Below are 57,671 nucleotides of genomic sequence, written 5' to 3' on the forward strand. Positions count from 1 at the left end.
AATATGATTATCGCGCCGCAGGTAAAAGTGCCATATATCATTTTTACGAAAAGCTGCTCAAGCTCAAGGATTTAATGAATACCCCTTATGCCCGAGAACTGGCGGAGGTTCGGCATCAATGGATGGAAATGTATTTGGAGCAGTTTTATAAAGAATGGAATGTGAATGATATCCAACAAAACAGGGAAGGCTGATGCTTCCTAATTGCAATGATTCCAGGGGAAGCTAGCCCTCTTTTTAATAAATATTAGAAAAAATATTGCAATACGCCGATTTCTCTCCTACTATTGATAATAGTTATCAATGATAATGATAATTATTATCTGTAAATTCAAGTAGATAGAGGGGAGTCTTTCAGATTATGAAGAAGTTTGCAATATGGATGTGTACCTTATTATCGGCAAGTTTGCTGTTGACGGCATGTGGTGGAAAGGTGCAGGAGGTAGATAACTCAGCTCAAAAGAATACCAATGCATCGACACAAACGTCTGTTTCTGACGTAGAAAGTGCCAAGACGATTACATATCTAGATAAGACTTATAAGCTGGCCAAGACGGATCATATTATTATAGCTAGTCTGGAAGCGATGGAAGATGCAGCTGTCCTGGGAGTGAAACCAACTGGGGCGGTTACTTCGGGCGGAAAATTTCCTGAGTTCATGGAAAAAGCGATGGAAGGAGCCGCAGACGTTGGTGACCGAATGCAGCCTAGCGCTGAAACGATCCTGAAACTGAAGGCAGATGTGATTCTTGGAAGTTCTAAATTTCGGCCTGCGGTGGCAGAACAGCTAGGGAAGGTCGCTCCATTGGTTCCAGTATCCCATATTTCAACAAACTGGGAAGCGAATCTATTAATGTTGGGACAGCTTACAGGCAAAGAGGCAAAGGCGAAGGAGATCCTGGACAAGTACAAGCAAGATGCGGAGGCGGCCCAACAGAAGCTCAAACCAATATGGGGAAATAAAAAGGTAATCATGGTACGGATTCGTACAGGCAATCTGTATGTATACCCTGCGGATGTATATTTCAATCCTTCGCTGTATGCTGATCTAGGAGCTAAGGTACCGGAAGAGTTAAATACAGTTAAAGCACAAGAGGCGGTTTCTCTGGAGAAATTGGCTGATATGAACCCCGATTATCTGTTCGTGCAATTCTCCGAAGGAGAGAACAAGGACCAGCCGCAGGCATTGGCAGATTTGGAGAAGAATCCGATTTGGAGCAGCATCAATGCCGTCAAGAATGGGAAAACCTTCGTCAACATTGTAGATCCCAATGCTCAAGGTGGTACTTCATGGAGCAAACTTGCCTTTTTGGAAGCGGTTATGAACCGACTTTCGCAGTAAAGGTAGGAACATGGGAAAAAAGTTGATCTCTCCTTACCTTGTAATCTTCGTCTCTCCCTTGTTTATCGTACTAACATTACTGCTGTCTGTGATGTACGGAGCCAAGACGATAGAATGGGAGACGGTAACTGCTACCTTTTTCCATTTTGATGCTGGAAACGTGGACCATCAGGTCGTTTTAAACTCGCGTCTGCCTAGAGCGGTCGGCTCTATATTAATCGGTGCTTTTCTCGCGATTTCAGGAGCCATTATGCAAGGAATGACGCGGAATTTCTTGGCTTCACCCTCAATTATGGGGGTGTCGGATGGGGCGGCGTTTGTGATCACCTTAATGATGATCCTTGCACCGAATTCCACTTCGATGGGCCTGATTGGAAGTTCTTTTGTGGGATCTGCTCTGGGGGTGGCTATTGTGTTCGGTTTAGCCTGGATGATTCCCGGCGGTCTTGCCCCGGTTCGTATGGCCATTTTGGGAACGATCATTGGCACGTTTTTAAGCAGCCTGTCGGCCGTTCTCTCCATTTATTTTAATGTATCGCAAAATGTAAGCTTCTGGTTTAACGCTCGTCTGCACCAAATGGACCCCGGGATGATTCAATTGGCAATTCCCTTTGCTCTTGTGGCAATTGTAGGAGCAATGCTGCTGGCCAAGCCAATAACACTACTGTCTTTGGGCGACGACGTGGCCACAGGTCTGGGACAGCGGGCATTACCAGTCAAGTTGGGGGCGATGCTCTGTGTAGCATTGCTGACAGGTGTTTCTGTTGCGCTGGCAGGGAAAATTGCTTTTGTTGGCTTGTTGATTCCGCACATTACCCGATATTTAATCGGGGTAGATTACCGTTGGGTCATTCCATGCTCTGGTTTGATCGGTGGTGTTTTTTTGGGCATGTCTGATGTGTTGAGCCGTTTTCTTAATTATCCGTTTGAAACGCCTATTGGAGTGGTTACCTCGGTCATTGGCATCCCTTTCTTTCTGTACTTAATACGTAGAAAAGGAGGGGGAGAGCATGCGTAAAATCAGTGTGAAACGGCTGTGGTTCGTACTTTCAGGTGGGGCTGCACTTATTTTAGCAGCCTCCTATGTTAGTCTGACCCATGGAGAGTTCGGCATGACCCTTCAGGAAGTAATTCAGACATTGTTCCGTATCCACCCTACTCCGCAGCTGGATTTGGTGATTTTTGATTTTCGGCTACCGCGTATTGTGATTGCGGCCTTGGTCGGCTTAGGTCTAGGGATAGCTGGGGCGGCGGTACAGGGAGTTACACGGAATGGTTTGGCCGATCCCGGCATTTTAGGCATTAACGCAGGGGCAGGGGCAGCAATAATCATATTTATGTTCTTTTACCAGGGACAGATGGAGACGACAGGCTGGACTGCGGCGCTGGCTATGCCCTTTTTCGGCTTGATTGGAGGTTTGGTAGCTGCGCTGCTGATCTATTTATTTGCTTGGAAAGCAGGACGTCTGGATTCGCAGCGACTGCTACTTGTAGGTATCGCGATTGGCTCTGGCTTCGGTTCCTTAAGCTTATATCTGTCGCTGAAAATGAAAGCCTCGGATTTCGAGATGGCGACAGTATGGATGTCGGGCAGTATTTGGAGTGCTGATTGGAAGCTGGTTGCTGCCGTAATTCCATGGCTTGTCATATTAATTCCTGTTATTTGGTTGAAATCGTATGTGCTGGATCTATTTCAATTACATGAACATACAGCTAAAAGTCTTGGCGTTGCGACCGAAAAGGAAAAGTCTATTCTCTTGCTGTCCAGCATTGGACTGGTGAGTGCCTGTGTGTCTGTTTCTGGAGGAATAGGCTTTGTAGGCTTATTGTCTCCTCATATCGCCAGAAGGCTTGTTGGCCTTCATCATCGTTTTGTGATTCCCGTATGCGGTATGGTCGGTATGGTACTGGTGCTGTTGTCTGATTTTGTTGCCAAAACGGTGGTTGCGCCTGCGGAAATTCCCGTTGGACTGATTATTGCGGTGATCGGGGTCCCTTATTTTGTAGTCTTGCTTATGAAAAAAACGGCCTAATTTCATTGAATTCAGGTTCTATAGGAGGTTGCTCCCATCAAAGATCTATTTACGCAAGCTTATCATTCCAATGATGCTCACGGAGCCGTATACGTTCCTCGCAGTCAGCATCGAGTAATGTACTCGCAGGCTGAGAACCGTGAGTATCATATTTATATTGCCATTCCTGCCGAGGAACCTCCTGTATCTGGCTATCCCGTTATTTATGTGCTGGATGCCAATTCTGTTTTTGGAACCATGGTGGAAGCGGTGCGCGTTCAGGGCAGACGGCCTGACAAAACGGGGGTTGTTCCAGCTATCATTGTAGGAATAGGCTATCCAACAGAGGCTCCCTTTCATCCTTCACGATATTACGATCTTACACTGCCTGGGACGGCTGTGGAGCTTCCGGTAAAGCCAAATGAAGATGCCTCCAAAGAAAGCGGGGGCGCCGAGCATTTCTTGTCATTTATTGAAGATGAGCTTAAGCCAATGATCGAGCGTGATTTTCTTATCGACCGCAATCGACAGACGATCTTCGGGCATTCGCTTGGAGGACTGTTCGTATTACATACCCTGTTTACAAGACCAAACTCTTTTCAGGTGTATGTGGCGGGAAGTCCGTCTATACACTGGGGCGGACAAGTTATTATGGATGAAGAGAAACAGTTTGTAGCTTCTATAGCTCAGAAGCATTGGAATAAAAAGCTGTTGATTGCTGTAGGGGAGTTAGAGGCCGGACATTTTACTGGCATGCAGGAAAAGGCCAGGGACTTAGCTACGCTTTTAACGACTAGGGACGATCTAGGGCTACACGTAGAGTACCGAGAATTTACAGATGAAGGTCATATATCCGTGCTGCCTGTCTTGGTTAGCAGAGCGGTTCGTTTTGCTGCTGATTCTATGTAAATATGCAGTTAGGTATAAAATTCTTAAAAGTGTTCTTATAAAATAAAATGCAAGAAACCTGAGGCTGTTTCCTTTAACCGAGCGTATCGGAGAGGAAGCGGCCTTTATTTTTTTGTAAATGTCATATTGATATTATGGATTATCTGTGTTATTTTATTGTTAATAACAAATTGATAATAACAATTAAGAAATAATAAAAATGAACACTCTAAAGAAAGCGAGGAAGCGACGATGTTTGGATTTAATTTTGTTAAATTTCAGCCCAGTGAGTATGTCATGAAGGTGAAGAACGGGAAGGTGGTTCGAGAGGGTGTTGGGTTATCTTTTTATTACTACGCGCCGACCACCTCGGTCGTTGTCGTGCCTGTCTCTTCCATTGATGTACCGTTTATGTTTGAAGATATGACAAATGATTTCCAGGCGGTGACCGTGCAGGGGCAACTGACTTATCGGATTGTGGATTACCGCAGAACGACGCAGATTTTAAACTACACGTATGATTTGAAGGAACGTCGCTACATTTCGGACGATCCAAGCAAGCTGGCTCAACGGGTGATTAACATCGCCAAGGTGCTTACCAAAAAGTATTTGGAACGTGTCCCACTCAAAGAAGCGGTTCAGTCCAGTGAACGTCTGGCTCAAAATATGACGAAGGATATTGCTCAGCATACAGAAATGGAGAAACTGGGCATTGAGGTCATGGGGCTGTCCATTTTGGCGATTTTACCAAATAAGGAGACGATGAGAGCACTGGAGGCGCAGGCGAGAGAGGAAATTCTTCGCAGTGCGGATCACGCTTTGTACGAGCGTCGTAACGCATCCATAGAGCAGGAGCGGCGTGTGAAGGAAAATGAGCTGAATACGGAAATTGCGGTGGAGACGAAAAAGAGACAGATTCGCGAAACCCAACTGGATGCCGAGCGTTCCGTAAAGCAAAAGCAAAGTGAGATGAAGGAGGAGCAGCTGCGGTTTGACACGGCCTTGGAAGAGAAAAAGCGCGAACTGATTGAGCTGACTGTAACGAATAAAAAGGCCGAAGCCGATGCCAAGGCCTATGAGCTGACAGCGGTGATGAAATCGTTGCAAGATGTCGAGCCTAACGTACTTCAAGCTATGGCCAACATGGATATGAGCCCGGATAAGCTGATTGCGATCGCCTTTCAGGAGCTCGCAGAAAATGCAGGGAAAATTGGTCAGTTGAATATTACACCGGACCTGCTGCAAGGTCTCATGTCAGATACGGGAACAAACGGATCAGCAGGATCGAGAGGGTCTGGAGGAAGAGCACGATGAACAGCCGAATGACAGAGCAGAAGATTATTTTGGTGAAGCGTAAAACGCGACTGGAGGAACTGATTGTTCGTTACAATACGGTGCAGCAGGCTCGCTTCTTTATGGAACGGCTGGGTGCAGATTTTAGTGATTATGTGCTGGAGGATGAAAATTACCGCAGGGCGGTGGCAACGGCAACGTCCGAGTTATCGGCCTTGGGGCGTGTCCAGATTGTGGAGCGGGAACATGTGCCGAACTTTATTTTTGGTGAGCAGGATACGGTGGTGGTACTGGGTCAGGATGGGCTGGTAGCCAACACGTTAAAATATTTGACCGAGCAGCCGCTAATCGGCGTAAATCCAGATCCATTGCGCTGGGATGGGGTATTGCTGCCGTTTACTGTATCTGATCTGCGTTGGGTGGTGCCGGATGTGTTCGTGCACAGACGGCCGATTAAGGAGGTTACGCTGGCTAAAGCCCAACTGAATGATGGCCAATCCATATATGCCGTGAACGATTTGTTCATCGGACGCAAAACTCATGTTTCTGCAAGATATGAGCTGAGATTGGAGGATCAGGTAGAGCAGCAATCGTCCAGCGGTATTATTGTTTCTACCGGGTTGGGGGCGACGGGCTGGCTGACCAGTGTGCTGGCTGGAGCGGCCGGGATTGTCGGCAGTGCTACACGGCATCCGGTCTCGCTGACTCCAGATCACCTGATGTCAGATGCTGCTTTCAGCCAGGAAGGGACAGTAGAAGGAATGGGGCATGATCATCGTGCAACCTGGAGCTCGCCTTCGCTTTATTTTACAGTGAGAGAACCATTCCCCAGTCGGACGACTGCTGCGGAGCTGGTGTTTGGACAGGTGGCCGTTGAAAGACCGCTGCGAATTGCTTCGCAGATGCCGGAGAATGGAGTTATTTTTAGTGATGGAGTAGAGAGCGACTTTCTGGAGTTTAATGCTGGCATTGAGGCGACCATTGGACCGGCGGAGAAAAAAGGGCATCTGGTGGTGTAGAGGTTTGTACAGGACGGCAATGGGTAATTATGAGTAAGGTACAACCATCAGATGAAATTAAAAAAGGAGGAATCAACATGAGCGACCACACTCAAGACGAAGCGAAAATCCGCAACAAGAAGAACGAGGACGGAGATTCCTTGATGGAGAAAACGAAGCTGGACAATGGCGTGGATATCGAGCCTGAGGCTGATGAATGGATTGCGAAGCCCTCACCAGTATCATACGATGATACGAAATCCTCTTCGCAGAAATAAGACTCTTGCGTCTCAATAGAGCAGTGATGCAAAGACAGATGATCTTTAACCGGGTCATCTGTCTTTTTTACATAATTAATTGAATCTGGAATATACCTTCCATACTAGCTCACGACGGCTGCTTACCTCTGTTTTCAAGAAAATGGCTTTCAGATGATCCTGCACCGTGTAGGCCGTAATATGAAGTGCACTTGCCAGTTCCTTGGTAGAAAAGCCTTGGACAATGAGCCGGACAAGCTGTCTCTCTCGTTCAGTCCATAAGTAGATCTCAGCCATAAGCGGCAACATGTCCGTTGCTTTAGCAGGCTCAAACCATACGGCCAGTTGCTTCTCGCCCATATGCTCGCGTCCGCCTTGCAGGAGAGTGGCTCTGATCGTGACCCAAGGAGTTTCAGCGTCTGCGGCAGGGATACATAGTCTGGCTGGTGCAGTAGAAGTGGATAGCGCTCGCAAGCTTACCGCCCGAACAGAGGCCGGCAGCTTGTCCTCATGGATTCCCTCCTGCTGCCGAAGCAGCTTTAGCCACTGCTCTGCTACTATATTGGACGAGAGGGGTTCTAGTTGAGCAGAAAGCGTCAGAACACCTGGCTCAAGTTCATGTTCCATAGCCATAGCGGGGGCTGGAGATACACCGACACTGGTTTGACGCAGATGATAGGCTATGGATGGCGCTAACGCTTCAAGCAGTTGTTGCTCTTCCGCGCTGAATACAGGCTTTCCATAGTGGCGGAACAACGTAAGAAATCCCCAGCAGCTTCCTTTGTACATAAATGGAATACGCAGCTCATCGCCGAATCCAGCGGGTTGCAAAACATTTCTAAAACGTGTGCTGCGATCCGGCTGGCCTTGTGTAGATCCATGAAGCGTCGCGATAGGCTGTCCTTCTCGCACCAATTGATCGTATTTCATGATATCATCGTGCAGATACTCGTATTCGAGCAGTTTGCTATGAATGTCCTCTACACCCGATTCCGTAAATGCCCCTGTGGAAAGCAGCGTACGCGGATCTACCGACGTGCAGCACGCCGCATCGAAAGTAACCTGGGTACGCAAGCGGTCGATTAGCGTGTGCTTGTACAAAGGTGGGGATAGAGCTTTTTTTTCCAGTTCTATAAATGGCTGTCGAGCATTCTTTAGCTGTGCCAATGGTGTACGATGTGCGTTCATTCTTTACTCCTATCGTGAAAGCTGGAGACTCTTCAAAGCGCGTCTTTTTAAATCCCACATTTATGGGATGGTGGATATTCGTATTGTCTTTATAATTGAGAATGATTCTTAATTAAATCTACAATAAACGAATGGTCGCTGAAGATCAAGGCTAAATGTTTGGAGGAGAGCATATATGAAACAACCTCATATTGGAAATACCGACTCAAATCAACCGATGAGCTGGAATCATCCGAATGTGCATAAATACGCGGATACGATTGCTTTAAAAATACCAGGATATGCCCATCTGTATGAGATGACAGATTGTTTGATAACTGCACAGGTTGCAGCACAGGCTCATACCCGAAAGATCGACCCGAATGTGCTCATTGTCGGAGCTGGGGGCGGTCAGGAATTGATTACGATCGGAGGGCGGCATCAGACATGGTCCTTTACGGCAGTTGATCCCTCTGAGCACATGCTGGATTTGGCACGTCAACGTGTGACACAAGCGGACATCGGTTCACAAATATCATTTGTTACAGGCACGTTGGAAGAGTTGTCTGGAGAATCGCCTGAAGAACAGCACGAAAAGTACTGCGAAGAATTATCCGATGAACCAGTCTATGACGCTGCTACCTGCCTGCTGGTGCTTCATTTTCTTCAGAGCTTGGAAAGTAAACAGGCATTGCTGCGCCAGATATCCGCTCGACTCAAGCCGGGTGCGCCTTTTTGTCTAGCTTCTATTAATGGGAATCCGCAGGAGCCTTCTTTTTCCATCCAAATGCAGGCATGGAAAGGTCATATGCTGAGTCAGGGCATTTCACTGGAGGATTGGGAGCGATTCGCTGCTTCCATCGGCCGTGAGTCAAACCCGGTGTCCAATGCAGCAATTCAGGAACTGTTGATAGATGCAGGCTTTACCCACATCACCCGGTATTATGGTGCTTTTTTAGTAAATGCATGGTTTGCGGTTAAAGAGGGAGAGACGGCTTATGACAAAGGATAACATCACCATTATTGGCGGGTATGGCCATGTTGGAAAAATTGTATGTACAGAGTTAAGTGAAATGTTCCCCGGCAAGGTATTTGCCGCAGGCCGCAGTCTGGAACGTGCCACTGCATTCAGCCAACAATCGAATGGCAAGATACGACCCTTGCAGCTTAATATTCATGAACCGCTGGACCCGTCGATATTAAAGCAAGCCAAAATGGTTATTATGTGTCTGGATCAGGACAATACAGCCTTGGTACGCACCTGTCTTCAGCATGGGGTGCATTACATGGATATTACTGCGAATGCGGCCTTTTTGAGTCAGGTGGAGCAGTGTCATCAGGAGGCCCGAGCTTATCAGGCCACTGCGCTGCTAAGTGTAGGATTAGCTCCAGGGCTAACTAATCTATTGGCATTGCAAGCGACACAGCTCATGGATCAGACGGATGAACTGAACATATCATTGATGCTGGGTTTGGGTGATCGACACGGTCAGGCTGCGATTGAGTGGACTGTAGATCAGATTCATACCGACTTGGAGGTGATAGAACAGGGACGCCCAGTGACTCGAAGAAGCTTTACCGACGGCATATTGGCAGACTTTGGTGCAGGAGTGGGTCGTCATCGGGCGTATCGGTTTCCTTTTTCGGATCAGCAGACACTTCCACGTACACTCGATGTTCCTACGGTCAGCACACGCCTGTGTTTCGATTCGCGATTGACCACCCGGCTTCTGGCAGGGCTTCGGACAATAGGAATATCAGGTCTGCTCCGACTGCCAACGGTTCGTGAGGCAGTAGTTCGCAGCTTTGGCAAGGTGCATTTTGGAGGAAATGCTGTAGCGGTCAAGGTAGACGCCCAAGGAACTCTCAATGGTAAGGAGACGAGGGTCGAATGCAGGCTAAGGGGACATCATCAGTCTGATTTAACTGCTAAAGCTGCCGTCTTTGCAGCGCTTGCTCTGTATCGCTCAGAACTTCCATATGGTGTTTTTCACATGGAGCAGGTTTTTTCGTGGGATCACATGCGGGCTTGGCTGGGACAGCAGGTAGACGTAGATATTCAGGTGAACGGACAGCAAGTATAAAAGTCATATATTCTGAAAAAAAGACTCTCATATCATCCAAGCTTATTCAGCAATGTCTTGCGGATAGGTCTTGGATTTCTTTTCCTATTGGATTACACTAGAAAGAAGTACATATTTTTGGGAAAGACCAGAGGGGATGATATGAAATGTGGAATCCCTATGAACATAGTAGGCAGCATCCGCACGATTTTATAGTAGAATATCGATTTTACACACCGGAAGAAGGAGGCAGGAAACAACTGCCTATTCAGGGTTATCGCTGCGATTTTTCCTATGAGGGCGACGATATTACAACAACGGGAATTTATGCAATACATCCTGAGTTTGAAGATGAAGAGGGTCAATTGATCATGGATACCAGGCACCCGGTTCACCGGGAAGGTCAGGCAAGAATGTGGATTTTGTTTGGAGAAATGAGGGAAAAGGTACACCGACACCGGATACATGTAGGAACCAGGGGATATTTTATGGAAGGCCCACGCCGAGTCGGTGAAGTTGAAGTTACAAGTCTGGTAGGCCTCTTGACCAATCCGCTAGACTAACTGCTAGAAATCAAATCAGAAGGTGCAGTCAGACAGCGAATGGAGGTGTTCAAGCCAAGATGGATATCGCTTATATTATCGATTTATTACGTAAAGACGATGTAACCTTAACCCCAGGCTTATCCACCCAGGAGATTACTGAGGTCGAAGACAGGTATGATATTCAATTTCCGCCCGACTTAAGAGAGCTGCTGATGAACGTTCTTCCAGTCGGTAAAAGCTTCATCCCATGGAGAGATACGTCACCACAGCGGATGGGTGTCATTCGGCAAAGGCTGAATTGGCCGCTTGAAGGTATGATTTTTGATGTAGAACAGAATATGTTCTGGCCTTCCGAATGGGGAGAAAGACCAACAGATTTGGAGGAAGCCGTGGATACATGTAAACGTGAGTTTTTGCGTGTGCCCAAGCTGATCCCCGTCTATGGTCATCGATATATCCCAGAGCAGCCATGTGAAGAAGGAAATCCGGTATTTTCAGTGTATCAAACGGATATTATCGTGTATGGAGAAAGTTTGCAGGAGTATTTCAAGCTGGAATTTGGGGAGAAGACTTACGAACAGATTAATTTTGAGGCGGTAAAAACAGTTCGCTTTTGGAGTGATTTATGTAGCTGAATCGCCGAATCGTTAGGAAATTAAATAAGTCGAGATAAAGGAAGGAGAGACTAAGGTGAAGTTGGAGCAGGATTTGGAAGAAATCAAAGAAAGGTTGACCCAGATCGAGACCAAACTGGAACAAAAGTCGACTTCCAGCAAAATCTTAAAGTACATGATCATCATTTTCTTGTCTATTTTTTTCTTGCTTATTATGATCGGAGTTATTCAATTTGTTTCGAGCTGATCGGTATAAATTTACGGACAGAAAGGAGCTTGTTATGTCTATAGAAGCCATTATTTTTGATCTGGATAATACACTGATTCACCGCAAACAGGCATTCGCGGCATATACGGAGCGCTTTATAGAACGATTTATTGTGGCAGAAGAACCGGCCAGCCGTGCGGCGGTCGTTGAACGAATACGTCTGGCAGATCAGGACGGCTACCGGGATAAAAGGGAGCTGTATACGGAGCTGCATGCAGACCTGAAACTGAAAAATCCCGATACGACAGTACAGGAGATGCTGGGCTTTTGGTATGGTGAATTTCATAAATTTACGGTACTGATGGACGGAGCGAAGGAAGTGCTGTCTGAACTGCGGTCTCGGGGCTTGAAGCTTGGTATGATTACCAACGGTTCACTCCGTACACAGCAGGCGAAGATTGACCGAGTGATGCTGAGAGATTATGTGGATTCCATTATTGTATCAGGCGGAGTCAACGTCGAGAAGCCTAATCCTCGTATTTTCGAGTTGGCTCTGAATGAGCTGGACATTGCCGAACCTGGTCATGCCTGCTATGTAGGCGATCATCCGACAAATGATATTCGTGGGGCGCAAAGTGCAGGATTGCATACCATTTGGCTGGAAGGCTTTATGACGTGGAATGAAGCAGGCATTGTACCTGATCATCAGATTCAGAGCCTACGTGAAATCACTGGCTGGCTGGATCGTCTCAGTTATCCATCGAATATGGAGGAGGGAGCATCATGAGTATCGAGCAGCAACCGAATCCCATTCTGTTATCATTCCCGGAACAATTCCAGACGGAGCGATTGACTATACGCGCTCCGCAATGGGGCGATGGTGCGGCGGTCAATGAGGCGATACGCGAGAGTGTACATGAGCTGCGGCCTTGGCTTCCTTTTGCGAGAAATCTCCCTACGGTAGAGGAATCTGAAATCCGTTCACGCCAAGCCAGACTTAAATTTCTGGATCGGTCTGACATGGTGCTGTATATATTTGATACGGCTTCGGGACAATTTGTAGCCAGTAGCGGTCTGCACCGAATTAATTGGGATGCACGAAGATTCGAAATTGGGTATTGGCTCAGAACCTCATGGACCGGAAAGGGGATTATAACAGAGGCCGTGCACGGTATTACAGATTTTGCCATACAGCATTTGCATGCTAACCGGTTAGAGATTCTTTGTGATTCCAGAAATACGCGCAGCGCCAAGGTAGCGGAACGGGCAGGTTTTACATTAGAGGGGATTTTAAGGAATGTCGAGTATGATGAAGAGGGGAATATGGTACACCATATGGTTTTTGCCAAAGTGCGTGGTATTGAATTTTAGCAAGCGATTGTATGATATTGCGGGAGCTTATATGATTCATAATATGACGAAAAATACAGACAAGTTGGTGTGCATACAATATGACAGCAGCTTAAGGTTCAGCAATCTTGCAAGCGCTATCCCAAAAGAAGGATTGACAAAGTTTACAGCAGTATTGCGGAGATTTCCAGTGTCAGGAAAGGTAGTTTAGTATGAGAAAACTTCGTAAGAGCAGCAATTGGGAAATTAATCGGGAAATAAAGGGAAAGTTCCACTGGAAGACCCGCGCTGCGTATCTGGTTGCCGTGCTGGTCATGATCTTGTTGGGCTTGGGAAGCAGAGCTTTCTCCACCCGGTTACCTGCATTCGTTGCCAATCACTTTGGGGATGCCTTGTGGGCGTGCATGATTTATTTTGGGCTGAGAATGTTGTGGGTGAATCGTCGGTTGTCTGTAGCTCTTTGGGGCAGTTTGCTGTTTTGCTTCGCTATTGAATTCAGCCAGATGTACCAGGCTCCCTGGATTAACCACATTCGGGGGACGACCCTGGGCGGCCTAGTGCTGGGCAAAGGGTTTCTGACCGTGGATCTGATCAGGTACACGGTTGGTATTATGATATCCTGGGTACTGGACCAAGGCTGCCAAAGGCTGGTGGGGATCAATAGACGTATGGACGATGACAAACCACTCAAATAATCTGAGAAGCGAGGGTTGCGCTTGAAACAAAAGGGAAAGCATCACAGGTCGTTCGGTAAGATGATTGGGTTATGCGTAGGGTTCAGCTTGTTGTTTGCAACCATACTTATTCCAGGGCAGGCATTAGCGGAAAAGCAGCTTGCGGCGCCTCTTCGTTTTGATTTTGGTCCTGGGGATGTGGCTGACGGCTACACTCAGGTCACTGCTAAGGATGCTTACACGCCTGAGCGTGGCTATGGATTTACCGATCTTTCCAAGGTAAATGAAGAGAACCGTGGTGGAAGTGATGCTATCCGCTCAGATTTTGTGCGTGTTCAAGGCTCATCCTTTGTCGTCAATTTACCACCTGCGGATTACACGCTTTCTCTAATTGCCGGAGATACTGCCGGAAACACGGATATTACGGTTAAAGCCGAATCCATTGTTAAAGTAGAACCTACCACCAAAACAGCAGGACAATTTGTCGAGGCTGGGTTTGAGCTAGCACTCATCGACGGTCAGCTAGAATTGTATTTCTCAGGAAATGAAGCGAAGATCAACGCCTTGGTTATCACTCCCAAGGAGGCTCGTACAGCTGGAGAGCATCCTTCCGTATACCTTGCAGGAGATTCTACGGTTCAAACTTACAAAGCCTCGATGAAGCCTCAGGCAGGCTGGGGGCAAATGATTGCTCCATTTTTTACAGATGAGACTATTTTTGTGAACCGTTCTATTGGTGGACGTAGCACGAAGACTTTTTTGGTTCAAGGGCGGTTAGATGATATTTTACGGAATATCCGTCCAGGAGATTATCTGTTCATACAGTTTGGGCATAATGATGCCGCGATCAATAATCAGGAGCGTTATGTTTCACCGGCCGACTATAAAGTTTACTTGAAAACGTACATCCAAGGAGCCACCCAACGCGGTGCGGTCCCTGTGCTAATTACTCCTGTAGGCCGCCGCGATTATGATGCAGCAAGTGCATCGTTTCGGATCAGTTTCCCGGAATATGTGCAGGCGATGAAGGAAACAGCATCAGAGACGGGTGTTGCACTGGTCGATCTTAGTCAATTGAGTGTAGCCTACTATGATACACTAGGCCTGGAAGGAACACTTCCACTGTTTTTACATTTGGAGCCAGGTGTGTATCCTGCATTTCCTGATGGCGTGAAGGATGATACACATTTTCAGGAGTATGGTGCGGAGCAAATAGCTCGCTTGGTAGCTCAAGGGGTTCGTGACTTGAATATTCTTTTATCTTCAAATGTAAAGACGGAGAATCTGCAATAGCACCGAGTCTCCATAATGATATACTCAGAAAATAAGCTGGCCCTGCCCAAACCCAGCATGATTTAGGCTTGGGTGGGGCTTTAATGTTCTGGACTTTAAGGAGGAAGTAGTATGACAGTAGCTCAACTTCATAATCTTATCAACGGTCAACTCCTGCATAATCAGCATCGGAGTTTATTTTACATGCGCGAGGGCTCTGTTCTGTTAGGACCATCAACGGAAATGACGTACTGGCTGACGCAGCGAAGCTCGGAACTGATCCTCATGCTTCAAAGCTTGAAGCGCCAGCATACGTATCATGTTTTTGTGAAGGATGTAGCGGCCCAAATACTGTCCCAGTTTGTAAATACCAATCAGTATCTACATTTTCACACAGATCATGCGAGGGAGCTTACGGAGCTGTATGATCGATTCTTCACCCGGATTGAAAAGCTGTTCCAAAAGAAGTCTATAGCAGGGGCAACTCTGGACTTACTGCTCCAGCAGCATTATGGGCATTTGAGAGATTTTTTAACTCGTACCAATGGACGTGAAGTGTTCGCTAAGTATGCAGAGAATGAATATACCTTTTGGGTACCTTGTGAGGAATATACGCCGGAGTTGCAAGCGAATCTGCTAGGATTGGACATTGCTCGTTTGCAAGAGCCTGTTCTAGATGTTGGCTGCGGATCAGAGGCACGGTTGGTTACTTATTTACGTGCCTATGGAATTGAGGCATACGGAACAGATCGGCTGGCTGAAACAGACGGTTGTATCACCCGAGGAGATTGGTTAGCGACTACTTATGAAGAAAGTACATGGGGAACGATCGTTTCACATATGGCATTCTCCAATCATTTTATACATCATCATCTGAAGACAGACGGTAATATTCATGAGTACGCTCATAAATATATGGAATTGCTTAGAGCCATTCGGCCAGGAGGGAGCTTTATTTACAGTCCATGTCTCCTATTCATGGAAGAGCTTTTGGATGCCCGAATGGGGTATCAAGTAGAGTATATCGAGTCCTCTAAAGGTTACAGAGCTACGAAAATTACGCGTATACATTCATAAGTGCTAGTATCAATCATTTGTCAGATTCACTCTTGGAATGGTAGTATAAGGATAGATATTACTCTATTTGGGATTCTGTTAATGATCGGGATTCCCATGACGTTAATTTGATAGCATAGTTGCCCTGAATAATAAATTATTGTATAGATAACGGAATTTTTCAGGGAAGATTAAACCATATTTTCCTAAAAGCCGATATATGGAGATGAGGCGAGAACACACTGTTATTATGCCCGCCGCAAAATGGAGGTATATAATTGGGTTAGGAGAGTAGAAGAAGTGTCCGATTTGTATACGAAAAAAGAAGTAGAAGATTATGTAACGAACGTGGTTTTCGAACGACCTTTAGGTGTAAGCATTGCAGCTATTTTACTAATTTTTAATGGAGCACTCCTGTTGGTGACACAGCTATTGACGCTCAATGCACTAAATGAGGCTTCTACGTTATTAGGCATGTGCAGAGGCATGTTTCAAGGGTTTATCGCGTTGCTTGGCTTGGCAGGAACGGCTGCCGGTATTGGTATGTTGTTCGGTAAGAAGTGGGCTTGGTGGCTGGCATTATTTTATTTTACATATGAGACCATGCGTTATGCGTGTGCAATTCTGTTTATTCCCGATGTCTCCCCAATGTTAGGTGGTGTGCAGCTAAGCCCTGCTCTATACTACGTTAAATATGGTATGCGTATTATTTGGAATTTATTGTTTACATTGTTTATGTGCCGTAGTACGGTAACCGGCTTTTTTCAAACAAGTAAAATCAACAAGTGGAGAGCATGTATCGCATTATTCTTCATCAATGGATTGATGGTGGGGATCGGCTGGTGGTTGACCAGGTAGGTTCTGTGAATGTGAAGGAGGAGATGAATGATGACAATGGAAACGTTTCCGATTCTGGAAACCGATCGACTTCGCTTAAGACAGCTTACATTAGGAGACGCGAGGGATGTATTTGCCTATTTTTCCAGAGATGAGGTCACAAAATATTATGATTTGGAAAGTTTTACGGAGGTAGAGCAAGCTGAGAAATTTATTCGTTCCATGCTAACCAGATACGAGAAGCAAGCGGGTTTTCGTTGGGGAATTACGTTAAAAGAAGCTCCTGAGCAGGTGGTGGGTACAATTGGATTTCATAACTGGCAGAAGGAGCACTCTCGTATTGAAATTGGCTATGAGCTGGCGCCGGAATATTGGCAACAAGGGCTGATGACAGAAGCGTTGAGAGCGGTAGTGGATTATGGCTTTCAAATGCCGCAGGTTCACCGTATAGAAGCCTTCATTGATCCAGATAACGAAGGCTCCAGACGGCTGCTGCTCAAAAGTGGCTTTACTAAAGAGGGTCACCTGAGAGATTACTTCTATGAAAAAGGTCAGTTTGTTGACGCTGTTGTTTTTGGCTATCTTCGGACGGAGTTTCCCGTAAAGCAGTAAGTTTATAAATATCCTTTGTCTCCGTAAGGCTGGAGTCGATCAAGCCAGGTCTGCTCCAGCTTTGCCAATGCATCTTTGACATCAAAGAATTCCGAATCTTTTTTCTTCAAAACGTCCAGCACTTCAAATTCAAACGATTCTTCGCCATATTCATTCCATTCCTGTTGTAGTGGTTTGTTCTTAAATCCACCCATTTGCAGCTCAAAACGCCGTCCATTCAGCGACTTTAAATTCGGCGTGGAAGCGACAAAAATTTTCCCATTGCGTGTATTGCGAATACAATAGATTCCTGCCTCTGTCTTCATCTCCATGTATTGCTGAACTAGTTCTTTTCTTCGATCCATTGTCCAATCCTCCTATTTGAGCATTTTGTATAAATCCCAAGAGCGTTTTCAAATCAGCAATGTATAGATCGAAACGCTTTAGTTCGTCTATATATTGTACCTACGAGCGTCGAGAATCGAATTATGCAAAATGCTGATTTTATAAGCGCCTAGCTTCAAGATTCCTTCAACCAATATTCACTGCCATCCGGTTTGCGATCCAATAGACCGTATTCAATCATATATCTTCGCACCGTAACATAATCGTCATATACTTCCTGTAAAATCGCATTGATATCTTTCTCATGATATATTTGTCCCTTTACAAAACGGTCTGCAATTTCACGCAGCACAATCAGCTTGTGCTTTTCTTGCATTTTAAAGGTCTTTAGGCGCCCGTCTGTACCCTTCGGAAAATACTTCGTGAGTACCTTTTGCCTCTCGTCTTCCGTAATGTTGTAGCGTTCATCTACCATCCGTGCTCGTACGGGTACGTCTACCATGGCGGGAGCGTGATGGTCTTTCTCCTTTAACAGTTCCATTAATGTGAGAAATACTTTGGCCTGTCGTTCTTTTTCCTTGAGACCAAAGCGATGATTGCGTATGGTGGATGCGCTGCCGATTCCGGTTTCCTTTTGAATGTCCGCATCGCCCATGCCTTGATAAAATAACTGAAGTAACCGATTCTGGTGATCCGTCAGTCCGGTCAGCTTTTTGTCCAGACCGATCAAATAGTTAAACACCGAACCGTACGTCCGCTCAATATGAAGACGCATATGCCGTTCCGCGTCATAAAATACCCCTTGATCCTGATATATGATGCCTTGTTCATATCGTTGTCCGTCCAAGAGGCAAATTACCTGCTCCCCTTGGCGAATATATCCACGCTTCAGTTCTTCGATACCAGCATTCCAGAATAGTTCGGAATGGTCCATTTTAGCAAACACCTCAATTAAATGATGATTATTTTATAGACAATATAACATTTTGTTTATTTTAAATCAATGGGTGGGATGAGTGTGAGGACGTTTTTCACTATTCAAATTTATATAATGTATAAAAAAGAAGGTTATTATTTTGAACATAAGAGAATACCTTTACGTACGTTAAGCTGAATTGGATTGCTGCCTCCACCGAAAATCAGAATGCTTATTCGAATGAGGCCAGAGGGAATCCCCTTACGTTGGAAACAGAGGAAGATTCCATACGAAGCTGAGGGGAAATAGATTCGACGAGCAGAACCGATTGACTCAAGTCAAGGTCGACGAAAAACTCGTAGAGTACCGATACAACGGAGACGGATTACTGGCAGATCGTATACAGAATAGCGTCCATACCCGATATTAAGGTCTAATATCAATCTAACAAGTAAAGAGATTATTGGAGTTCAACTTGGCAGTTTCAATAAAGAGCGAAAGGAGAGCTTTAGTAGTGCTATTAAAAGAGATTGATACGAACCACGGTACCTCTAGGGTGTCATGCACATACACTCCGTCTATTGAAACCTATAATATTGTCACAGATAATATGACAGATGATTGTATACCTACTCAGCTTGGTAATGGATGTTGCATTTGGCTAAATGGGAAAGGGCAACTTGGAGAGATTGAATGTATTTGTCCAAAGAATTTCAAAAATGGAATTTCAACATATTTTCATCTTGACGAATGGATTAAAGGTACACCTTCTTTCGAGATATCTTCAATTGATGATGATGTAGTCATCGAACAACTTGAGGATGGATATATTATTTGGTTATCGGAAAAAAGTAACGTAGAACTAGAAGTATCGCAAAGTGGAATAAGCTACTTATTATCAGGAAATAAACTATCAGGTATAGTAGCTAAAAAGAGCAAAATAATTGAATGAATATCATGGATCGTCATGCCTAGTAGGAAAGAGGTTTTGCCCAAATCCAAATAAGGGAATAGTAAGAGATTTTAAAGGGATTAGAGAAAGAGAAATATACTGCGATGAACCCCCAAGCTATTCTACTGTTAGCCAAGCATTCTCATCAAACACTATAATTCTTATTAAAGGTAACTTTTCAGCCACTCATTATTTTCAAGAGATGTTGGAAATAAAGCCGTGAATTGTTGAAAAGAAGTATGATGCTTCGTTAACATTTAAGTCCGAGTTAGGAAAGATTCAATTTGCAATACCGGCAGAAGAACTGAAAAAAATTAAAAAGCCAGGGGATTTCAGTCCTTGGTGGCTTCAAAATAATTGATTATTCTACCTAAGAAGCTAAAAATGATACCTTAAATGCTACATTCTTTAAAATTATTGTGAGGAGATATGATACAAAATGAGGCAGAGATTTGCTGTCATGGATGATGAAAGTGGGCTCACAGTTGGTTATTGTCAAGATGTGGTTGGGCTAACGGGTGATATTATGGTCGAAACGTATGAAAAGGTCATTTTTGAACAATTTGTCTTTAATGAGGAATTCATAAGAAACATAGCAAAGACAAAACAATCTGTATCCAACTTGTGCATTGTCATTTTAAATGACGAAGAAAAAGGGATTGGAAGCTATTATTATCACCTACCTGAATCCTTTATAATCCATAAACTAAATTACAATAAAGGAAACTTCAATCTGGAACTAACCGGTATACTTGAAACGAAACCCTCTCCTGTTGAATTAAGATTATGGGAGTTCTTAAAGTGCTCTCAGTCGCTTGAAAATAATATATGGCAAGGCTTTTCTAACGAAGAACGGTCTGGATGGCTAAACGTGAATAGAATACATTCTGCATCTAATCATTTTGCCAGACCGGATAAACGAGGAGAAGTCTACACCTTAGACGGGGAATACATATTTGATGTTACAACATTTTTTATAGCACTTGGTGAAGCGATTAATGGGCCCGGTGGGTACTATGGATTTAGCTTGGACAGTATATCGGACTGTCTCTGTGGAGGTTTTGGGGCAGTAGGACCGTTCACGATCCATTGGAAAAACGCACATTATTTCTTGGAAAGATTCGAGAAAGAATGGGATCAAGAAGAGAGAAGTTATGGATTTTCACCACAGCAATATTTTATGGATCTTTTAACGATCTTAGTATCAGGTGGTGTCACCGTGAATTTTTCTTCGAATTAAGATGGCAAAGCTAGAAGGGAATTTTGAAATGGAATATAAATTAATGCAACCACCTTTTTGCACATAGATATTGGGGAATGGTATCTAGGGGATGTACAGATTCAAAGTAAAAGTAAAAGTGCTTTGGAGTTAGAAGAGGAACATTCAGAAACCAAAGTCTTATTTTAGTGTAAATTGCCCTGTTAACACTGGTTTAGCTAAGGATATGGATGTGATCATGATCGTAATGAATAAAATGTATCGGGTTTTAGACGGTGAGCGTAATCCTTATGCTTTATTGGACATTTATCATACGTGGGAGAAATATATTTAAAATCGCCTTATAGAAAGGGATTATGGTGTGAAATCTAATTGAGTGGGAAGATCGGTAAAAAAGTATTTTAAATATTATACAAAGAACAGAGAGCCCTTAACATGTTAACGGCTCTCTTCGTCGTCTTCTGGCAAGTATTCGATCAGTTCACCAGGGAGTACGCCAAGGTTCTAAACCTAACTGAAACAGTTTCTCATAACAAGAGAAGTGCCATTTTACTAATTTGTATCATCCTCTACATACTCGATAACATCTTGAACATGGCAATCTAGAGCTTTACAGATTTTATCCAGCGTATCAAATTTCACACCGTCTGTTTCTTCGTTGTAAAGTTTGGTGATTCCGTTTCTATGTAATCCAGTCATGCGGGAAAGCTCGGCAATATTTATCCGTTTTTCACCCATAATACGGGAAAGATGAATCTTTATCATATTTTCCTCCAGCTTAATGCATTCTATAGTGTTAAAAAGAAACATCAAAGTATTGACAATAAACACTGTTGGATGTATTCTGAAAACAACAAAAGTAACACTGTAATGTGCATTTAGTTTGTTGAAATGTTATTTGTGAACGTCATAGTAATATGCTTATCGTATCAAAAGGTTTTGCAATTAGCAATTAATTATCGTTCAACAGCCTAGTTTGAAAAACTACCTGTAAAAGAAAGCTTATTGGCAAATAAGAAACTTTGAACAAAGGAATGGAGCGAGGATGTATGACAGAATCGGTAATAGAATTGGAGCGGGTATCCATGGTACAGGGGCCGTATGATTACCCTCATATGTATGAGATATTTGAAGGAGTTCTTTATGACTGTCAATATTTCTTTTACCTCGAAAATGGCATACTGAGTTTGCGCCATGTGAAGAAGGTGGAGCAGTCATATCATACGCATCTTTACCTGGATGGAGGAGCGGAGGCTTGCAACTGGCAGAGGGTGTACAAGGGGAAGTTATGCAAGTTGTCACGGAGATTATCGAACGCTTACGCGCGAAGGATGGACTGACATTTTTATTCGATGAACTGCTGTGGTTATATGGTAGGGGCCCCATTGAATTAAACCTTCTTAAAAAAGGATGAAATGACTCCAGGCAGCAGGCAACTTGCTACAAAAAAATGATCCTAATGTTTTACATTATTGAATTTTCCATATATGAAAAAAGGCTTATGATTTTAGCGAATGAATCAATTGATGACCAATAAATATAAGTGGGTCGTGAGTTAAGCTAATTAAGTCCTGCACAACAGCACTAACAGGAAAACTAAATCCCCAATCAGCTCCGAATAATATTTTTTGCTGTTGCTCAGATGTAGGTGGCTGAGGTTCTTCCAAGCCATATTGCTCTGCTAGCCTCTCTTTCGTTTTTTGATCTATGACAAGTTCATCCTGTGCAAAGGTATAGCACATAGGATTGCTTAATTGTACTAAAAAAAGTAATAATGCTGCGGAAATGATTATTTTTTTGCTCTGCATGGTTAGCTCCTGTGATCTCAGATTTTAGTCTATACTTTTTGCGTCGATCAGACTAAATTATGACTTTACAGGATTTTATGACCATATTATAATAGTAAGTAACAGTAACGATTTACATACACTGGTTCATCGGGGTATAGCGCAGCTAGGTAGCGCGCACCCTTGGGGTGGGTGAGGTCGTGGGTTCGAATCCCGCTACTCCGATTATAATCCAAATGTCCTGCTGGTGCGGATAGCGCGCCTGCCGGGCATTTTTTTGTATATTACATACTCTATCAGTCTTTGTCTCTACTGGGTTTTGACGAGATAGTCGTATACAACAAATGTATGTACTTGTGAAGTATTGAGGGGAGATAGGATGAAGCCACTTCTGCACGGGATTCGGAAGCAAAAGTGGCAAATCAACAATCTCTCAATGCTGCCATTTATGATTTTTTAATTTACCTATAGAGATTCCTGAAGGGCCTTAGAAGAAGTGCTGTAATCAGCATAACGGGGAAGCACAATAGTGTAGTATATGCCTACCATAACGGTACAGACCCCAACTAATAAAAACAAGAGCTCAATTGAAATAAACGAAGGAAAGCTTACAGCAATGAAACCTAATGTAAGTGACTGGGACAGCATCATTAACGGATTAATCAAACCTTGCACACGTCCCATCATTTGAGGATCTACAATACGAGGCAGCCATCCTCCTATGCCGATGTTAATGAACGGAAGGATCAGTGCAATGACAAAATTGATAATCAGAAAAGCATAGAGGTGGTTAACAAATCCAAGTATGCACATACCTATTCCGGCAACCAGAACTCCGGCTGCAATCATTTGGTGTAACTTTAGCTTGGCGGAGATGAGCGAAGCGATTAGGGTACCAAGCAACACACCAGCTCCAAAAATAATACCTGTCCAAACCATATACTGCTCATAGTTACCTGGAGCTAGCTTATATTTAAGAATAAACATCGGTAAAACGCTAAAACCACCATTTAAAATACCGAACATAAAAAAGCCTGAAACCAACCAAAGCAATAGTCTGTTGCGTAATATGTAAAGAAACCCTTGTTTAAAATCGATCATGACCAGTTTGAATTTTAATTGTTTAAATTGATGTGCCCCGTTCGGAAGGCGTACTTCCTTGGGAATTTTGCAGGAACGAATAAGCAGTGCAGACACAATAAAAGAAACAGCATCAATGAGGATGGCTCCAGTAATTCCAAGGTGCCAGTAAACGACGGCCCCCAAAGTTCCTCCAAATAACATGAAAAGACTCCCCATCATTTGATTGAGGCCTGCGGCAATGGTGTAATCATCTTCGTTTAATATCCCCTGTATAATGGCACTTTCGGCTGGAAAGAAAAATTTGGAGGCAGCACTACGGATGAAGAGAAGGGCAAATACCAAAGGAATCGAATCGACCCAAATAAAAATAAGCAAGCATAAAGATAAAATGGCGCTGATCCAGTCACAATTAACAGCAATTTTTTGTCTGTCCATCCGATCTGCCAGCACTCCAACCACGAGAAATACTACCAGCATCGGGAGCGAATACATTAACTCGGCAAGTGTTGCATAGTAAGGCTGATTTGTAAACCGTTTCAACAAATAAAACATGAATGCGGTAACCCCGATAATTCCCCCCATTTGTGAGGCGAAGGTTGCCAGAAAAAACCTGACATAATTCTTGTTTCTGAGTATTTGTTTTAGTCCAGTCACAGTTCCATCCCTTTCGCTTTCAAAGCGGTTTTTAGATGCCTAAGTAAAATAATAGTGAAAAGTAGGAAAATTGTACAGAAAAGTGACTTTAATGTCACTTTAAGTTTGAATTTGCATCGTAACGGCCATCTACCTTTTTTAATTCTGCTGTCAACGATAATCATAGTGGGTTGGACTGGAAAGTTGTTTTTAACTCGTTTGGCGTAGTATGAGAGCAACATAACTTAAATAACCAGCCGTCGGTTGATATCCGGTGGCTGGTTATTTAAGTTGCCAAGTGTTTGATTCCTGACTCACAAATGGGTGTCAATCTCCAATCTTAATTAGGCTAAATCCTCAGAAATAAACATCATCTCCATTGTGGTTTTGCCCATATTACCGATAACAAGCCTTACGGATAAGTTGTATGATCTGAAAGCGTTGTTAACTTTTTTTGATTAGGATATCCTTTTATACCACATTCTAATCTTTAAATGATCAAGGCTACAGAATTACAGAACAACCCGATTCATCTCATTTACGCATGGATATGTTGAGAAAAAGGAAATGCTCATAGCTAGAAAACTTTATACAATGGAAGAGAAATAAGAGAAATAAGCACTGTGAAATTCGACTTTTGATGATGGATTTCATATAATGTGAACATAGTGTGAATTACTCAAATTAAAGATTTAACAAAACATCAAAATGAAAATGATTTCCGTCCAGCTATGAATTTCAAAATTTGACGGAGGGAACGAGATGACAATGGAAGAGAGCAGCAGACAGGTACCTTGGCAGACGTATTACGGACCTAATCTAGGTTATGTGCAGGACCAGTATGAAAAGTATGTAGCGGACCCCGGAACAGTTGATCCGGCTTACCGCGAGCTGTTTGATCAATGGGGCGAGCCGCCACAATCCGAATATTCGGCTGCTTCCATGATAGACAACAAGTTGCAAGGCCCCCCTACAAGTGCTCTGGGGCACCTTGATTCAAACATATTACAGAAAGCGGTTACAGCGGGCAAAATGGTGTGGAATATCCGTGAATACGGACATTTGGCCGCCCAAATTGACCCACTGGGACTGGATGCAGAGCAGGATACACGTTTGCTTGATCCAGCATCTTACGGTTTAACTGAACAAGACCTGAAGGCTTTTCCAGCCTCTTTAATATGGGATAACGCTCCTGCGGGAACACTGAACGGGTGGGAAGCCATTCAACGGCTACGTGTAGCATACACAGGACCGATTGCCTATGAATTTAGTCATATTCATAACGAGGAGGAACGTAGCTGGTTGAATAGCTATGCTGAATCCGGTTGGTCCTCCAAGCCGCTCACAACACAGGAACGCAAGTCGTTGCTGGGTAGATTGGTAGAAGTAGAACAGTTCGAAGAGTTCTTGCATAAAACATTCGTCGGACAGAAGCGTTTTTCCATCGAGGGTAATGATGTGCTTGTCCCTGTACTCGACGAGATTATTCGTCTAACCACAAATGCAGGAGCAAGTCATGTCCTGATGGGGATGGCGCATCGCGGCCGTCTGAATGTATTGGCACATGTGCTGGGCAAGCCTTACAGCAAAATTTTCTCTGAATTTCATCATTCACCGAATAAGGATCTGATTCCGTCGGAAGGTTCCACGGGAATTAATTACGGCTGGACTGGGGATGTAAAATATCATCTGGGAGCAGACCGTTTTGTAAAAGATGGGGAAGCCGTGCAAGCCCGTCTAACGTTGGCGAACAACCCAAGTCACCTAGAATATGTCAATCCGGTTGTCCAAGGCTTTTCGCGCGCGGCGCAGGAAGACCGCAGTGAAGCAGGCTATCCGAAGCTGGATGTCAGCAAGGCAGCTACCATTATTATGCACGGTGATGCGGCGTTTCCGGGTGAAGGTATCGTAGCCGAATCACTCAATTTCACCAATTTGCGCGGCTTCCGTAATGGCGGTACAGTGCATATTATTGTGAACAATCGTCTGGGTTTTACAACAGAGAGTGTTGATTCACGCTCGACCCGTTATGCCAGCGATCTGGCTAAGGGCTACGAAATTCCGATTGTACACGTGAACGCGGATAATCCCGAGGCTTGTATTGCAGCGGCTCGTATGGCTGGCGAATACCGCAATCGTTTCAAGAAGGATTTTCTGATTGATCTGATTGGTTACCGTCGTTATGGTCACAATGAATCCGATGATCCGGAAACAACACAACCACTAGTGTATCGTAAGGTGAAGAATCATCCGACGGTTAGCAAATTGTATGCTCAAAAGCTGATGAAGCAGGGCATAGTTGATGAAGCATTTAGTACTGCTCTGATTGAGAAGGTCCAAAACCGACTGAAGGAAGCACATGAGCATGTGAAGAATCAACCAGAAGAGGAACCTGAATTTACAGCTGTGAAGGGGAAAAAAAATCAGAGCTCTCCGGTCCGTACTGCGGTTGAACTGAAAAAGCTGCGCCAAATCAATGAAAACTTGCTCAAATGGCCACAGGCTTTTCATGTATATCCGAAGCTGGAACGAATTTTACAACGTAGAAAAACAGCTCTGAACGAGGGTGAAAAGGTAGATTGGAGCTTGGCGGAGACGCTGGCTTTGGCCACCATTCTAGCAGACGGCAAGCCTATTCGTATGACAGGTCAGGATGCGGAGCGTGCTACTTTTGCTCACCGTAACCTTGTGCTGCATGAGCCCGAAACCGGGCGTACCCATTGCCCGCTGCATACATTGCCGGAAGCGCGTGCTTCGTTCAGTATTCATAACAGTCCATTGTCTGAGGCGTCAGTCCTCGGCTTCGAGTATGGCTATAACGTGTTTTCTCCCGAAACGTTGGTCATTTGGGAAGCGCAATTTGGCGATTTTGCCAACTGTGCGCAGGTTATTTTCGACCAATTCATTTCCGCTGGCCGTGCCAAATGGAGACAGAAATCCAGTCTGGTGATGCTGTTGCCGCATGGTAGCGAAGGACAAGGACCTGAGCATACGAGTGCACGTCTGGAGCGTTTCCTCCAGCTGTCTGCACAAAATAACTGGACTGTCGCCAATTTGAGTAGCGCCTCACAGTATTTTCATCTGCTGCGCCGTCAGGCTGCATTAAGCGAAAGTGAGGAAGCTCGCCCGCTGGTGATGATGTCGCCGAAGAGCCTGATTCGCAACAATCGTGTTGCTTCGCCTGCTTCTGAATTCAGTGAGGGAACATTCCGTCCTGTGTTGGAGCAACCTGGTCTGGGATCACGTCCAGATCGGGTAGAGCGCATTGTATTGTGCAGTGGCAAGATTGCCATTGATCTGGAGGAAGCGTTGGAGAAAGATAAGAACGGGAATGAGGCAGAAGAGCACTTGCATATTATTCGTGTGGAGCAGCTCTATCCTTTCCCGGCAGAGGAAATTCGGAATATTTTCAATCGCTTCCCACATGTTAAGGAGTTCGTATGGGCTCAGGAAGAACCTAAAAATATGGGAGCCTGGAGTTATATGGAGCCTCGTCTGCGAGAGGTTGTGCCACAGGGAGCGGAAATTCGCTACGCAGGCAGACCGGATCGTTCCAGCCCGGCGAGTGGTTATCAGCAAGTACACAGCCTAGAACAACAGCGAATTATTCAATCGGCGTTGAAGCAGGATTCCAAAAACAATATTACACTGGGGAGGTAGCGGCTGTGAGCGACATTATAGTGCCAGCAATGGGAGAATCCATCACGGAAGGGACAATCTCCAAATGGCTTGTGAAGGAAGGAGATTCCGTAGGACAGGGAGATGTTCTACTGGAGCTGGAAACGGATAAGGTTAATCTGGAAATTAGTGCGGAAGAAGCAGGTGTGGTTCAGAAAATCCTTCGTCAGGAGGGGGATACAGTGGTTATCGGTGAAGCTGTTGGCTTGATCGGAAGCGGCAGTGGCGCGGAAGCAACCGGTGCCGGAGAAGCCGCAGCGACCCAAGCGCCTGAAGCGCCGTCCGTAGCAACTTCACCAACTTCCGTACAAAGCAGCGGTAAGGCAGTAGAAAAGTCTGCGCCGCCAGTTCCCTCCAATAGCGACGGAAATGGTCAGACGGCATCACCATCCGCCCGGAAGCTGGCGCGTGAGCGCGGGATTAATCTGGAGCAGGTACAGGGAAAGGACCCGCTTGGACGTGTGTTCCAGGAGGACGTAAAAACGCATAATGGTGCTGAAGTATCACGTACAGCATCTGTACCTGCGCCTCCCGTTGCCAGCAAGCCTGTGTCACCGTCTCCAGCTCAAACAGAGTACAGCAAGCCTGTGGAGCGGCAGCGGATGTCCCGTCGGAGAGCGACGATTGCCAAGCGTCTTGTTGAAGCACAGCAAACAGCCGCCATGCTTACTACTTTTAATGAAGTGGATATGACCGCCATTCTTGATGTGCGTAAACGCCGTAAAGATAAGTTTAAGGAGAAACACGATGTAGGGTTGGGTTTTATGTCCTTCTTTACGAAGGCAGTGGTTGGCGCGCTCAAGCGCTTCCCTACTGTGAATGCAGAAATCAATGGCGATGATATCGTACTGAAAAAATACTATGATATTGGGATTGCTGTATCTGCTAAGGAAGGTTTGGTCGTTCCCGTTGTCCGGGATGCGGATCGTCTTGGTTTTGCTGAAATTGAGAAGAGCATTGCCGATTTGGCTAGCAAAGCTCGTTCCAATTCACTTTCTCTGGCAGACTTGCAAGGAGGAACCTTTACCATAACCAATGGAGGTATTTTCGGTTCCCTGCTGTCTACGCCAATTCTGAATACACCGCAAGTGGGTATTTTGGGAATGCATAAAATCCAACTTCGCCCGATTGCCATCGACGAGGAACGCATGGAAAATCGTCCAATGATGTATATCGCCTTGTCCTATGACCACCGTATTATTGATGGCAGCGAGGCGGTCCGGTTCCTGGTAACGGTCAAAGAATTGCTGGAAGATCCCGAATCATTGTTGCTGGAAGGATAAAAATAAATTAGGCGAGTGTATTTCCTCTGTAGGTGCATGACAAAAGCAGACTCTTGCGGGTCTGCTTTTTTTCCTGCATAGTACTAACATAAGGCTATAGGCATTGCAGACATTCAGATATAGAGAAGGGCGGGAATTGTTTTGGACAAAGACTTGCGCTACCCGATTGGACCGTTCGTGGTTCCAGAACCCATTACAGAAGAACAGCTGATCACATGGATTGACGACATTGCTGAATTGCCTGGACAACTGCGTCAGGCGGTCGAAGGACTGAATGAGCAACAACTAAATACGCCTTATCGCGAAGGAGGATGGACAATTCGACAGGTTGTTCATCATTTGGCAGACAGCCATATGAACAGTTATATCCGTTTTAAGCTGGCGCTGACCGAGGATACACCGACAATCAAACCCTATGATGAGGGGCGTTGGGCTGAAATACCAGACGCTAGAGAGCTTCCTCTGGAACCTTCGTTGCAATTGCTGGAAGGACTTCATGAACGGTGGGTGACTATGTTGCGTTCGTTAGGAGAAGATCAGCTACACCGAACATTTATTCATCCTGAATCGGGCCAGACGATCCGTCTGGAACGAAACATTGGCATCTATGCCTGGCATGGCAAACATCACACAGCTCATATTACTTCCCTGAAAGAACGAAATGCATGGTAATTAACTCAAAAATGATGTCCTGATGAAATATAAAGGAATACAAAAGAAACCTTTAAAGCCACTTTTATCGTGCTTTAAAGGTTTCTTTTGCTTATTCCTCACTAGGATGATGACTTGGGCGAAGCTGATAAAGAGGGCGCTTCGGAGGCTCCAGACAAAACGGAAACAGAGGTTGCTCCTGTGTTAATATGACGGTCGAGCCAGTCCACGATGTCACTCATTACCTCGTTACGATTGGTTTCATGCAACATCTCATGGCGACCGTCAGGATAAAGGCGATACTCCACGTCTTGAAGCTTCAGGCTTCGATACATATCCACTAGCGACAACACACCTTTTCCAAACAAGCCCACCGGATCACGATCCCCGGCAAAAATATAAACGGGCAGTTTTGGATTAATGTTTTGCAGCGAGGAAGGCCAGTGGATTTCTTGTAAAAGCCTGAAAAAATCGAGGAAAAAGCCTGTCGTGCAAATAGCTCCGCATAATGGGTCGTGCACGAACTGATCTACTTCCTCAGGATCACGGGACAGCCAGTCGAACGCTGTGCGCACCGGACGAAAGGCACGGTTAAAGCCGCCAAAGACCATAGCGTTGAGCAGCATGCTGCGATGATCCATTCCTTGCAGTTTGGCTTGCAGCAGGGCAACCTGCTCTCCGAGTTTCAGCAGACTACGTCGTCCGTTGGTCCCTGATAAAATAAACCCGTGATACGACTGCTGATCATCATACATAATTTTCTGGGTTAAAAAGGACCCCATGCTGTGACCCAGTAAAAAACGAGATTGATCAGGGAATTCCTTGGCCGCAATTTCGCCTAGCTCCAGCATGCCTTTTGCCATTCGATTGAATGCATCGGCTCCCGGCATACCGAGCTTATCAGGATCACCAGCTGTGCGTCCGTGGCCGATATGATCGTTGGCATACACACCGTAGCCAGAAGCGGTAAGTTTTTCGGCCAGCCGAATGTAGCGGTAGGACGTCTCACACATGCCATGCGAAACTTGAACGATCCCCTTGACGGGAACATTCTGCTCGGGTAGCCATCGGTAAGCAAAAAGCTCTGTTCCGTCATCTTCAGCGATGGTGAAGGTGTATTCCCGCATGATTAGACATCACATCCTTTAAGCTTTAAGGAAGATAAGATCTAAGTACGGTCATTCCGTCATTCAGCGTGTAACCGCCCAGATTAGCGGGGAGCAGGAAGCAATCTCCAGCTTTACAGGAAAGAGACTCCGTATTATTGTCCCATGTTATGGTTCCACTGCCTTCGCAAATCACAAGGATAGTGAAGCTGTCTTCCGTTGTAGAAAGTGTCCAACTTCCCTCTACGATACCCTTTTCCACAACAAAATACTCACAGGATGCCAGTTGGAGCCATTCTCCAGGCTGCAAGCCGTCCGTTTTCATCGTTGTTGCGCCTGCACCTTCGTAAGAAGTTACATTAAGGGAGTCCTCGATGTGCAACTCACGAGGTTTGCCGTCCAGACCGGGGCGATTGTAGTCATATAAGCGATAGGTTGTATCCGAATTTTGCTGAATTTCAGCAACCACAACACCTGCACACAGTGCATGCACGGTTCCAGCGGGGATGAAGAATGTATCGCCTGCTTCAACTGGAACCTGACGCAAACTGCCCATGATATCTCCGCTTTCAAGAGCTGTACGCAGACTTTCACGGGTTACACCTTCGGTCAGACCATAAATAATTTTGGCATCCGGCTTGGCATCAAGCACGTACCACATTTCGGTTTTTCCTAATTCTCCTGCTGGAAGTCCAGCGTAATCATCCGTCGGATGCACCTGAACGGATAAGTCATCGTTGCAATCCAGTAGCTTGATCAAAAGTGGAAAACGTCCGCCTTTTTTCGATACGCCCTTTGCGCCAAGCCAATCCTGTCCGTAGGTCTGGCGGATTTCATCCAGTCCTTTTCCAGCCAGCTCGCCATTGATAACCGTTGTTGTTCCATTTGGATGATCGGCAATCATCCATCCTTCACCAATATGTCCTTCTGGTGGGGTCAGACCAAATTGTTCTAAGGCTCGTCCTCCCCAAACTCTCTCTTTGAACTCAGGTTGAAATTGCAGCGGGTATGGCTTTAGCATGATTTCTCTCCTCCATAATGAGTAATGAGTACGATCTAACAGAATCAGGCAATCAAAACGTGCCGCTGGGCAATAGACCAGGATGAATAGACCCATATGGCGCTAAAAATATATGTAAGGCGGCTAAGAAAGTCGCTCATTACCAAATATGCGAGTTTAACAACCCGACATTATTTCTTTTCAACCGCGACTACGTAAGGCGAAGCGTCTCGTTGTAATTGACGGTAAATAATGCTTTGACCGCTGGAGACTGGGAGGGCAGAAGCCCATTGAAGAACCGCTTCCGCTTCTTCCCTGCCTCCGGCGTGTCCTGGATATAATACGGCAGTCAAAATACCGCGCGGGCGCAGCAAATGCAAGGCAGCTTCAAGTGCGACGAGCGTGCTGTCTGTATGTGTGATGACCGTAAGATCGGCGCCTTCGGACGGCAAGTAGCCAAGGTTAAACATGACCGCAGCCACTTTACCATGCAGCAGATCTGGAACGGCCTCCCGCATTTGCTCATGGCCTTGCAGCAATAGTGATACTTCTGCTAATGAAGAGGAAGAATCTTCTTCTAGCCGACGACGAGCGTAATCCAAAGCTGCCTGCTGGATATCGAACCCATAGACGCGGCCCCGTTTGCCAGCAGCTTTAGCCAGAAACAACGTATCGGCTCCTGTGCCGACAGTGGCGTCTATAGCAGTATCGCCTGGCTGCACCCGCGCAGCTACTAATTGATGAGCATAGCTCAGAACAGACAGGAATCCCATTTAAGATTTCCTCCAGTATTTTCCCTGCCACGTTTCACGTGATTTTAGTTCATTATCAATGCCGTTAAGCACTTCCCATTTTTTAAGCGACCACATAGGCCCCATCAGTAAATCACGTGGTGCATCTCCGGTCAACCGATGAACGATCATTTCAGGGGGTAAAAACTCCAGGGTATCTACAATGAGCTTAATGTACTCGTCCTTTTCCAGAAAGCGTAGCAATCCGGCTTCGTACTGCTTGACCATTGGCGTTTTACGCATGAGATGCAGGAGATGGATTTTGATGCCCTGCACATCCATAGCAGCTACTGCACGTCCTGTATCGAGCATCATTTCATGCGTCTCCTGCGGTAGACCATAAATGATGTGGGCGCACACACGGATATTCCGCTTACGTAGCTTTTCTACAGCATCCAGATAGCACTGAGTATCATGAGCACGATTAATCAGCTCAGAGGTCGATTCATGGACAGTTTGCAGGCCCATTTCGACCCACAGGTACGTGCGTTCGTTCAGCTCGGCTAGATAATCGACTACATCATCAGGCAGGCAATCGGGACGTGTAGCGATGGACAGACCGACAACACCGGGCTGTTCCAAAATAACCTCGAAATATTCTCGTAGTTCCTCAACCGGGGCATACGTATTGGTGTAGGCTTGAAAATAGCCAATATATTTAGCATTGGGCCATTTTAAATGCTGGCGATCCCGAATCGTATTGAACTGGGTGACCAAATCATCGCGGCGACGTCCGGCAAAATCACCTGATCCGCGTGCACTGCAAAAGGTACAGCCCCCTTTGGCAATGGAACCATCGCGGTTTGGGCAAGTAAAACCCGCATCCAGCATGACTTTAAACACTTTATTTTGAAATTGCTCGCGCATTTCGTAATTCCATGTATGGAACCGTTTATCTCCCCAGAGGAGAGGAGCAGGCAACAAATCTGTTTTCATGGGAGGACTCCTTTTTTTACGATCACCCTATTGTAACAAAATTCAATCTTAAATGGGAATCACTTGCCCGAGAAAGTCATTAAAAAGTGCTGATTTTATAGCTTTGCGGATTGAAAAAGGTTACACAATATGTTATATTGTAAGCGGTACCAGGCATATGATAAAAGGACTGTTTTTAATCCTGAAGATAAAAACTTATCAGCCGCTAATGATTATTCTTCAGGGAGACAGCTATGCTGTTTCTATCGCCTGCTTTAGGGGAAGTGCACGTCGGTTCCATCACAAATAACCCGTGAGGTGATCTTTTATGAATACGCAGGATAAGACGCGTATGGATAAAGTTACTGTTGAGTTAACCTTTGATGAGGCGTTAGCATTGACTGGTGTCCGTTTTGGGCAGGATCGTCAGATTGGAACGGCTGCACGTCAAAAAATCAGAGCCGCTTGCCAAAAGACAATTGATTTTTCACCTGCTGATGGGGTAGACTATGAACAATTAAACTAGTTGGACCCCAATCCAAATATATTGAAAAAGGAATTTCATTTCCGTATCTTCAAGCGGGGTGGGATTCCTTTTTCCTTGATAACAGAGCATATGGAGGAGTAACATGCGTTTACGCGGAAGAAAAGGAATACGTGAAAGTCTGGAAGAACAGCAAGATCTGGTCATCTTGGAGCCATCACAGTATAAGGGGAATTGGCAGCAGCTTTTTGGTAATGATCGCCCCATTCATGTGGAATTTGGTATGGGGAAAGGGCAATTTATAAGCCAAATGAGCTACCGAAATCCAGAGGTTAACTATATCGGATTTGATATGTATGATGAGCTGGTTCGCCGTGCTACGGAAAAGTCCCGCCTGGCCTGGAGTGATTCAGAGGTTGTTACACCGCCCAATATCAAATTGGCACTGGCAAACATCGAACAGATCGAGAATGTTTTCGAACCAGGGGAAGTAGAACGCATTTATCTGAATTTTAGCGATCCCTGGCCTAAAGCCAAGCATGCTCGCCGTCGTTTGACGCATCCGCGTTTTTTGGACAAGTATCGTCAGCTTTTGAATAGCAGAGGACAAATTCATTTTAAGACGGACTCGGAGACATTGTTTGAGTTTTCTCTGAATTCATTCGCTGACAGCGGTCTGCAAATGACGAATATTTCGTTAAACCTTCATCGTGATGGAATCAATGAGGAGCATGTCATGACGGAATATGAACAAAAGTTCATGGGTAAAGGTATGAATATTCATCGCGTCGAGGTGCTGATTGGTAAAGACGCTTTGGAAGAGTACGGAAAAACACGGCTTGAAAAATACGGAAAGTAAAAGCAGACAAAATAAATAAAGTAAACAAGACAGGGTGCTTCCTTTTAGGAAAGCACCCTGTTTGGTTCCAGTATATCCAAAATACTCTGTGCGCTCTGAAGAGGATAATATCGCGCTATATTATGAATGTGCTCCTGTCGCTTGCGAACGATTTCTGGAAAATCGTATAGCAGTCGGTTCATCCATTTAACGACAACATCCAGCGAAGTAATCGGTTCTCCGAAGCCTTGAGCCGTAAAATACTGACAATTTTCCTCCTCCTGTCCAGGGAGAGGCTTGTGAAACAGCATCGGAATCCCTTTGGCCAACCCCTCGGTGCATGTCATTCCGCCGGGTTTGGTAATGAGCAAATTCGATACTTCCATTAATTTGTCGATTTCCCGTGTGAATCCGAAAATATGAATATTTGGATGATTAAACCGGGGATCTAGCTCCATTTTACGACGAATTTTATCATTATGCCCCAAACAAAAAATAAATTGAATCTTTTCTCTCCAATCGGTAAGTGAACGATGTATAAATTCGTCATTCATCAGGCCCCAGCCGCCGCCCATAACAAGTACTGTCGGGATGGGTTTAAGTCCAAATTGTTCTCTGATTTCATCGTGCCCTGGATGTTCCCAAAAATTGGGATGCACCGGAATGCCGGTCACCTGGATTTTTGATACGGGTACTCCACGCGCGCGCAGCTTACGCATGACTTCAGGCGTAGATACAAAGTACCGGTCAACCTCAGGACTAATCCATGTTCCATGTGCATCGTAGTCTGTTATGACGGTACACAGCGGGACATGTAGACCTAAACGCTTCAAACGTGAAATGACCGCGCTTGGGATGGGGTGAGTACATACCACCAAATCGGGACGAAGCTGCCGAAGAATATTTCGGGTCTGTGTGTAGAACAGACGGTGCAAAGCGAGCGTTGTAAGACGGTTTAATGATTTTTTGTATTGATGACGGTAAACCAATCCGACTAGGCGAGGCTGCGATACAACAGTCTTCTTGTATGCTGTAATAATGAGCGGGGCCATTCTCGGATTCAAAAAGCTCCCCAGCTCCAGCACTCTTGTCTGCACATCCGGAGAAAGCTTCCGCAAGCTGCTTGAGAGCGCGTAGGCAGCTTGAGTATGTCCGGCACCGAAACCTTCCGATAATAATAACACTCGTTTTTTAGCCACTCTCATTTCACCTGTTCCTGCTGGGATGTTCTCAATCATACCATATCGGCTTTAAGGCCAGAATGCAACCGTTCCTATTGCTGCAGACGTTCCGATGACTGCTCCTGCAAGTACATCCGTGGGATAGTGAAGCCCCAGATAAATTCGAGAAAAACCTACAATTATCGCTACAGGCAACAGCAACAGTGCTAGCATGGGTGACTGCAGCATAAAAGGAACGGTAGCCGAAAAAATTGCGGTCGTGTGTCCTGAGGGAAAAGAATGATCCGACAGGGGATTGCGAAATGTATTCGTACCTGGTAACGCCAAGTACGGACGTATCCGCGGATACAGCTTTTTAACGATAGCCACGGGGATGTGACTGACCGCAAGAGCGATAGCTCCTTTCATGCCGGAATCTTTCCATGGATACGGAGCGAGCCACCAGATAAGAAGCGTAGAGGCTATAGTAAAGGTAGCGCCGCCTAAATGTGTGAGATAGTACAGCCAAAAGTTCAAAAAACGGTTGTGTAAGCGCCCGTTGATCCATTTGAACAATCGCTGCTCCAGATTTACAAGTTTTACGACTAGACGTTGCATTTGGTTTCCTCCGGTTGCCGGTTTAGGTCTGTCGGCAAATATTTTGAATCAATTTGACAGAATCAGATCTAAGTAATTATTCTCTTGCTCTCATCATATTTTTAAACGCTGTTCATTTCAAGAATCACCACTTATCTGGTTCAATTCTACACAAAAATGTTAATGGAATATAAGCAGTATTGTATAACTTTCTTTGCGTTCATCCGTCTAATAAGATAGAGTGATTAGAAGTGGTTGCTAATTGGCCCACAAAAAGGAGGGACCAAAGAAATAAAAAGTTAGCAAATGGATGAAAATAAGACCTAAGCGTCATGAATGAAAGGTCCAGCGCCGCATTCTCGGTTCAAACGGGAATTTGTCGTGTTTTTTTGCTGCTGAGACCCGTTTAGGGGCTTTGACAAAAGATTGAAAACCAACGAAAATCGTAATGGCATTCCTGTGTCAGCCAAAAGGGGGCTGCGCAGAGCCGAAAGAAGAAAGCAAGGGTCGGGTCAAAACTACAGAAAAGGCGCACAAAGCGCCGCAACTTGCGCTACACAGATAGAAAACAGACAAACGCAAGATTTTTAAAGGGGTATAAAAAGGGGGTAACAAGAGATCATGTTAGACGCTATTTTTGTGACGCTCCAGATTATACTGGCGTTGATCGCAGTCTATCAGTTTGCATTCTCCTTGTTCGGATTGGTTCGCAAGAAAAGGAAAGAGCAGGCGGCTCCAGAAAAATCATTTGCCATTTTAGTCGCTGCCCACAATGAAGAACAAGTTGTCGGAGCATTGATGGAAAATCTCAAGCAGCTTGACTATCCAAAGGAGCTGTACGACGTATTCGTAATCTGTGATAACTGCACAGATAAGACAGCGGACATCGTTCGTGCTCACGGCATGAATGCATGTGAACGTACGAATCCGAATTTGCGTGGTAAAGGCTATGCTATTGAGTGGATGCTCAAGGAGCTATGGGCTATGCCGCGTCAATATGATGCCATTGTCATGTTTGATGCTGACAATTTGGCGCATACCAATTTCTTGAGCGAAATGAACAATGACTTGTGCTCAGGCGCCCGTGTTATCCAGGGATACATTGATACTAAGAATCCTGAGGACTCTTGGATCACAGCCGCATACGGGGTATCTTATTGGTACATCAACCGTTTGTGGCAGTTGTCACGTCATAACCTGAATATGGCTAATTTCCTCGGTGGTACAGGCATGTGCTTTGAAACAAATCTGCTCAAGGAAATGGGCTGGGGTGCAACAAGTCTGGTAGAGGATTTGGAATTCACTATGCGTTGTACACAACGCAACGTATATCCAAGATTTAATTACGATGCCAAGGTTTATGATGAGAAGCCGTTGACGTTCAAAGCTTCGTCCAGACAGCGTCTGCGCTGGATGCAAGGTCACTTTACGGTTGCTCGTCGTTATTTCTTCCCGTTGCTGTGGCAGAGTATCAAGCATAGAAGCCTGATTAAATTCGATATGGCTCTTTATGGTCTAAACGTGTATATCGTACTGTTTACCTTCTTGATGACAGTAGCGATGTGGGTAGATATTGCATTATTTGGTGGACCCAATATTGAAAATATCTACGTACAATTCCCTGCTTGGACCGGTTTTGTGGCTGTGGGGCTGAATATTGTTACCTTTTTGATCGCGATGATCTTGGAAAAGGTCACGTTCAAAAAAGTATATTTGTACTTGCTGCTGTTCCCGGTCTATCTGATTTCGTGGTATCCGATTACGTTCTATGCGTTCTTTACACAGAACAACAAGCAATGGAGCCACACCCAGCATACGCGTGTCGTTCGTCTGGAAGAGGTTCAGAGCAAGCAAGGTTAATGGACGATAAAGTAAAACTTTGTGTCCTACAGAGGCTGGGCTTCAACTGTTTTTATAAAAGTGTTGACGACTCAGTAGTAACATGATATGATATTTGAGTATGTTAATTGAAAAGTATGGATTAACAAGTAGAAGGACCGACTTCTCACCTGTCCGGTATTGCCGGCTGGTCATGATCCAATGATTTGTGAATTGAACTTTCATGATGAATTGAGTATCAGACAGGGATGTCGGCTGCATAGTCGTCATCCCTTTTTTGTGCTTAAACACAATACAACAATAACAGGTTCTGGAGGTGGAGGGTTATTAGTAAGGAACATATGATCAATGATGAGATTCGAGTGAGAGAAGTACGTCTAGTTGGTGCAAACGGGGAACAAATCGGGATTAAACCGACTCGTGAAGCTTTGCAAATGGCGATTGACGCAAACTTGGATCTCGTGAACGTGGCGCCTCAAGCGAAGCCGCCCGTGTGTCGGATTATGGATTACGGAAAATTCCGCTATGAGCAACAAAAGAAAGAAAAGGAAGCCCGTAAAAACCAGAAGATCGTTGACATCAAAGAGGTATGGTTCCGTTCCAACATCGAGGAACATGACTACCAAACCAAGTTTCGCAATGTGGTGAAGTTCCTGAATGAAGGGGACAAGGTGAAATGCTCTGTTCGTTTCCGTGGTCGTGAAATTACCCATGCTAATGTGGGTCAAAAAATTCTCGAACGTGTGAAAACGGAAGTTGCTGATCTTTGTACCGTGGAGCGCCAACCCAAGCTCGAAGGACGCAGCATGATTATGATATTGGCTCCAAAGAGTCAATGACAAATTAAGGAGGAAGTTCAATGCCAAAAATGAAAACACATAGCAGCCTTAAAGGCCGCTTCAAAATTACCGGTACTGGTAAAGTGACGCGTTACAAAGCTTACAGAAACCACTTGCTTTCCCACAAATCCAAACGTGCAAAACGCGTTCTGGGTACTAACCCTGAGATGGCACCTGGGGACGTTAGACGTTTGAAACAAGGTCTTGCTAACCTGAAATAGCATTAAGCACGGCAATAAATAAAGTATAAACATTATTTGGGAGGTCTTTTGATATGGCAAGAGTAAAGGGCGGATTCGTCGTTCGTCGTCGTCATAAAAAAGTATTGAAGCTTGCTAAAGGTTATTTTGGTTCCAAACACCGCATTTTTAAAACAGCTAACGAGCAGGTAATGAAATCGCTTGTTTACGCATACCGTGACCGTCGTCAGACGAAACGTAACTTCCGCAGACTGTGGATCGTGCGTATCAACGCAGCAGCTCGTTTGAATGGTTTGTCTTACAGCAAATTGATGCACGGTCTGAAATTGGCTGGTGTAGACATTAACCGTAAAATCTTGGCTGATCTTGCAGTCAATGATATTAATGCATTCAACTCTTTGGCAACTGTTGCTAAAGGTAAAATCAACGCTTAATTAAGGCGTGAAAACCACGGAAGTGGTAACAAAGGTGTCCCGAGCAGTACGCTGTGTAGGGACGCCTTTTTTTGTACATACTTAACATTAAAAAAGACTTCATTTTCTTCAAAATACGAATAAATATGACGTATGATGATAGAATGTATGGTTTTTTTAACTTTGTAACGCTTACATTTTTAGAATTCTAAAAAAAATTGACCCAAGGTTATTAATTGTCTAGATTTTAGCCGATCATAATTGTATAATCTCTAAAGTAAGTCTTCTGTACGATCTGTCTCGTCAGTAAATGACATGAAAATGAAATACATTTTCTAAAGAAAAGAGACAGTCCAGGGATCTAACACTAAGGGGGAACAGTATCAGCATGAAGAAATTGTTTAGTATGTCTTTGGTTATGCTGCTGGCGATCTCGGTCATTCTCGCAGGCTGCGGTAACAAAAATCAAGGTGCTTCCAACGCAAATGGTGGAGAAGCAGGCGGTTCTGCCAAAACATCAAATGTCCAACTTGGCATGGTTACAGATGTGGGCGGAGTAAACGACAAATCGTTTAACCAATCTGCTTGGGAGGCACTTCAAGCTATTGAGAAAGAATCAGGCGTTAAAGTTAAATACTTGCAAAGTAAATCCGACCAAGATTATATTCCTAACCTGAACCAATTCGTTAAAGGTGATTTTAACCTGACTTGGGGTATCGGTTTTAATCTGGCGAATGCGATTGGACAAGTAGCAAAAGACAATCCGAACAAAAATTTGGCGATCATTGACAGTGTTGTGGATGCGCCTAATGTCAAATCGGTTGTATTTGCTGAAAATGAAGGTTCCTTCCTGGTAGGGGTTGTAGCTGGTAAGCTTACTAAAACAAACAAAATTGGTTTTGTGGGTGGACAAGACAGCCCGTTGATCAAACGTTTTGAAAAAGGGTTTGAAGCAGGGATTAAGGCTGTAAATCCAAAAGCACAACTGATTGTGAACTATACGGGTGCGTTTGATAAGCCGGATTTAGGTAAAGCTGCAGCAGCAACGATCTACAACGATGGTGCAGATATTATTTTCCATGCAGCTGGCGGATCAGGAACAGGCGTATTTAACGAAGCACTTGCACGTAAGCAGCAAGGTCAGCAAGTATGGGTTATCGGCGTAGATAAAGACCAATCCCTTGAGTTTGGTGATGAAGTAACATTAACGTCGATGGTAAAACGCGTAGATGAAGCAGTAAAACGCGTATCCCAAGAAGTAATTGACGGTAAGTTTAAGGGCGGTGTCGAAACACTGGCTCTGAAGGATAACGGAATTGGTTTGGCAGATACATCTACGAAAAACGTTCCTAAAGACGTGCTTGATCTTGTAGAACAATACAAGCAAAAAATCATTAAAGGCGAAATTACAGTTCCTTCGAAATAAGTTAGGTGAAGAACATAAAGGTGGCGACAAGGCTGGTTCATAAGACTAGCCTTGTTCTTACGTCTGGAGTTATAAGATTATAACGGTCAAAATCAGCTCATTGGAGCACATACTATAAAGTGTATAAGGGTGATCTCATGGATGCAGCGACCCCCGTCGTTGAGTTAAAGCAAATTACAAAACGATTCCCCGGCATCGTTGCCAACGACTCCATCAGCATCAAGCTGCATAAAGGAGAAATTCACGCCCTTTTGGGTGAGAATGGCGCGGGCAAATCTACGCTTATGAATATTCTTTTCGGACTGTATCAGCCGGATGAAGGGACCATTGAAATGGGAGGGAACCCCGTACAGATTGATAGTCCAAATAAGGCAATTGATCTGGGGATCGGCATGGTGCATCAGCATTTTAAGCTCGTACAGCCGTTTACCGTAACCGAAAATATTGTCCTTGGGTCGGAGCCACGTAAAGGTCTGAAAATCAATTATAAAAAGGCTGCCGCAGAAGTACAGCGGTTGTCTGAACAATACGGACTTCAGGTAAATCCGAATGCCAAAATTGAGGATATATCTGTTGGTATGCAGCAGCGTGTGGAAATTATCAAAACGCTTTATCGCGGTGCAGATATTCTAATTTTTGATGAGCCAACAGCGGTGCTGACACCACAGGAAATCTCTGAGTTGCTGGACATTATGAAGCGCTTAGTAGCTGAAGGCAAATCAATTATTCTTATCACTCATAAACTCAAAGAAATTATGCAAATTGCAGATACGGTTACGATTATTCGCCGAGGTAAAGTTATTGACACGGTCAAAACATCTGAAACAACACCAAATGAGTTGGCTGAGAAAATGGTGGGCCGTCGTGTGTCCTTTAAAGTGGATAAGAAGCTTGCTCAACCAGGACAAACTGTACTGGAAATGAACAAAGTAATTTCTAAAAACAAGGATGGCATTCATGTTCTGAATGAATTGAACCTGCAGGTTAAGGCCGGCGAGATTTTGGGGATTGCCGGAGTAGACGGCAATGGACAGAGTGAGCTAATAGAAGCTTTGACAGGCTTGCGCAAGGTGGATAGCGGAAGTATCCGTTTGCTCGGAACAGAACTGGCAAATCAGCCACCGCGCAAAATTTCAGAGGCAGGCGTTTCACATATACCGGAGGATCGCCATAAGCATGGGTTGGTGCTCGATTTTTCCATGAGTGAAAATATGGTGCTGGAGACGTATTATCAGGCGCCTTACAGTAAAAACGGCTTCTTGAACAAGGACGCTATAGAAAAACAGGCAAAAAGTCTTATTGAGAAGTTTGATGTTAGAACACCAGATATTCATACCAAGGCAAGATCGCTATCTGGTGGAAATCAGCAAAAGGCAATCATAGCGCGTGAAATTGATAAAAACCCAGACCTTCTCATTGCGGCGCAGCCTACACGCGGGCTGGATGTCGGAGCTATTGAATTTGTCCAGAAACAATTGATTGCTCAGCGGGATCAAGGTAAAGCGGTACTGCTCATTTCTTTTGAGCTGGACGAGATTATGAATGTATCCGATCGAATTGCTGTTATTTATGAGGGTAAGATTGTCGGGGAAGTGCTGCCTGAAGAAACGAATGACCAGGAACTGGGGCTAATGATGGCAGGAAGTGCAGTGAAGAAAGGAGTAGAGAATGGCTAACCTATTGAAAATATTCACAAAAGACTCCTTTGTTCTGGCTCTGGTCTCTATTATTCTAGGCCTCATTCTGGGTGCTATCGTGATGTTGATTGGCGGGTATGATCCTATTGTGGCTTATTCCGCTTTGTTTAGCCGTGTGTACGGAGATTCCTACAATTTTGGCGAAGCGATCCGTGAGATGACACCGTTGATTTTAACAGGCTTGGCATTTGCTTTTGCGGCCCGTGCCGGGTTGTTTAACATCGGTGGCGAAGGTCAGTTTTTGGTCGGTATGACAGCTGCTTCGATTGTAGGTATCAAACTTCATGGGCTGCCTGCTATCCTTCATGCACCGCTGGCTGTGATCGCAGGAGCTGTTTTCGGAGGCTTGTGGGCTGCGATTGCTGGCTATTTGAAGGCCAAGCGAGGCGTGAACGAAGTTATTACATGTATTATGATGAACTGGATCGGTCTGTATTTGGCTAATTTGGTAATTAATCAGTTCGCACTTATGGAAGGTGAAAATCGCTCTGTGGATATCCAACCTTCCGCTTCTATTTCCATTGACTGGTTGTCCCAGATGATGGGGAATGCTCGAGTTCATTGGGGCACAGTTATTGCTGTGCTGGCGGCAGTGTTTTTCTATATTTTCATGTGGAAAACAAAGCAGGGCTATGAGCTTCGCGCTGTCGGATTTAATCAGGATGCATCCCGCTATGCAGGTATGAATGTAAATCGTAATATCATAAAAGCGATGTTTATTAGTGGTGTTTTTGCCGGATTGGCTGGTGCCTTTGAGGTGCTGGGGGTTTTCCATTATCAATCTGTCATGGCAGGATCACCAGGAACCGGCTTTGACGGTATCGCTGTGTCTTTGATCGGGATGAATAATCCGTTCGGTGTGTTGCTCGGTTCTGTTTTGTTCGGAACGCTCACGTATGGTTCTGCGGGGATGAGCTTTAGCGCGGATGTACCGCCAGAAATTATCCGGGTAGTTATTGGCTCGATTATTTTCTTCATTGCGGCCCAAGGTATTGTGCGTTGGGTTGTGAAGCCGCTCTACTCCAAGCGGAAGAAAGAGAAGGTGTTGTAAAATGAGTTGGTTAACACTTGGTGAATTAATCCATACAACGCTCGTTTTTGCGACGGCGATTATTTTTGCGTCTCTTGGCGGAGTTTTTTCGGAAAAATCCGGTGTAACGAATCTTGGACTGGAAGGTCTTATGGTGTTTGGCGCGTTTGCGGCAGGTGTGGGCGGATTTTATGCTGAGCAAGCAGGATTAGGTGGCACCTCTGCGGCTTGGGTAGGTGTGCTGTCAGCTGCGGTGTTCGGTATTCTGGTTTCGCTAATTCATGCTGTAGCCTCTATTACGTTCAAGGCTGATCAGGTAATCAGCGGGATTGTCATTAACTTCTTGGCAGCAGGTAGTACACTGTACATGGTTAAGCTGTTATTTGAGGGTGATGGGGACACCGGTCGAATTCAAGGTTTTAACGAGATATCCATTCCTTATCTTGTGGATATTCCGATTGCAGGAAAAGCATTCTTCCAAGCCTATCCAACGACATATCTAGCTATTCTATTAGTTATTATCGGCTACTTTACTTTGTATAAAACTCCGTTTGGCTTGCGTTTGCGTTCAGTAGGGGAGCATCCGGGTGCAGCCGATACAGTGGGGATCAAAGTCAATCGCCTTCGTTACATCGGTGTTATGATTAGTGGTGCGTTGGCTGGGATTGGTGGAGCTACGATCACTTTGACTACAACCAATATGTTCTCACATAATACCGTTTCAGGGCAGGGCTATATTGCTATTGCGGCTATGATTTTCGGTAAATGGAATCCGCTCGGTGCTTTTGGAGCGGCAGTGTTTTTCGGTTTTTCACAAGCCATTCGCAACTATGTGCAGTTGTTTGCATGGTCGCAAAGTATTCCCCAGGAAATTATTTTTATGTTGCCGTATCTCCTGACAATTATTGTGCTGGTAGCGGCAGTTGGACGTTCACGTGCTCCGGCCGCTTTGGGTCAACTGTATGATCCAAGCAAGCGTTAATGACTCATAGACAACTAATGTTTTTAAATACACATATTGGTGTATATGAAAATCTGGTATCTGCATGTGCAGGTACCAGATTTTTTTTACATTGTGCAGGCATTTAAACATACGCTTATGGCTTGAATGGAATAGACTGTGCTATGCAGATTGGACGGACGCTCGGCCCCTGTCAGCTCCAGTCTATTTTGTGGTGGTGGTGAGCTATCAAGGAGCCGTTCAATCTGTCCATCCGTTGAGAAAGAAGGAGGAAATACGATGAAACAGGCAGTAACCAGAAAGCAGGTGGAGAAGCTTGTCGGCAAAGTCATCTTCGCTACACGTAAGGATGGCTCTCGGGTCAGTGGCAAGCTGATTCGCATTTCGGGTAACAGACTGATTCTCCAACCAAACCGTAAGAAAAAAGTAAACACGAAAGCGATTATTCCTCTGGTGCTTTTTGATTTGCTGGCCATTGGCACAGCTCCATACGTGGGTGCCTACGGTGGTTACGGTCCAGGTTATGGAGGACCAGGTTATGGAGGTCCAGGATATGGTCCGCAATATGGACCGTACACAGACGGGGGCTACCCCGGGGTAGGCAATCCTTTTTACCCTAACTTTTTTTAGTTTTACAAAATCCTGAGCCCGAAAACCATATTTTTCACAGTGACTTTTCGAGTTCGTGACATCGGCTTAGAGCCACGTATCGTAGCATATGATATTGATGACGTAGATAAAAATGGATCCCTCGCACATTGTCTTCGTCCACCATCACTTTAGCCCGCTTGCAACGTCGCAATCGGCCATATTGCTCGGCATACTCCAGCAACTTTTTTCCGTATCTTTTACCTTGCTGAGCCGAAGAGATTGCGATCAAATCAATGTATAATAGTTCTCCATGCAGCATAACATGAATGAAGCCAACAACCTGTGCATTATCCGGTCTGCAAGCTACAAAAGTGATGCCCCGGTTTAAGCGCCGGGGTAATTCTTTGCGTATTTGATCCATTTCCTGGGCACTTAAATGCGATAGGGGGACAAGCTCTTGCTCGATTAGACGAAAGATCATTTTGTCATCTTGGGCGCATCGTTTGCGAATCATAAACGGGCCTCCTTTTTTACCCTTTTAACAAGATATGTCATGGCTTCGGAGGAGTACAAAGTCTCACTGTGCGGTCTTTTTTATCATATGCGGGCACCTCTTACAAGCGTGCGACTCAAAGGTGCTTAAGAAGAGAAACATAAATTTTTATGAAATATGGGTATTGACTATCCCAGATGGGGGACATATAATGTGTCTAAACATTTGAAAGAATGACATGAACACAACGGCAATGAAGAGGACGAAGTGATTAGGGCTCTTTTGTTCAGAGAGTGAGGCATTAGCTGCAAGCTTCACCAAAATCCCTTTTTAACGAGCTCACCTTGGAGCTGTTTTCCTGAAAAGTATTTGGGCCCAATGATATTAACGGTGCGCTGAATCGCCTATTAGGGAAAATCGTACGGTCTACGTTACAGACGTCAGATATGGAGATCCTTTGTGATTTCTGTACCTACTAAGGTTCGATATTGCAAAATATCGGGCAAACACGGGTGGTACCACGGAAGCTACAGCCTTTCGTCCCTCAGTAACAGCAAGTCTGTTCTAGGGATGAAAGGTTTTTTTGTTTTCACAAATGTCAGCTGTATGTAAATTTTGTAAAGGAGGATGACCAATGAGTGCACAAATTCCTGAAGTTAGGTCAACCGATGAATTACGTGAAAAGTGGATGAAACCTGAAGTGATTACAGGTTCGGAAATTTTACTCCGTAGCCTTTTGCTGGAGGGAGTGGATTGTGTCTTCGGATATCCTGGTGGTGCGGTGCTTTATATCTATGATGCCATGTACGGCTTCAAGGATTTCAAGCATGTCCTCACTCGTCACGAGCAAGGAGCTATTCATGCGGCAGATGGTTATGCACGGGCAAGCGGTAAAGTTGGTGTCTGTATCGCGACTTCCGGACCTGGAGCAACAAACTTGGTAACTGGCATTGCGACGGCTTATATGGATTCGGTGCCGTTGGTGGTCATCACGGGCAACGTTGTATCTTCCCTGATCGGTACAGATGCTTTCCAGGAAGCTGATATCACGGGAATTACAATGCCGATTACGAAGCACAGCTATCTGGTGAGAGATGTAGAGGATCTGCCGCGAATCATCCATGAGGCATTTCATATTGCCAACACAGGCAGAAAAGGACCAGTACTGATTGATATTCCGAAGGATGTCTCCGCAGCCCAGACGTTGTTTGTTCCACAGACGGAACCTGTGACCATGCGGGGTTACAACCCGAAAGTGTTGCCCAACAAAATTCAACTAGACAAGCTGACGCAAGCTGTTGCCGAAGCAGAACGTCCATTCATTCTGGCAGGTGGTGGAGTTGTATACTCCGGCGGACATGAAGCACTTTACGAGTTTGTTCGTAAAACGGAAATTCCAATTGCGACAACATTGCTTGGATTGGGAGGATTCCCAAGTGGACATGAGCTCTGGACAGGGATGCCGGGAATGCACGGAACATACACTTCCAACCAGGCGATTCAGCAGTCAGATTTACTGATCTGTATCGGTGCCCGCTTTGATGATCGGGTGACTGGCAAGTTGGATGGATTTGCTCCTCAAGCAAAGATCGTACACATTGATATCGACCCTGCGGAGATTGGAAAAAATGTTGCCGCGGATATTCCAATCGTAGGCGACGTGAAGGCAGTTTTGGAATTACTGAATCAGGATGCGAAACGCGCAGACCTGGCAGATGCATGGAGAGCGCAAATTCAGCAATGGAAGGCAGAGAAGCCTTATTCTTATAAGGATTCTGAAACGGTGCTTAAGCCACAATGGGTTATCGAATTGTTGGATAAAACGACCAAGGGCGGAGCAATCATTACGACGGACGTAGGACAGCATCAAATGTGGGCAGCACAGTATTACAAATTCAATCAGCCACGCTCATGGGTTACCTCGGGTGGACTGGGTACGATGGGATTTGGTTTCCCTTCTGCCATCGGCGCTCAGATGGCCAATCCCGACAGATTGGTAATATCGATTAACGGAGACGGCGGTATGCAGATGTGTTCGCAGGAATTAGCCATCTGTGCAATCAATAACATTCCGGTCAAAATCGTAATCATTAACAACCAGGTACTTGGAATGGTTCGCCAATGGCAAGAATTGATCTATAACAATCGGTACAGTCACATTGATCTGGCTGGAAGCCCGGATTTTGTGAAACTGGCCGAAGCATACGGTGTCAAAGGACTGCGTGCTACGAATAAGGAAGAAGCACGTCGGGCTTGGCAGGAGGCGCTTGATACACCCGGACCGGTCGTTGTCGAGTTTGTAGTCAGCAAGGAAGAGAATGTATATCCGATGGTGACGCAAGGTTCGACCATTGATCAAATGCTGATGGGGGACGAGTAAAATGACGACAAAAAATACCATTGCTGTACTGGTAAATGATCATCCCGGCGTTTTGCAACGTGTATCTGGACTGTTTGGCCGCCGTGGCTTTAACATTGAGAGCATCACCGTCGGTCAATCGGAAGAAGCTGGTCTATCCCGTATGGTCATAGTGACTGTAGGAGACGAGAACAACCTGGAGCAGATTGAAAAGCAGCTTTACAAGCTGGTTGATGTGATCAAGGTCATCGATCTCAGTTCCAAGCCGATGGTTGCTCGGGAATTGGCAATGATTAAGGTGAAGGCTGAACCGCCTCAGCGACCAGAAATTATGGGCGTGGTAGAAACGTTCAGAGCAGCTGTAATTGATGTCGGAACGACGAGCTTGATCGTTCAGGTCATTGGTGATACTGAAAAAATTGATGCAATGATCGAGTTGTTGAAGCCTTATGGTATTCGCGAGTTGACCCGAACCGGGGTTACAGCTATGATACGTGGCAATGCATAATATGAAGCTTTAACGATTTACCGCTTATAGCGCATTACATCATTAAAGAACCGCCCGCATAAGAGCGGGTGCTCGAAGAGATTTTTAAATGCTATTCAGAGGCGAAGTCTCTTGGACTACCCGCTCATTATGAAGGGTCCAATTAAAAGGAGGAAATTAACCATGGCAGTTACAACGTACTACGAAAAAGATGCAGAACTTAGCGTATTGAAAGGAAAAACAGTGGCCGTTATCGGTTACGGTAGCCAAGGACATGCTCAAGCACAAAACTTGCGTGACAGTGGTGTAAATGTTGTTATTGGTTTGCGTGAAGGCAAATCAGCTGATGTCGCAAGAAACGACGGTTTTGAAGTTCTGAACGTAGCTGATGCAACAAGCCGTGCAGATGTGGTTCAAATTTTGTTGCCTGATGAAACTCAAGCTTCTGTCTACAAAAATGAAATCGAACCTAACCTGAAAAAAGGCGCAGCACTTTTGTTCTCCCATGGTTTCAATGTTCATTTTGGACAAATCGTAGCTCCTAAAGATAGCGATGTATTGCTGGTTGCTCCAAAATCCCCAGGACATATGGTACGTCGTACCTATGTAGAAGGGTTTGGTGTACCGGGGTTGATCGCAATTGAGCAGGACGCAACAGGTCAAGCCAAGGAGATCGGTCTTGCATACGCAAAAGGCATTGGCTGTACACGTGCGGGCGTAATTGAAACCTCCTTCCGTGAAGAAACGGAGACGGACCTGTTCGGTGAGCAGGCGGTATTGTGTGGCGGTGTGAGCGCACTCGTAAAAGCGGGCTTTGAAACATTGACTGAGGCAGGTTATGCTCCTGAGATGGCATACTTCGAATGCTTGCATGAGCTTAAGCTGATCGTTGACCTGATGTATGAAGGTGGATTGGCAACAATGCGTGATTCCATCAGTAATACAGCAGAATATGGCGATTATGTAACTGGACCACGTGTGGTAACAGAAGATACGAAGAAAGCCATGAAGGATGTATTGACTGACATTCAACAAGGCAAATTTGCTCGTGACTTCATCCTTGAAAATCAATCTGGACGTGCATTCCTGACGGCTACTCGTCGTAATGAAGCTAACCATCCGATTGAAGTAGTGGGCGGACAATTGCGTGAAATGATGCATTGGATCAAAAAGTAATAACCTTTTGTACTATAAGCTCGACAACATGAATTATTTATAAATATTAATTACAATGCGGCCCTGCTTATTGCGTGAGCCGCATTGTAATTTAAGGGTCCAAATCCTGAGGAGGTGCGTTAGGTTGCGCAAAATATATATATTTGACACAACGTTGAGAGACGGAGAACAGTCACCTGGCGTGAACTTGAATACTCGTGAGAAAGTAGAGATCGCTCATCAGTTGGAGAAGCTGGGAATCGATCGTATGGAGGCTGGGTTCCCAGCTGCTTCTCCGGGTGATCTCGCGGCTGTTAATGCAGTAGCAAAAGCTGTAAAAAATTCGACTGTTATTGGCCTTTCGCGTGCAAGGGAACAGGATATTGATGCGGTTCGCGAGGCACTTAAGGGAGCACAGGACCCGTGTATCCATATCTTTTTGGCAACCTCTCCAATTCATCGTCAGCATAAGCTGCGGATGGAGAAGGCACAGGTACTGGAAACGGCCCGTGCAGCCATTCGTTATGGATTGAAGTATTTGCCAAAAGTGGAGTTTTCATTGGAGGATGCAGGGCGAACGGAGCTTGATTTTGTGGTTGAAATGGTCACCATGGCTGTACAGGAAGGGGCTTCTGTCGTCAATATTCCAGATACGGTAGGTTACCTAACACCATACGAATACGGAAATATATTCAAACATATCAAGCAAAATGTGGTTGATGTGGAGAAGATTCAATTGAGTGCACATTGCCACAATGACTTGGGAATGGCTACTGCTAATACGCTTGCTGCCATCCTGAACGGTGCAGATCAGATTGAGGGAACGATTAACGGTATCGGTGAACGTGCTGGAAACACGGCCATTGAGGAAATAGCCATGGCACTGGAGACGAGACAGGAATTTTTCCAGGCCAAAACGTCTCTGCAACTGTCTGAAATTGCACGTACGAGCCGTTTGGTTAGCCGTTTGACGGGGATGGTAGTGCCGGGCAACAAGGCGATCGTGGGTGCTAACGCTTTTGCGCACGAATCAGGTATTCACCAAGACGGCATGCTGAAGGAAAAGACGACCTATGAAATTATGACACCGGAAAGTATCGGTCTGAAAGAAAGCAAGCTAGTACTGGGCAAACATTCAGGGCGTCATGCTTTCCGTGAGCGTTTGGTCGAATTGGGCTACGAATTGAACGAAGAAGATCTGAATCGTGCATTTGGTCAGTTCAAGGATTTGGCTGATAAGAAGAAGGAAGTATCGGATGATGATATCTTGGCATTGCTGGAAGAAAAATTGGCCGATGCACCTGAAGTCTTCAAGCTGGAAACCATTTTCGTAACTTATGGGAACAAGGCTACGCCTTCCGCACAAGTGCGTCTGGTTAACGATGAAGGTCAAGTAATCGAGACAGAAGCCGAAGGAAATGGTTCAGTTGATGCGATCTATAATGCGATTGACCAAGCCAGCAGCGAGAGTGTTGTACTTTCTGATTACTCCATCAAATCTGTTACCCATGGCAAGGACGCTCTAGGTGAAGTACATGTGGTGCTGACTCAAAACGGAATATCTGTACAGGGACGCGGGGTAAGCACTGATATTTTGGAAGCAAGTGCACGAGCTTATGTGGATGCACTGAATGGTTTGATCGACAAGCGTAAAAATTACAGCAATCGCGTAGATTATAAATCCTAAGTTTATACATGCCTATGAAATGAATATAGACAGGATCGGGTGTTACCGGTCCTGTTTTCTTGTTCTCTGATGGAAAAATCAGCTTATAGGCTGAGCCTATTGAATTGATAGATTCTATATCTTGGTCAAAGCCCTGCTATTTATGTTACAAAGAAGGTATGAGAAATACGGCTGTATGGCTGTATAACAAGAGGAGTGTACGTGATGGCAGACGTTAAAAAGATTGCAGTAATAGCGGGAGACGGAATAGGACCTGAAGTGGTCGCAGAGGCAGAGAAAATTTTGAAACGTACGGAAGAAGTGTTTGGACACTCATTTGAAACAGAGCATGCGCTGTTCGGCGGGATTGCCATTGATAAGAAGGGGACTCCATTGCCGGAAGAAACACTGGCCGTATGTCAATCTGCAGATGCCGTGCTGTTGGGAGCGGTAGGAGGACCACAATGGGACAACAATCCTAAGGAGCTTCGTCCTGAAACCGGATTGCTCGGTATTCGCAAAGAGCTTGGTCTGTTTTCAAATCTTCGTCCTGCTGTCGTTTTCGATTGTCTTAAGGACGCATCTACTTTGAAACCAGAGGTACTGGAAGGAACGGACTTAATCGTGGTGCGCGAACTGACGGGCGGCATTTATTTCGGTGAGAAGTACAGACGAGAGAGTGCTCAGGGTGAAGAAGCGGTCGATACTTGCGCATATAATGTAACAGAAGTAGAGCGTATTGTTCGTCAATCCTTCGAAATTGCACAAAAACGTCGCAAAAAACTCGCATCGGTGGATAAGGCTAATGTACTGGAAACTTCCCGTTTGTGGCGTGAAGTCGTTAACCGGGTCGCTGTAGATTACCCAGATGTCGAGCTTGAGCATGTATTGGTTGATAACTGTGCCATGCAATTGTTGCGTCGTCCATCTAGTTTTGACGTCATCGTAACGGAAAATATGTTTGGTGACATTCTTAGTGATGAAGCAGCTATGCTGACCGGGTCCATCGGTATGCTCTCCTCTGCATCACTGGGAGAAGGCAGCTTCGGTCTGTACGAGCCGGTGCACGGCTCGGCGCCTGATATTGCAGGCCAAGGACTGGCGAATCCTATTGCAACAATTTTGTCCGTTGCTTTGATGTTCCGCCTCACCTTCGGGTACGAGAAAGCAGCTGACGCTATTGAGAAGGCGGTAGCTGAGGTACTGGATGCAGGACACCGTACGGCAGATATCGCGGTGGATAAATCACAAGCGATCTCGACTACCCAAATGGGCGATTTAATTGCAGCAGCTATTCGCTAAAGGCTCCGAAAACGCACCCGTTCTGAAAAAAAGCTTCCTATTATATAGGCCGGTTATACAGTATAACTTTACAGCAAATAATTAACATCGTAGCTCCTGAGCAATCAGGAGCTATTTGTTTATCAGAAAACTCCAAATGTGAATAAATCGTGAATTTTTAAGCTAGTTTAAAATAATTATAAAAAAGTAATGGTTATAATATTGACTTTGATTTCAGCGAATGATAACATTTATCAAGTAGGTTGTTTATTACAATACAGATGATTGAGGAAAGCACAATTGGTGTTTTTCTTACATATTTTAAAGGAGGATTTCACATTATGGCAGAAAGATTGGTAGGAAGACCCGCACCTGATTTTGCATTGGAAACAGTATCTGGAGACGGTCAAGAATTTGGCTCGGTGAAACTTTCCGATTACCGTGGCAAGTGGCTCGTATTTTTCTTCTATCCACTGGATTTCACGTTTGTATGCCCAACAGAAATTACAGCATTGAGCGATGCTGCTGACCAATTCAAAGAGCTTGATACTGAAATTTTGGGTATCAGTGTAGACTCCGTGCACAGCCACAAAGCATGGATCAACACAGCTAAAGAAAACAACGGTCTGGGCAAACTGAACTTCCCATTGGCTTCTGACATCACGAAAAAAACAGCAAGCGACTATGGCGTTCTGATCGAAGAAGAAGGCGTTGCATTGCGCGGCTTGTTCATCATTGATCCAGAAGGCGAACTGAAATATCAAGTGGTTAACCACAACGATGTAGGCCGCAGTGTAGAAGAAACATTGCGTGTACTGCAAGCTTTGCAATCCGGTGGCTTGTGCCCAATGAACTGGAAACCAGGCGATAAAAATCTGTAATATTAGCTTTACAAGTTGAACTTAAACAAGCAAGCCCCCAACAAGCGGTTACTTTACCGTTGTTGGGGGCTTGCTTGCCTGCACTATGTAGCCGAAGATATAGGAATAGCCTGTCTGATTCATGTAATACAGAGTGAAGTAACAAATAATTATGGAAATGTTGTTGTGTTCTGGAGGAATTTTGCCTGATGAAAGCGAATAAGGTATTGTAGAAGATAAACAAGGCAGAACAGGTTTTGTTCAGAGGAGGCTGAGCCCGGATGAGTTATTGCTGTGGAGCAAGCATGGTAGGAACCAAGGGAACGCTGAAGCATTACCGCACCCAAGTTCATAATGTTCCTTTGCTGTTTTGCCCGGTATGTCGTCGCATTGAAGTTCATTATAAAGTCGAAAATGAGTATGAAATTTTGGCTGAGTATGCACATGGAGATGGGGCATCCGAGATTGATTTTCAGGATTATGTCATGGAAGACGATGATACGATATTTGAAAATTGTGTAAATCGTGAGAGTGAAGATGCAGTTGAAATTGTGAAGCGCCAAATTGACATGTCGCTGGATTTATTGACGGTAGCCAAACAAATGAACGATGAGAAATGGCAGGGAGAGCTTAAGAGAAGACTGGCTGTTATGAGTCAAAGACGATCCCGGCTTCAACATAATAAGAGCGGCAGTTGACATCCTACACACCAAAGAAGCTCTCAAATCTGGAGAGCTTCTTTGGTGTGTAGGGCGCTTATTTTTAACTTATTTTTTTATTTTGGTAATGTTGCGCAGATATTATGACGAAAGAAAATAAGATAAAAATTTGGATTCGACACTTTTTCCGATTGACTGTGATCCTTAATCTTGTCTATCATAAAATAAGACTCGAATCGAAAAAAATGGTCGGAGTTGATTGAAACTGTTTTCTACACCATTTGAAGGGTAATCGATAGATACCTTTCTATTCTTCAAGAATATTACACGTCCGATACGGCCAGTTTATCATTCCGATACAAGGGGGAAGCCTGGCATGATCAGTGAATTCCAAGAAGCCTTGCTTGATACCGTGGGAGCTTGCCCTTCCACACAGATCGCCAATAATAAGTATGAAAATGTACTGGAGAACCTGGATAGTGGTATCATGCTGTTTGACAGTGACGGGGTACTGACCTTTATTAACGTGCAAATGGCGAGATTACTGGAGCTACCACGTAGTTCGCTCGCGGGTCGCAACCTGATGCAAATTTTGCATCATCCTGAGTTAAGTCGGTTTAAGAAGAAGAAAATTATGCGGATTTATAAAGAAACTATCTTTCATAGAAAGCGCTATCATGAGTTGATTGATGAGTATGGTCGGCATTGGTTGATAACAGTGACCTACGGTGATCAGATGGATGGCGATTTCTTGTTTAGTGTAAAGGATGTGTCGGATTATAAGCAGATTGAGCAAACGGCGTATCAAAACGACAAGCTGGCGATGCTGGGACGTATTTCGGCCTCTATCGCCCATGAAATCCGTAACCCGCTTACTGCAATCCGGGGTTTTATTCAATTGCTTCGGCCGCACTTGGTGGAGTTGGGTAGGGATGAGTATGCCCGTATTATTTTAACCGAGATTGACCGTGCGAACGACATTATTTATGAGTTTTTAAATTCGTCCAAGCCTTCTGCTCCACAAAAAACGGCTGTATCTGTGATGGGACTGTTGAAAGAAGTAGTGATGCTGACAGAAAGCGAGGCGTTGATGAAGGGCTGCCAGATCGTACTGGATGAAAATGATGAGCTCATGAAGGTTTCCATTGACGTGAAGCAGATTAAGCAGGTTATCCTCAATATGATTAAAAATGCGATGGATGCCATTGAAAGCATCAGCGGGGAACGAGAGGGATGCATTGATATCCATACCGTGCTTGAGGGCTCTTATGTGCACATTTGCATTGAGGATAACGGCTTAGGTATGGATCACAATACATTGGCGCGTTTATTCGATCCTTTTTTTACAACAAAAGAAAGTGGAACCGGCTTGGGATTGGCTGTGAGCTATCGTATTATCAAAAACCACGGAGGCTTCATTCATGTAGACAGTAAACATGGAAGCGGTACACAATTTAAAATCACACTTCCTGTAGTCTAATATGATGAGATTTTCGCAGAGGGGTCCTGTACATACTATTTCTGTTGTGGTGTGCAGCGTTGGGGTATAGGTATCACCTATTTGAAAAATGTCATCTGAAGCGCATGATCTGAAAAGATGATGCGCTTTTTTGGTACTGTAAGCATGTGCATTTGCATAAATGCGAAAATAAATTCATGAATATAGAACAAAAAAATGATTCACCTTTCACAGATTAAATGCTATTATATACCAGAATACAACATTTTTTTTGATACTATAGACTTAAACAACGGCTTCCAAAGCTGTCAAACGTCTTAGATGATCGGAATCTCCGATATGCAGGGGGCTGAAGAGGCTGAATGAATATACGGCTGGAAGTAAAAAAAACGATAGGCATTGGAATTGCCGCCATAGTTTTATTTGTCTTAGTGCAGTTATTTCACGTAACTTTGAATAAAATATACTCCTATAATGTATTTTTCTTGTTATATCCGATTATAGGATTTGCCTGTGCGGCGATTTGTTTTTCTATTTTTTATCAATCCTGGTCCGTTTTGCTGGAACAGTTAACCTGGCAGAGACTTCTTATTGCCCCAACGTTTTTGGTGGCTGGTCTGCTTTATCTTGTTCATATCGTTTCGTTTAGTTTCGTAAGCCTGACGGACTTTGCTTTGTCTCCGGGCATTTCGTTGTGGCTGCTGTTTGTAAATCGTGCCTTTACCTCGGTCATGCTCTTATTCGTTTGTTCCCTTCCATTTAGAAAGACGAAGTCTGAATACAAGACAGTGGCTTTGTGGGCAGGGATAGGCTGCACGTTGCTGATTCTAGGAGTTATTAAGGCATATGATGCAGGCTTACCGGATCTACGTATACGGTACGAATTAGGTAACCTGGGCTGGACGTTGAATCTGGTTGTCATGATACTGCTGGTACTCACATTTATTTTTGGAGTACGAAAATATCGGAAAGTTCGCCCCGCGGAATTGGGCATGTTGCTTATGGTTCGTGGGATTGGGCTGTGTGTTGTGAGCCAGTTGTTCTATTTATTTGCTGAGCAAATGAGTGATATCAATCATCTTATAGGACTTTTGACTAACGTGATTGCGTTTTATAATTTGTTGAGCGGTCTGGTCCGGCTTATGGTTCTGGTTCCTTATCGGGAAAAACAGGCGGCAGAATCTGAATTTAATCATATTGCTTATAACGATGATATAACAGGCCTCCCCAATCGGCGACGTCTTTCCCAGCGCCTGGATAAAATATTGCGCCATTCATTGAAATCTGATGAGACAGTAGCGCTTTTAGTGCTAAATATTGATCGTTTCAAGGCGATTAATGATTCGCTTGGGCATACGGCAGGCAATTATTTGCTGTATGCGGTAGGCGAACGCTTGGGGCATTTTTGCCGCGAAGGTGAAGCGGTCTTTAGCATGGGTGGAGATGAATTTGCCTTTCTTCTAATGGGCTACGAAGATTCAGATGTCATGAGAAATCGTATTGATGATATGGTGAAGCTGTTCGATCAGCCGTTTGATATTAATGGGGAGTCTTATCATGTGATGGTGAGCGTTGGCATAGCTTTGTACCCGTCGGATGCGAATCAGAGCGAACAACTTATTCAACAGGCGGATACTGCTGTACATAGTGC

Annotated in this window: 58 protein-coding genes, 1 tRNA gene and 1 pseudogene (2 of these 60 only partly in view); 47 read left to right on the top strand and 13 right to left on the bottom strand. The window is 44.9% G+C overall.

Annotation, left to right across the window (positions count from 1 at the left end):
* From ACUC6J_RS06945 to ACUC6J_RS06980, 8 genes are all read left to right on the top strand, one after another.
* Window positions 1–194 carry the 3' end of an HD domain-containing protein gene (locus tag ACUC6J_RS06945; RefSeq protein WP_017426598.1) on the top strand. 490 nt of this gene lie to the left of the window's left edge, so 194 of the gene's 684 nt are visible here — the last part of the coding sequence; its start codon lies off the left edge, out of view; the stop codon is at window positions 192–194.
* Between the two features lie 167 nt (window positions 195–361).
* Complete coding sequence (locus ACUC6J_RS06950; RefSeq protein WP_447249978.1) at window positions 362–1,342, top strand: ABC transporter substrate-binding protein; 981 nt, start codon at window positions 362–364, stop codon at window positions 1,340–1,342.
* A 10-nt stretch (window positions 1,343–1,352) separates the two neighbouring features.
* A complete protein-coding gene (locus ACUC6J_RS06955) occupies window positions 1,353–2,360 on the top strand; it encodes a FecCD family ABC transporter permease (protein ID WP_016820618.1) in 1,008 nt (335 codons plus the stop codon).
* The gene (locus tag ACUC6J_RS06960; RefSeq protein WP_447249979.1) at window positions 2,353–3,375 is read left to right on the top strand and encodes a FecCD family ABC transporter permease; all 1,023 of its coding nucleotides are present in this window, start codon (window positions 2,353–2,355) and stop codon (window positions 3,373–3,375) included. Before ACUC6J_RS06955 ends, ACUC6J_RS06960 begins: the two co-directional genes overlap by 8 nt.
* A 117-nt stretch (window positions 3,376–3,492) precedes the next feature.
* A complete protein-coding gene (locus tag ACUC6J_RS06965) occupies window positions 3,493–4,263 on the top strand; it encodes an alpha/beta hydrolase (RefSeq protein ID WP_447249980.1) in 771 nt (256 codons plus the stop codon).
* 231 nt (window positions 4,264–4,494) lie between these two features.
* A complete protein-coding gene (locus ACUC6J_RS06970) occupies window positions 4,495–5,556 on the top strand; it encodes an SPFH domain-containing protein (protein WP_025364371.1) in 1,062 nt (353 codons plus the stop codon).
* The gene (locus ACUC6J_RS06975) at window positions 5,553–6,554 is read left to right on the top strand and encodes a sugar kinase (protein WP_031463146.1); all 1,002 of its coding nucleotides are present in this window, start codon (window positions 5,553–5,555) and stop codon (window positions 6,552–6,554) included. The genes ACUC6J_RS06970 and ACUC6J_RS06975 overlap by 4 nt, the downstream gene beginning before the upstream one ends.
* Window positions 6,555–6,631: 77 nt before the next feature.
* A complete protein-coding gene (locus ACUC6J_RS06980; protein WP_013370039.1) occupies window positions 6,632–6,811 on the top strand; it encodes a hypothetical protein in 180 nt (59 codons plus the stop codon).
* 75 nt (window positions 6,812–6,886) lie between these two features.
* Here the strand turns inward: ACUC6J_RS06980 and ACUC6J_RS06985 are convergent, their stop codons facing one another.
* The gene (locus ACUC6J_RS06985) at window positions 6,887–7,978 is read right to left on the bottom strand and encodes a LuxR C-terminal-related transcriptional regulator (RefSeq protein WP_447249981.1); all 1,092 of its coding nucleotides are present in this window, start codon (window positions 7,976–7,978) and stop codon (window positions 6,887–6,889) included.
* Window positions 7,979–8,153: 175 nt separating this feature from the next.
* On the opposite strand from ACUC6J_RS06985, the gene ACUC6J_RS06990 reads away from it, so the two are divergent.
* From ACUC6J_RS06990 to ACUC6J_RS07045, 12 genes are all read left to right on the top strand, one after another.
* Window positions 8,154–8,969 carry a class I SAM-dependent methyltransferase gene (locus ACUC6J_RS06990; protein ID WP_016820612.1) on the top strand — a complete coding sequence of 272 codons (816 nt, stop codon included), beginning with the start codon at window positions 8,154–8,156 and terminating at the stop codon, window positions 8,967–8,969.
* Window positions 8,956–10,041 carry a saccharopine dehydrogenase family protein gene (locus tag ACUC6J_RS06995; RefSeq protein ID WP_447249982.1) on the top strand — a complete coding sequence of 362 codons (1,086 nt, stop codon included), beginning with the start codon at window positions 8,956–8,958 and terminating at the stop codon, window positions 10,039–10,041. The genes ACUC6J_RS06990 and ACUC6J_RS06995 overlap by 14 nt, the downstream gene beginning before the upstream one ends.
* Window positions 10,042–10,187: 146 nt before the next feature.
* Window positions 10,188–10,583: a hypothetical protein gene (locus ACUC6J_RS07000; RefSeq protein WP_013370043.1), complete on the top strand. Its 396-nt coding sequence runs from the start codon at window positions 10,188–10,190 to the stop codon at window positions 10,581–10,583.
* A gap of 59 nt (window positions 10,584–10,642) precedes the next feature.
* Window positions 10,643–11,200 (top strand): SMI1/KNR4 family protein, encoded by a 558-nt coding sequence (locus ACUC6J_RS07005; protein WP_016820609.1) that lies wholly within the window; start codon window positions 10,643–10,645, stop codon window positions 11,198–11,200.
* A gap of 55 nt (window positions 11,201–11,255) precedes the next feature.
* Window positions 11,256–11,426 carry a hypothetical protein gene (locus ACUC6J_RS07010; RefSeq protein WP_016820608.1) on the top strand — a complete coding sequence of 57 codons (171 nt, stop codon included), beginning with the start codon at window positions 11,256–11,258 and terminating at the stop codon, window positions 11,424–11,426.
* Window positions 11,427–11,460: 34 nt separating this feature from the next.
* Entirely contained in the window at window positions 11,461–12,174 is a 714-nt protein-coding gene (locus ACUC6J_RS07015; protein WP_447249983.1) for an HAD family hydrolase, read from the top strand.
* Entirely contained in the window at window positions 12,171–12,758 is a 588-nt protein-coding gene (locus ACUC6J_RS07020; RefSeq protein WP_019686624.1) for a GNAT family N-acetyltransferase, read from the top strand. Before ACUC6J_RS07015 ends, ACUC6J_RS07020 begins: the two co-directional genes overlap by 4 nt.
* 191 nt (window positions 12,759–12,949) lie before the next feature.
* On the top strand, window positions 12,950–13,432 hold the full coding sequence (locus ACUC6J_RS07025; RefSeq protein ID WP_447249984.1) for a ribosomal maturation YjgA family protein: 483 nt from the start codon (window positions 12,950–12,952) through the stop codon (window positions 13,430–13,432).
* A gap of 60 nt (window positions 13,433–13,492) precedes the next feature.
* Window positions 13,493–14,704: a rhamnogalacturonan acetylesterase gene (locus ACUC6J_RS07030; protein WP_447250288.1), complete on the top strand. Its 1,212-nt coding sequence runs from the start codon at window positions 13,493–13,495 to the stop codon at window positions 14,702–14,704.
* 111 nt (window positions 14,705–14,815) lie between these two features.
* Window positions 14,816–15,760, top strand: a complete 945-nt coding sequence (locus ACUC6J_RS07035; RefSeq protein WP_447249985.1) for a class I SAM-dependent methyltransferase — start codon at window positions 14,816–14,818, stop codon at window positions 15,758–15,760.
* A gap of 279 nt (window positions 15,761–16,039) precedes the next feature.
* Entirely contained in the window at window positions 16,040–16,597 is a 558-nt protein-coding gene (locus ACUC6J_RS07040) for a hypothetical protein (RefSeq protein WP_016820601.1), read from the top strand.
* 30 nt (window positions 16,598–16,627) lie between these two features.
* A complete protein-coding gene (locus ACUC6J_RS07045) occupies window positions 16,628–17,188 on the top strand; it encodes a GNAT family N-acetyltransferase (RefSeq protein WP_016820600.1) in 561 nt (186 codons plus the stop codon).
* Between the two features lie 2 nt (window positions 17,189–17,190).
* Here ACUC6J_RS07045 and ACUC6J_RS07050 read toward each other — a convergent pair whose 3' ends face one another.
* Both ACUC6J_RS07050 and ACUC6J_RS07055 read right to left on the bottom strand, forming a co-directional pair.
* Window positions 17,191–17,532, bottom strand: coding sequence for a GIY-YIG nuclease family protein (locus ACUC6J_RS07050; RefSeq protein WP_090887879.1), 342 nt, complete (start codon window positions 17,530–17,532; stop codon window positions 17,191–17,193).
* Between the two features lie 155 nt (window positions 17,533–17,687).
* On the bottom strand, window positions 17,688–18,446 hold the full coding sequence (locus ACUC6J_RS07055) for a DUF2087 domain-containing protein (protein ID WP_090887876.1): 759 nt from the start codon (window positions 18,444–18,446) through the stop codon (window positions 17,688–17,690).
* 496 nt (window positions 18,447–18,942) lie between these two features.
* On the opposite strand from ACUC6J_RS07055, the gene ACUC6J_RS07060 reads away from it, so the two are divergent.
* Together ACUC6J_RS07060 and ACUC6J_RS07065 are read left to right on the top strand one after the other, a co-directional pair.
* The gene (locus ACUC6J_RS07060) at window positions 18,943–19,380 is read left to right on the top strand and encodes a hypothetical protein (RefSeq protein WP_102997703.1); all 438 of its coding nucleotides are present in this window, start codon (window positions 18,943–18,945) and stop codon (window positions 19,378–19,380) included.
* Window positions 19,381–19,819: 439 nt separating this feature from the next.
* A complete protein-coding gene (locus tag ACUC6J_RS07065) occupies window positions 19,820–20,620 on the top strand; it encodes a barstar family protein (RefSeq protein ID WP_257126806.1) in 801 nt (266 codons plus the stop codon).
* A 531-nt stretch (window positions 20,621–21,151) separates the two neighbouring features.
* On the opposite strand, the gene ACUC6J_RS07070 is transcribed toward ACUC6J_RS07065, so the two are convergent.
* Window positions 21,152–21,364, bottom strand: coding sequence for a helix-turn-helix domain-containing protein (locus ACUC6J_RS07070; RefSeq protein WP_016820594.1), 213 nt, complete (start codon window positions 21,362–21,364; stop codon window positions 21,152–21,154).
* 284 nt (window positions 21,365–21,648) lie between these two features.
* Between ACUC6J_RS07070 and ACUC6J_RS07075 the strand changes: the two are divergent.
* Window positions 21,649–22,013: pseudogene (locus ACUC6J_RS07075) on the top strand (hypothetical protein).
* A gap of 85 nt (window positions 22,014–22,098) precedes the next feature.
* Here ACUC6J_RS07075 and ACUC6J_RS07080 read toward each other — a convergent pair.
* Window positions 22,099–22,407 carry a hypothetical protein gene (locus ACUC6J_RS07080; RefSeq protein WP_151255288.1) on the bottom strand — a complete coding sequence of 103 codons (309 nt, stop codon included), beginning with the start codon at window positions 22,405–22,407 and terminating at the stop codon, window positions 22,099–22,101.
* 130 nt (window positions 22,408–22,537) lie between these two features.
* On the opposite strand from ACUC6J_RS07080, the gene ACUC6J_RS07085 reads away from it, so the two are divergent.
* Window positions 22,538–22,611: transfer RNA gene (locus ACUC6J_RS07085), tRNA-Pro, on the top strand.
* A 240-nt stretch (window positions 22,612–22,851) separates the two neighbouring features.
* Here ACUC6J_RS07085 and ACUC6J_RS07090 read toward each other — a convergent pair.
* A complete protein-coding gene (locus tag ACUC6J_RS07090) occupies window positions 22,852–24,123 on the bottom strand; it encodes an MFS transporter (RefSeq protein ID WP_257126808.1) in 1,272 nt (423 codons plus the stop codon).
* 741 nt (window positions 24,124–24,864) lie between these two features.
* Between ACUC6J_RS07090 and ACUC6J_RS07095 the strand changes: the two genes are divergently transcribed.
* The 3 genes from ACUC6J_RS07095 (at window position 24,865) to ACUC6J_RS07105 (ending at window position 29,735) form a co-directional block, all read left to right on the top strand.
* A complete protein-coding gene (locus ACUC6J_RS07095; protein ID WP_016820587.1) occupies window positions 24,865–27,762 on the top strand; it encodes a 2-oxoglutarate dehydrogenase E1 component in 2,898 nt (965 codons plus the stop codon).
* Between the two features lie 5 nt (window positions 27,763–27,767).
* Window positions 27,768–29,063, top strand: a complete 1,296-nt coding sequence (gene odhB / locus ACUC6J_RS07100) for a 2-oxoglutarate dehydrogenase complex dihydrolipoyllysine-residue succinyltransferase (RefSeq protein ID WP_016820585.1) — start codon at window positions 27,768–27,770, stop codon at window positions 29,061–29,063.
* Between the two features lie 141 nt (window positions 29,064–29,204).
* On the top strand, window positions 29,205–29,735 hold the full coding sequence (locus ACUC6J_RS07105; protein WP_447249986.1) for a YfiT family bacillithiol transferase: 531 nt from the start codon (window positions 29,205–29,207) through the stop codon (window positions 29,733–29,735).
* 101 nt (window positions 29,736–29,836) lie between these two features.
* On the opposite strand, the gene ACUC6J_RS07110 is transcribed toward ACUC6J_RS07105, so the two are convergent.
* The 4 genes from ACUC6J_RS07110 to ACUC6J_RS07125 form a co-directional block, all read right to left on the bottom strand.
* Complete coding sequence (locus ACUC6J_RS07110; protein WP_290403745.1) at window positions 29,837–30,841, bottom strand: alpha/beta fold hydrolase; 1,005 nt, start codon at window positions 30,839–30,841, stop codon at window positions 29,837–29,839.
* A gap of 25 nt (window positions 30,842–30,866) precedes the next feature.
* The gene (locus ACUC6J_RS07115; RefSeq protein ID WP_019686638.1) at window positions 30,867–31,841 is read right to left on the bottom strand and encodes a type I phosphomannose isomerase catalytic subunit; all 975 of its coding nucleotides are present in this window, start codon (window positions 31,839–31,841) and stop codon (window positions 30,867–30,869) included.
* Window positions 31,842–32,011: 170 nt separating this feature from the next.
* Entirely contained in the window at window positions 32,012–32,593 is a 582-nt protein-coding gene (locus ACUC6J_RS07120) for a class I SAM-dependent methyltransferase (protein ID WP_044785870.1), read from the bottom strand.
* Window positions 32,594–33,547 carry a TIGR01212 family radical SAM protein gene (locus tag ACUC6J_RS07125; RefSeq protein ID WP_013370065.1) on the bottom strand — a complete coding sequence of 318 codons (954 nt, stop codon included), beginning with the start codon at window positions 33,545–33,547 and terminating at the stop codon, window positions 32,594–32,596.
* A gap of 307 nt (window positions 33,548–33,854) precedes the next feature.
* Here ACUC6J_RS07125 and ACUC6J_RS07130 point away from each other — a divergent pair, with 307 nt between their 5' ends.
* Both ACUC6J_RS07130 and trmB read left to right on the top strand, forming a co-directional pair.
* On the top strand, window positions 33,855–34,052 hold the full coding sequence (locus ACUC6J_RS07130) for a hypothetical protein (protein WP_013370066.1): 198 nt from the start codon (window positions 33,855–33,857) through the stop codon (window positions 34,050–34,052).
* A 103-nt stretch (window positions 34,053–34,155) separates the two neighbouring features.
* Window positions 34,156–34,869, top strand: a complete 714-nt coding sequence (gene trmB, locus ACUC6J_RS07135) for a tRNA (guanosine(46)-N7)-methyltransferase TrmB (protein ID WP_016820575.1) — start codon at window positions 34,156–34,158, stop codon at window positions 34,867–34,869.
* A 44-nt stretch (window positions 34,870–34,913) separates the two neighbouring features.
* Here trmB and ACUC6J_RS07140 read toward each other — a convergent pair whose 3' ends face one another.
* Together ACUC6J_RS07140 and ACUC6J_RS07145 are read right to left on the bottom strand one after the other, a co-directional pair.
* Window positions 34,914–36,047 carry an MGDG synthase family glycosyltransferase gene (locus ACUC6J_RS07140; RefSeq protein ID WP_404925993.1) on the bottom strand — a complete coding sequence of 378 codons (1,134 nt, stop codon included), beginning with the start codon at window positions 36,045–36,047 and terminating at the stop codon, window positions 34,914–34,916.
* Between the two features lie 51 nt (window positions 36,048–36,098).
* On the bottom strand, window positions 36,099–36,626 hold the full coding sequence (locus tag ACUC6J_RS07145; protein ID WP_013370069.1) for a phosphatase PAP2 family protein: 528 nt from the start codon (window positions 36,624–36,626) through the stop codon (window positions 36,099–36,101).
* Between the two features lie 600 nt (window positions 36,627–37,226).
* On the opposite strand from ACUC6J_RS07145, the gene ACUC6J_RS07150 reads away from it, so the two are divergent.
* The 9 genes from ACUC6J_RS07150 (at window position 37,227) to ACUC6J_RS07190 (ending at window position 45,640) form a co-directional block, all read left to right on the top strand.
* Window positions 37,227–38,465 carry a glycosyltransferase family 2 protein gene (locus ACUC6J_RS07150; protein WP_017426627.1) on the top strand — a complete coding sequence of 413 codons (1,239 nt, stop codon included), beginning with the start codon at window positions 37,227–37,229 and terminating at the stop codon, window positions 38,463–38,465.
* A 320-nt stretch (window positions 38,466–38,785) separates the two neighbouring features.
* Window positions 38,786–39,283: a translation initiation factor IF-3 gene (infC, locus tag ACUC6J_RS07155; protein WP_007429515.1), complete on the top strand. Its 498-nt coding sequence runs from the start codon at window positions 38,786–38,788 to the stop codon at window positions 39,281–39,283.
* 20 nt (window positions 39,284–39,303) lie between these two features.
* Window positions 39,304–39,504 carry a 50S ribosomal protein L35 gene (gene rpmI / locus ACUC6J_RS07160; protein WP_007429516.1) on the top strand — a complete coding sequence of 67 codons (201 nt, stop codon included), beginning with the start codon at window positions 39,304–39,306 and terminating at the stop codon, window positions 39,502–39,504.
* Window positions 39,505–39,557: 53 nt separating this feature from the next.
* Window positions 39,558–39,917 (top strand): 50S ribosomal protein L20, encoded by a 360-nt coding sequence (gene rplT, locus ACUC6J_RS07165; RefSeq protein ID WP_007429517.1) that lies wholly within the window; start codon window positions 39,558–39,560, stop codon window positions 39,915–39,917.
* Between the two features lie 367 nt (window positions 39,918–40,284).
* Window positions 40,285–41,322 (top strand): BMP family lipoprotein, encoded by a 1,038-nt coding sequence (locus ACUC6J_RS07170; RefSeq protein WP_016820568.1) that lies wholly within the window; start codon window positions 40,285–40,287, stop codon window positions 41,320–41,322.
* Between the two features lie 137 nt (window positions 41,323–41,459).
* Window positions 41,460–42,998, top strand: coding sequence for an ABC transporter ATP-binding protein (locus tag ACUC6J_RS07175; RefSeq protein ID WP_025364391.1), 1,539 nt, complete (start codon window positions 41,460–41,462; stop codon window positions 42,996–42,998).
* Window positions 42,991–44,070, top strand: a complete 1,080-nt coding sequence (locus ACUC6J_RS07180; RefSeq protein ID WP_016820564.1) for an ABC transporter permease — start codon at window positions 42,991–42,993, stop codon at window positions 44,068–44,070. Before ACUC6J_RS07175 ends, ACUC6J_RS07180 begins: the two co-directional genes overlap by 8 nt.
* A 1-nt stretch (window position 44,071) precedes the next feature.
* The gene (locus ACUC6J_RS07185) at window positions 44,072–45,031 is read left to right on the top strand and encodes an ABC transporter permease (RefSeq protein ID WP_010349245.1); all 960 of its coding nucleotides are present in this window, start codon (window positions 44,072–44,074) and stop codon (window positions 45,029–45,031) included.
* A 258-nt stretch (window positions 45,032–45,289) separates the two neighbouring features.
* On the top strand, window positions 45,290–45,640 hold the full coding sequence (locus ACUC6J_RS07190) for a hypothetical protein (RefSeq protein WP_017426630.1): 351 nt from the start codon (window positions 45,290–45,292) through the stop codon (window positions 45,638–45,640).
* A 34-nt stretch (window positions 45,641–45,674) separates the two neighbouring features.
* Here the strand turns inward: ACUC6J_RS07190 and ACUC6J_RS07195 are convergent, their stop codons facing one another.
* Window positions 45,675–46,115: a GNAT family N-acetyltransferase gene (locus tag ACUC6J_RS07195; RefSeq protein ID WP_016820557.1), complete on the bottom strand. Its 441-nt coding sequence runs from the start codon at window positions 46,113–46,115 to the stop codon at window positions 45,675–45,677.
* 613 nt (window positions 46,116–46,728) lie between these two features.
* On the opposite strand from ACUC6J_RS07195, the gene ilvB reads away from it, so the two are divergent.
* From ilvB to ACUC6J_RS07240, 9 genes are all read left to right on the top strand, one after another.
* Window positions 46,729–48,474 carry a biosynthetic-type acetolactate synthase large subunit gene (gene ilvB / locus ACUC6J_RS07200; protein ID WP_447249987.1) on the top strand — a complete coding sequence of 582 codons (1,746 nt, stop codon included), beginning with the start codon at window positions 46,729–46,731 and terminating at the stop codon, window positions 48,472–48,474.
* Window position 48,475: 1 nt separating this feature from the next.
* Complete coding sequence (gene ilvN / locus ACUC6J_RS07205; RefSeq protein WP_016820552.1) at window positions 48,476–48,961, top strand: acetolactate synthase small subunit; 486 nt, start codon at window positions 48,476–48,478, stop codon at window positions 48,959–48,961.
* 162 nt (window positions 48,962–49,123) lie between these two features.
* On the top strand, window positions 49,124–50,116 hold the full coding sequence (gene ilvC, locus ACUC6J_RS07210; protein WP_013309387.1) for a ketol-acid reductoisomerase: 993 nt from the start codon (window positions 49,124–49,126) through the stop codon (window positions 50,114–50,116).
* Between the two features lie 124 nt (window positions 50,117–50,240).
* Entirely contained in the window at window positions 50,241–51,782 is a 1,542-nt protein-coding gene (locus ACUC6J_RS07215) for a 2-isopropylmalate synthase (protein WP_013370081.1), read from the top strand.
* A 204-nt stretch (window positions 51,783–51,986) separates the two neighbouring features.
* Window positions 51,987–53,063, top strand: a complete 1,077-nt coding sequence (leuB, locus tag ACUC6J_RS07220; protein WP_025364393.1) for a 3-isopropylmalate dehydrogenase — start codon at window positions 51,987–51,989, stop codon at window positions 53,061–53,063.
* Between the two features lie 320 nt (window positions 53,064–53,383).
* Window positions 53,384–53,923, top strand: coding sequence for a peroxiredoxin (locus ACUC6J_RS07225; protein WP_013370083.1), 540 nt, complete (start codon window positions 53,384–53,386; stop codon window positions 53,921–53,923).
* A 260-nt stretch (window positions 53,924–54,183) separates the two neighbouring features.
* On the top strand, window positions 54,184–54,600 hold the full coding sequence (locus tag ACUC6J_RS07230; RefSeq protein ID WP_016820546.1) for a hypothetical protein: 417 nt from the start codon (window positions 54,184–54,186) through the stop codon (window positions 54,598–54,600).
* A gap of 337 nt (window positions 54,601–54,937) precedes the next feature.
* Window positions 54,938–56,041 carry an ATP-binding protein gene (locus tag ACUC6J_RS07235; RefSeq protein WP_019686642.1) on the top strand — a complete coding sequence of 368 codons (1,104 nt, stop codon included), beginning with the start codon at window positions 54,938–54,940 and terminating at the stop codon, window positions 56,039–56,041.
* A 341-nt stretch (window positions 56,042–56,382) separates the two neighbouring features.
* Window positions 56,383–57,671: the 5' portion of a putative bifunctional diguanylate cyclase/phosphodiesterase gene (locus ACUC6J_RS07240; protein WP_447249988.1), read on the top strand. Its footprint extends 853 nt past the window's final position; only the first 1,289 of its 2,142 coding nucleotides appear in the window; it begins with the start codon at window positions 56,383–56,385; its stop codon lies beyond the right edge, outside the window.

This window comes from Paenibacillus sp. JJ1683 (genome assembly GCF_053006485.1).

Excerpts from the sequence above, each read along its gene's own strand:
- ACUC6J_RS07195 (WP_016820557.1), bottom strand. The coding sequence starts at position 46,115 with ATGATTCGCAAACGATGCGCCCAAGATGACAAAATGATCTTTCGTCTA.
- ACUC6J_RS07175 (WP_025364391.1), top strand. The coding sequence starts at position 41,460 with ATGGATGCAGCGACCCCCGTCGTTGAGTTAAAGCAAATTACAAAACGA.
- ACUC6J_RS07230 (WP_016820546.1), top strand. The coding sequence starts at position 54,184 with ATGAGTTATTGCTGTGGAGCAAGCATGGTAGGAACCAAGGGAACGCTG.
- ACUC6J_RS06965 (WP_447249980.1), top strand. The coding sequence starts at position 3,493 with ATGTACTCGCAGGCTGAGAACCGTGAGTATCATATTTATATTGCCATT.
- ACUC6J_RS07030 (WP_447250288.1), top strand. The coding sequence starts at position 13,493 with ATGATTGGGTTATGCGTAGGGTTCAGCTTGTTGTTTGCAACCATACTT.
- ACUC6J_RS06990 (WP_016820612.1), top strand. The coding sequence starts at position 8,154 with ATGAAACAACCTCATATTGGAAATACCGACTCAAATCAACCGATGAGC.
- ACUC6J_RS07020 (WP_019686624.1), top strand. The coding sequence starts at position 12,171 with ATGAGTATCGAGCAGCAACCGAATCCCATTCTGTTATCATTCCCGGAA.
- ACUC6J_RS07190 (WP_017426630.1), top strand. The coding sequence starts at position 45,290 with ATGAAACAGGCAGTAACCAGAAAGCAGGTGGAGAAGCTTGTCGGCAAA.
- rpmI (WP_007429516.1), top strand. The coding sequence starts at position 39,304 with ATGCCAAAAATGAAAACACATAGCAGCCTTAAAGGCCGCTTCAAAATT.
- ACUC6J_RS07015 (WP_447249983.1), top strand. The coding sequence starts at position 11,461 with ATGTCTATAGAAGCCATTATTTTTGATCTGGATAATACACTGATTCAC.
- ACUC6J_RS07055 (WP_090887876.1), bottom strand. The coding sequence starts at position 18,446 with ATGGACCATTCCGAACTATTCTGGAATGCTGGTATCGAAGAACTGAAG.
- infC (WP_007429515.1), top strand. The coding sequence starts at position 38,786 with ATGATCAATGATGAGATTCGAGTGAGAGAAGTACGTCTAGTTGGTGCA.
- ACUC6J_RS06980 (WP_013370039.1), top strand. The coding sequence starts at position 6,632 with ATGAGCGACCACACTCAAGACGAAGCGAAAATCCGCAACAAGAAGAAC.
- leuB (WP_025364393.1), top strand. The coding sequence starts at position 51,987 with ATGGCAGACGTTAAAAAGATTGCAGTAATAGCGGGAGACGGAATAGGA.
- ACUC6J_RS07145 (WP_013370069.1), bottom strand. The coding sequence starts at position 36,626 with ATGCAACGTCTAGTCGTAAAACTTGTAAATCTGGAGCAGCGATTGTTC.
- ACUC6J_RS07170 (WP_016820568.1), top strand. The coding sequence starts at position 40,285 with ATGAAGAAATTGTTTAGTATGTCTTTGGTTATGCTGCTGGCGATCTCG.
- ACUC6J_RS07045 (WP_016820600.1), top strand. The coding sequence starts at position 16,628 with ATGACAATGGAAACGTTTCCGATTCTGGAAACCGATCGACTTCGCTTA.
- ACUC6J_RS07110 (WP_290403745.1), bottom strand. The coding sequence starts at position 30,841 with ATGCGGGAATACACCTTCACCATCGCTGAAGATGACGGAACAGAGCTT.
- ACUC6J_RS07115 (WP_019686638.1), bottom strand. The coding sequence starts at position 31,841 with ATGCTAAAGCCATACCCGCTGCAATTTCAACCTGAGTTCAAAGAGAGA.
- ACUC6J_RS06955 (WP_016820618.1), top strand. The coding sequence starts at position 1,353 with ATGGGAAAAAAGTTGATCTCTCCTTACCTTGTAATCTTCGTCTCTCCC.
- ACUC6J_RS07185 (WP_010349245.1), top strand. The coding sequence starts at position 44,072 with ATGAGTTGGTTAACACTTGGTGAATTAATCCATACAACGCTCGTTTTT.
- ACUC6J_RS07125 (WP_013370065.1), bottom strand. The coding sequence starts at position 33,547 with ATGAAAACAGATTTGTTGCCTGCTCCTCTCCTCTGGGGAGATAAACGG.
- ACUC6J_RS07120 (WP_044785870.1), bottom strand. The coding sequence starts at position 32,593 with ATGGGATTCCTGTCTGTTCTGAGCTATGCTCATCAATTAGTAGCTGCG.
- ACUC6J_RS07025 (WP_447249984.1), top strand. The coding sequence starts at position 12,950 with ATGAGAAAACTTCGTAAGAGCAGCAATTGGGAAATTAATCGGGAAATA.
- ACUC6J_RS07080 (WP_151255288.1), bottom strand. The coding sequence starts at position 22,407 with ATGCAGAGCAAAAAAATAATCATTTCCGCAGCATTATTACTTTTTTTA.
- ilvC (WP_013309387.1), top strand. The coding sequence starts at position 49,124 with ATGGCAGTTACAACGTACTACGAAAAAGATGCAGAACTTAGCGTATTG.
- ACUC6J_RS07225 (WP_013370083.1), top strand. The coding sequence starts at position 53,384 with ATGGCAGAAAGATTGGTAGGAAGACCCGCACCTGATTTTGCATTGGAA.
- rplT (WP_007429517.1), top strand. The coding sequence starts at position 39,558 with ATGGCAAGAGTAAAGGGCGGATTCGTCGTTCGTCGTCGTCATAAAAAA.
- ACUC6J_RS07000 (WP_013370043.1), top strand. The coding sequence starts at position 10,188 with ATGTGGAATCCCTATGAACATAGTAGGCAGCATCCGCACGATTTTATA.
- ACUC6J_RS07150 (WP_017426627.1), top strand. The coding sequence starts at position 37,227 with ATGTTAGACGCTATTTTTGTGACGCTCCAGATTATACTGGCGTTGATC.
- ACUC6J_RS07070 (WP_016820594.1), bottom strand. The coding sequence starts at position 21,364 with ATGATAAAGATTCATCTTTCCCGTATTATGGGTGAAAAACGGATAAAT.
- ACUC6J_RS06970 (WP_025364371.1), top strand. The coding sequence starts at position 4,495 with ATGTTTGGATTTAATTTTGTTAAATTTCAGCCCAGTGAGTATGTCATG.
- ACUC6J_RS06995 (WP_447249982.1), top strand. The coding sequence starts at position 8,956 with ATGACAAAGGATAACATCACCATTATTGGCGGGTATGGCCATGTTGGA.
- trmB (WP_016820575.1), top strand. The coding sequence starts at position 34,156 with ATGCGTTTACGCGGAAGAAAAGGAATACGTGAAAGTCTGGAAGAACAG.
- ACUC6J_RS07095 (WP_016820587.1), top strand. The coding sequence starts at position 24,865 with ATGACAATGGAAGAGAGCAGCAGACAGGTACCTTGGCAGACGTATTAC.
- ACUC6J_RS07065 (WP_257126806.1), top strand. The coding sequence starts at position 19,820 with ATGAGGCAGAGATTTGCTGTCATGGATGATGAAAGTGGGCTCACAGTT.
- ACUC6J_RS07050 (WP_090887879.1), bottom strand. The coding sequence starts at position 17,532 with ATGGATCGAAGAAAAGAACTAGTTCAGCAATACATGGAGATGAAGACA.
- ilvB (WP_447249987.1), top strand. The coding sequence starts at position 46,729 with ATGAGTGCACAAATTCCTGAAGTTAGGTCAACCGATGAATTACGTGAA.
- ACUC6J_RS07035 (WP_447249985.1), top strand. The coding sequence starts at position 14,816 with ATGACAGTAGCTCAACTTCATAATCTTATCAACGGTCAACTCCTGCAT.
- ACUC6J_RS07235 (WP_019686642.1), top strand. The coding sequence starts at position 54,938 with ATGATCAGTGAATTCCAAGAAGCCTTGCTTGATACCGTGGGAGCTTGC.
- ACUC6J_RS06985 (WP_447249981.1), bottom strand. The coding sequence starts at position 7,978 with ATGAACGCACATCGTACACCATTGGCACAGCTAAAGAATGCTCGACAG.
- ACUC6J_RS07130 (WP_013370066.1), top strand. The coding sequence starts at position 33,855 with ATGAATACGCAGGATAAGACGCGTATGGATAAAGTTACTGTTGAGTTA.
- ACUC6J_RS06975 (WP_031463146.1), top strand. The coding sequence starts at position 5,553 with ATGAACAGCCGAATGACAGAGCAGAAGATTATTTTGGTGAAGCGTAAA.
- ACUC6J_RS06950 (WP_447249978.1), top strand. The coding sequence starts at position 362 with ATGAAGAAGTTTGCAATATGGATGTGTACCTTATTATCGGCAAGTTTG.
- ACUC6J_RS06960 (WP_447249979.1), top strand. The coding sequence starts at position 2,353 with ATGCGTAAAATCAGTGTGAAACGGCTGTGGTTCGTACTTTCAGGTGGG.
- ilvN (WP_016820552.1), top strand. The coding sequence starts at position 48,476 with ATGACGACAAAAAATACCATTGCTGTACTGGTAAATGATCATCCCGGC.
- ACUC6J_RS07005 (WP_016820609.1), top strand. The coding sequence starts at position 10,643 with ATGGATATCGCTTATATTATCGATTTATTACGTAAAGACGATGTAACC.
- ACUC6J_RS07180 (WP_016820564.1), top strand. The coding sequence starts at position 42,991 with ATGGCTAACCTATTGAAAATATTCACAAAAGACTCCTTTGTTCTGGCT.